The sequence below is a fragment of the bacterium genome (assembly GCA_024226335.1).
Classification (GTDB): Bacteria; Myxococcota_A; UBA9160; order SZUA-336; family SZUA-336; genus JAAELY01.
Genome location: JAAELY010000157.1, coordinates 1 through 54,407, shown reverse-complemented (window position 1 = coordinate 54,407; position 54,407 = coordinate 1). Strand labels below are relative to the sequence as shown.

Here is a 54,407-nt window from a genome sequence, read left to right as displayed (position 1 = left end):
GGTATCGCCGACGACGGCAGCTCTATGGGCATCCGTGCCCTTTCCACCGTGCGCACCCTGTTCGATGGTCTTTTTTGCGTTGTCCCAGGCACCACCAGCATTCGACATGAACAATGCCATGAGCACGCCGACCACGGTGACACCCGCGAGCAACCCGCCCAGCGCTTCCTTGCCCAGGAAGGGCAGAAAACCGAAAAGCACCGGCACCGAGACTGCCATGATGCCAGGGGCCAGCATGCGCCGGATGGCCGCCGCCGTGGAAATGTCGACGCAACGCCGGTAGTCGGCCTGGGCCGTACCCTCCAGCAGTCCCGGAATCTCGCGGAACTGGCGGCGAACCTCCTCGATCATCTCGCCCGCCGCGTCTCCGACCGCCCGCATGGCCATGGCGCTGAAGACGAAGGGGACCATGCCGCCGACAAACACACCGGCCATGACCATCGGATTGAGCAGATCCAGAGTGTCGAGGCCGGACTGGGTGCGGAATGCGGCAAACAGGGCCAGGGCCGTGAGCGCAGCGGATCCGATCGCGAAGCCCTTGCCGATGGCCGCCGTCGTATTGCCGACGGCGTCCAGAAGATCGGTGCGCTCGCGCACCTCGGCGGGCAGCTCGCTCATCTCGGCGATGCCACCGGCGTTGTCGGCGATTGGACCGTAGGCGTCGACCGCCAACTGGATACCCACCGTGCACAGCATTCCCAGACCGCCCATTGCGATGCCGTAGAGATCGGCGAGTTCGTAGGCGCCCACGAGCGCGATCGCGACCATCAGGGTCGGGATCGCCGTCGAGACCATGCCCACGCCGAGACCGGCGATGATATTCGTCGCCTCACCAGTCAGCGAAGCTGCGGCAATGCTGTCGACCGGGGGCTTCTCGGTGGCCGTGTAGTACTCCGTCGCCTGGGCGATCACCACACCACCGACCAGGCCCAGAATCATCGCGCCCAGAATGCGCAGCACCGGACCGTCCATGAAAGTCAGACCTGTGAGCTGGCTGATCGCCACCCACGCCACGGGAATCATGATGATCACCGAGCCGAAGATTCCCAGGTTCAGTGCAGTCTGCGGATTGCCGCCCTCGGAAGTGCGCACGAAGAAGGTCGAGACAATCGAGACAATGATGCCCAGGCCGGCGAGCGCGAGCGGAAGGACCACATAGGAGAGCTGGTCGGCGGGCAGAATGCCCTGGGACTGGGCGAATGGAACACCGAGGATCATCGCTGCGATGATCGCACCGACGTAGGACTCGAAGAGGTCTGCACCCATGCCGGCTACGTCGCCGACGTTGTCCCCCACGCAGTCCGCGATCGCAGCCGGGTTGCGCGGATCGTCTTCGGGCAGACCCGCTTCGACTTTGCCGACGAGGTCGGCACCGACGTCGGCCGCCTTGGTGTAGATGCCGCCACCGACGCGCGCAAACAGGGCGATCGAGCTGGCGCCGAGGCTGAAGCCGGAAATCAGGGTCAGTACCTGACCGCGCACGACATCGAGATCCCAACCGTACATACCCGTATACAGAAGCAGGAGGAGCGACAGGCCGAGCACGCCGAGTCCGACGACGCTCATCCCCATGACCGCCCCACCGGAGAATGCGACCTCGAGACCCGCGTTGAGCGAGGTTCGCGCGGCCGCGGCGGTGCGCACGTTCGCCAGTGTGGCAACGCGCATACCGAAATAGCCCGCAAGCGCGGAACAGCCTGCGCCCACGATGAACGAGAGGGCGATCAGATGAGTGCCCTGCGATGCGTAACCCGCCCCGAGCAACACGGTCACCGAAACGACGAAGATACCCAGCACGCGGTATTCCCGGCTGAGGAAAGCCATGGCACCTTCCTGGATGTAACCGGCAATCTCCGCCATGCGTTCCGTGCCGACATCCGCGTTTGCGACGCTTCGCGCGCGCAGCAACGCAAATAGCAGTGCCGCGACGCCCGAGAGCGCGATCAGCAGAATCAATCCACTCACTTGGTCCCCTCCTGTTCCTCGTCATTGGCGACAAGACCGTTGTATCGGTTCATCGCCGCTTCAATTCCGTCTTTGATAAAGGCTTCAACCGCGTCGGCCGCCAGATCGACGGTCTTCGCGAAAACTTCTCGTTCTTCTGAACGCACCTTGGAAAGAAGATGTCCCGTCGCCCCTTCGCGGCCGGGACGACCGACTCCAACGCGCAGTCGAGCGAAATCCTTGCTGCCCAGATGCTCGATCACCGAACGGATTCCGTTGTGACCGCCATGCCCACCTTTCTTTCGGAGACGCAGTGTACCCGAAGGAATGTCCATATCGTCGTACACCAGAATCATGTCCTCGGGTTGGACGGGGAGGTAGCGCATGGCTTCTCCGACCGATTCGCCCGAAAGGTTCATAAAGGTCTGCGGCTTCAAGATTCCAACGTCCTGGTTCAAGAGCCTGCCCCTCCAGAACAACCCCTGGTGCTTTTGCACCTCATCGCCGAGCCCGTAGCGGTCGGCGAGCCGATCGCAGACCTGAAAACCGGCGTTATGCGGTGTGTCGCGATAGCGCTTGCCCGGATTTCCGAGTCCGACGATCAAAAACATCTTGGTGATGCGGCGCTAGCTGTCCCCGCCGGCGTCTCCGCCACCTTCGGCTGGCGTCGCCGGAGCGGCGCCCTCGCCATCGGCCGCAGCGTCCTCTTCCTCTTCGCCCTCGGGCGTTTCTTCTTCTTCGATACGAGGCGCAATGACGTGGACGACTGTATTGGAAGAGTCGGGCACCACCTCGTAAACGTCCGAAGACGCCAGGTCGCTGACGTGGAGCGAGTCTCCGACGTCGAGTTCACTCACATCCAGCTCGAAGAAATCGGGGATCTCCAGCGGCAGGCAGATGATCTCCACATCGCGCATCAATGGCTCGAGCACCCCGCCCATCTCCACACCGATCGCCCTTCCAATCAGATGGATCGGAACGGAGACGTGCAGCCGCTTCTTCGTATCGACCGCGAGCAGATCGCAGTGGATCGGTGTGCGCCTGACGGGATCGCGCTGCAGCTCCTTCACCAGAGCGAGTTTGCCCTTCGCCTGATCGGCGCCCTTGAGGTCGATCAGTGAGTTCGCACCACCTTGCAACACGCGCTCGAGATCGCGTAGGGCGATCTTGAGTGAGACTGGAGCGGTGTCACTGCCGTAGAGCACCGCAGGAACCTGACCGCTGGAGCGCAAGCGCCGCGCGGGGCCTTTACCTGTGCCTTCGCGGACCGATACGTCGAGTTCGAGTCTGTTCATTTCGCCCCCCCCCTCGGCTCCGTTCATACGAACAGTGAGCTGACGGATTCTTCGTTGTGGATGCGTCGGATCGCCTCACCCAGAAGGTGGGAGACCGTAGTCTGTTCGATCCGATCGGCCGCTTCGGTTTCCGGTCGCAACGGGATCGTGTCGGTGACGATCACTCGTTCGATCGGTGATTCCTGGATTCGCTTCATCGCCGGTCCGGAGAAGACCGGATGCGCGATCGCCGCGAGTACGCGATTCGCACCCTCGCCCATCACGGCTTCCGCACATTGGGTGAGGGAGCCTGCGGTATCGCAGATATCGTCGACGATGACGGCGGTCTTGCCCTTCACGTCACCGACGATCTTCATGATCTCCGAGATGTTGGCTCGCTCGCGCCGCTTGTCGGCGATGGCCAGACCCGCGTCGATCCGCTTCGCAAACGCGCGCGCGCGCTCCACACCACCGGCATCCGGTGACACGACCACCACGTCTTCATTGCGCGGAATGGACTCCCGCACCTTGTCCAGAAGCACGGGCATCGCGAAGAGGTTGTCCACGGGAATATTGAAGAAGCCCTGGATCTGCCCGGCGTGCAGATCGATGCACAACATGCGCTGAGCTCCGGAACTCGTGATCAGGTCCGCGACCAGCTTGGCGGTGATCGGGGAGCGCGGGCGAACCTTTCGGTCCTGCCGACTGTAACCATAGTATGGGATGACGGCCGTGACGCGTTTGGCCGAAGCCCGGCGAATCGTATCGAGCAGGATCAACAGCTCCATCAGATTCGTATTGGCCGGCGCACAGGTCGACTGGATGACGAAGACATCCATACCGCGCACGTTCTCGCCCAGTTCGACCGAAGTCTCACCGTCGCTGAACGCCTTCACGTCTGCACGCCCCAATTCCACATCGAGGTATTCGCAGATCTCGGTTGCGAGCGCTGCACTGGCGTTTCCAGCAAAGATCTTGAGAATATTGTTCGTCATGCTCTCAGCCAACCGCCGGCCTCACTAATTGGCTGGGGCGGCAGGGTTGTTTCTTGTTCGTCATGCTCTCAGCCAACCGCCGGCCTAACCAATTGGCTGGGGCGGCAGGATTCGAACCTGCGAATGACGGGTCCAAAGCCCGTTGCCTTACCGCTTGGCGACGCCCCATCCCCAATCGTTCGATGAATCACTCTGGGAGCTTCCCGGTGAACTCACTGCGATTGTCCTCACGCCTTCTGGCAGTTTGACTTCCATCGCAGCGCGTCGTGCCGCGTCCCGATCCCCAAATCTTCCATATACCGTGGGGCCACTTCCACTCATCCCGGTGATCGTCGCGCCGACGTCAGCAAGTGCTTGACGCACCTCCCGGATTTCCGGATGACGTCGCGCAGCAGCGAACTCGAGATCGTTTGGGGGATCGGAAGAAATCCCCTTGGGCCCCAGAAGCGCCGCGATACTAGACCCATCCCGCGGGAGCGTCAATTGACGGGACGCTTCGGAGTAGGCCCAGGGAGTCGAGATCGGAAACGAAAAGACCCCGAGCAGCCACCACATCTCAGGCATCGACCCGATCGGCTCCAGCAGTTCTCCCACTCCGCGGCCCCGAGCGGGCCTGGGATCGAGAAAGAAAGGGACATCGGCGCCAATTTCGCGCGCGATCTCGCTGCGACGTGTGTCCGATAACCTCCCGCCAGAGAGGAGTTCGACCCCCAGGATGGCCATGGCCGCATCGGCCGAACCACCCCCCAATCCAGCCGCAATCGGAATGTGTTTTTCCAGCCGAATCCGGATCCCGTGGGAGAAATCGAGGGCCCGGGCGGCGGCCTGGGCGCCCCGGGTGGCCAGATTGTCGGACCCGGCCGCGAGCTCCGCTCCGCGGATCGTCAGCTCGATCCCGGACACGGGCGCCAACTCCATTTCGAGTCGATCGAAGAGGCGCAGGGGCAGGAAGACCGTGTCGATATCGTGATAGCCGTCTGGCCGCCGAGCCATCAGCTCCAATCCCAGATTCAGCTTGGCCGGCGCGCGGAGTTCAATCACGTCCGGGCCGATCAGCCCTTGTTCGCCTCGACGAAGCGCATCCGCAGGTCGTGCAGCACACCTTCGAGCAGGCGTCCTTCTTCCTCGGTCAGATTGCCGGCCGTCTTTTCTTTCAACACCTCGAGGATGTCGATCGTCTGGCGCGCCATGGGCAGATTCTGTTCGGGCGCGCTGCCGCCTTCCTCCGTGGCCACTCCGAGGTGAACGAGCACCGAGGTCGACAGCGAAAGCACCAGAGTGGCGAAGGTCATCTTCGGCAGGCCGATGCCGGCGACCTCTTCGGAGTCTTCCATCTTGAAACCGCTCTTTCCGGTCTGTTCGGCTTTCATTTCGAAATCTCCTCTGTGGATTCCCGGGTCTTCGACTCCTCGGTCGTGTCGGAGTCGTCCGCCGTGGGATCCACACCGGTTTCTTCCAGGATGCGCAGCAACCTGCGCCCTTCGAGTATCCGCTGAATGGCCGTGATGGTCGAGCCGATGGCCACCAGGAACAGGGCCAGCTGGATCCAGCCCGTGAGAGCTCCCAGGATCAGGATGCCGAAGCGCTCGCCGCGCTCCACGAAACCAACCGCGAGTTTGTTCAGCCGCTTCTCGGCGCTGGCGCGCGTGTAGCTGGTCATGATCGAGCCGGAGAGCGCCCATAGGCCGAGTACTGCTCCGGCAACGTCGCCCCGCCCGGCGGCACCGGCGATCAGTCCTCCAAAGACCAGGAGGTCGCTGAGGCGGTCGATCGAGGAATCGAAGAAGGCGCCGGCGGTCGAACTGAGGCCCTGCTGGCGAGCGACCACGCCGTCGACCAGATCGAAGAAGCCGGCGACCATCAGCAAGAGGCCCCCGGCGAAAAGGTGATTGGCGGCCAGCGCCACAGCGGCGATCCCCGACACGAACGCCCCGACGAGAGTCAGCACATCGGGATGGATTCGCAGCCGCGCGACGAACGGAAAGATCCGCCGGACCGTCTGGTCGAGGTCGGCACCCATGCGGGACTTGATCACGGAGGGGGGGCTCCTCGAGAAGCCGATCTGCTAGAGATCGGCCTCGTTCACCGGAATGACGGGCGGACGCGGCGCCGGTGGTGCCTTGGCCTCTTCGATGAAGCGCTCGATGCGGTCGCGGCGAGCCGCCTGCTCGTTGAGCATATTCTGCTTGAAATCGTCCACCTGCTCGTCCGAGAGCGACGTGACGCGATCCGCCAGATCGGGCTGAGCTTCGATGTGCTCTTCGATCGCCGGAAGGTCTTCGGGATTCGTTCGATTGGTGCGCTCGATGAGTCGCGTGTCGTGGGGGTCCAGCTGCTTCATACGCTCTTCTCCTGAGTCGGCGAATTGGGATCGGCATTCTAACAACGAAGAGGCGACTGCGCCGGGCCCCTGTTGACACCGCGGCCCGAGCTTCCTAGTTTGGGAAAACCGTGAAATTTCAGCCACTTACAACCGGTATACCCGAAAACCAGGCGCGCGGGGCCCGGAGCCGCGCATCGAGGCTTTGCGAAACGGTCGGTCGGCGGGGGGGGCATCGGCCCGTTCTGAGCATCGCCCTCGCCTCGTGGGTCACCTTTGTTGGCCTGTCTTTCGGTTGCGCCACCACGCCACCGGATGAAGATCTGCCGTCTGCCGAGCGCTACTACAAGCGGGGACTCGAGACCCTGGAAGGCCGTCGCATCTTCCTCTTTTTCCACGATATCGATTACCCGAAGGCCATCGAGTACTTCCAGGAGGTCATCGACAACTACCCCTACAGCGAGTTTGCGACCCTCGCCGCACTCCAGATCGGTGACATCCATTTCAACGCCGAGGACTTTGAAGAAGCGCGGAGCTTTTACCAGGATTTTGTCGAGCTACATCCGACCCACGAGAAGGTCCCGTACGCGATCTACCGCAATGGGCTGTGCTCATTCGCGCAGATGCGCGAGGCTGACCGGGATCAAGAAGCTACGGGTGCTGCAATCGAACAGTTCAGCGCATTGATCGAACGCTACCCGGGAACCGACGCGGCCGAAGAAGCGCGTACCAAACGCAAGACCGCCGAGGATCGACTCGCCGAACGGGAAATCATCGTCGGCGATTTCTACTTCGAACGCGGCGAGTATCACGCCGCGATCCCGCGTTACCGAGGAGCGCTGAGCACCTACCCTACGCATGCCAGACGGCCCTACACGATCGCCCGACTGGGTACCTCGCTCAAGCGCATTCGTCGCTATCGCGAGGCGGAGCAGCTCTTTCGTAGCGTGCTCGGCTTTGAGGATCTCGAAGACGAATTGGTCGACGAAATCCGAGCGGAACTCCAGGATCTGGCCGCGATCGAGAGCGAGGGCAACTACTTGTTGCCGGAGTCGTGCACGACCGACCCCAATCCCGCCTGCAACTGAGACGACTCGAAGCAGCGACTTCTCGGGCGGACTACTGGTCGAGCGAGAGCAGCGCCTCGTTCAAGAAACTCACGGGCACATCGTCTGGCGTCACGTCGCGAATCAGGATTGCCCGGAACTGGTCGAGTTGGTCCCCGGACAACCCGGCCGCTTCGGCGCGCTCCAGAAGTTCCCGCAGCGTCGACAGATAGTAGTCCGCCGGATCACCCTTGCGTTCACTGCGCAGGTGGCGAGCGAAGTCCGCACCCGAAAAACTCGCTCCACTTCCGCGATAGAACGCGATCGCTTCGGCAAACACACCCCGCGCCGCCGGACCGCGACCGACCCCGGGTAGTCCCGTACTCGGATCGAATTGCGCGGACGGACCCAGCACGAACATGGCGGTGTAGCTCTGCAAGAGCTGGCGAAACGGATCGTCTTCGATCCGCGGCTCGTCTTCGACGAGCTGCGCGAACGAGTCACCCGCGAGCGCCCGCTCCAGCAACGCAAACAGCTCGTCCGCGAGCAGCGGTCGCTCCAGAGCTATGTCCCCCGCCAGCAATCCCAGCACTTGCTTGGGCAGAGCTGCGACCTGGATCGGCGCGGCCTCCAACTGTCGACCCGCCTCGAACAGGACCGGTCCAGTTGCCGTCACATCGAGCAAGCTGTCGGCGTCCATCAGATCATCTTCGCTCAGTTCGCTTCCGTCCAGATTCAGCATGCGACGTCTGGTCGAATCGTTGACCAACGCGTCGCTGACTTCAATACCGCTGGGTGTCGCAACCGTAACTCCGACCGGCGCCTGATTTGCGCTCACGAAATTGGCATTCCAGTCCGTACCGGGTCCGCTCGCCGAGATCGAGCCCGCATTGACGGCGATCTCCATCGCGTTGAGGGACCCGAGCCTTGCGTTTCCAGCGGCCGAAACGTCCAGCTTCCCGACAGCCGTCAGAATCTCGCCGGAACCCATCGTCAGATCCCCCGTCGATGCGATCAACTCGAGATCTCCCGCGGAGCCCATGGTCGGGGTTTCCGACGCGTCCCGTCCCTGCGGGTTCAACGCGATCGTTCCGGCGGCGATACGTCGCACCTCTCCGGGATAGGCCGCGACAAACTCGATCGAGCCAGCATTCAAGCTTAGCGTGGAGCCGTCCAGGGCAACATCTCGGGTGGCAATACCTCCCGCAAAGACCTCCAGACTTCCAGTTCCAGAGACCCGCGATGCAAAATCGATCCGATTGCCGAACACCAGGATCTCATCCGCGGTCTCCCCTGTACCACGGATCTCGATGCCATCACCCGCCCGCAATTCCAGCCCATCGGAATCTTCGTCAAGGTGGATGCCCCCGGTGGGAGTGCCCGATTGCGCGTCTGAATCTTCAGGGGGCAAGAGGCCGAGATCGTCGCGAGTCTCAGAATTGGTCGCGAGAACCAGCGTACCCTCTTCGGCCTCTACGCGTTCCGCCATAGCACCTAACATACCAGGTCCGATCAAAACCAGATCCTGTGACGCCCATATGTTTCCACCGATATGAAAACCCTTCTCACCACCCACCGACAAGCTTCCATCCTCTTTACCCAGCGAGCCCAGGTACTCGACCCAGCCTTCACTCGACAGCAGGCGCTGTTCATTGTTTGCAGTCAGCAAGACCTTCTTGTCGGCGGCAACGTCCGTCGCGAGAATCAGATCGCGCCGCGCGATCACATCTCCGGCGAGCACAATATTGCCTTCGCCACTGATCAGGTCGAGCCCGCCATTGACAAACGCAGCTTCGGAAGTTGTTTCGACATCACCCAGGGTCAGATCCCCCAGGGCATCGACCGTGACGTCGGAAGAGTCTTCAGATTCAGACTTCAGGCCGCCGGCGGCCTCCAGGCTACCGTTATGCACCCAGACGGCCTGACCCTCTTTTCCGGAAAAGCCGATGGTTCCTTCGACCTGTACGTTGCCGTTGGTGACCGTCACATCGCCTGCTGTGTCGAGTCCACCGTCGGAAACTTTCAGATCACCGTCCAGCGACGCGTTCGAGAGAAGATCCAGTTTTTGCACGTCTAGCCCACCGGTCACCTTTACGGATTCCGAGCTATCGGTACCGCCACCTAACGTCAACTCACTTCCGGTGACATCGGCCCCATTGACTTGAACTTCGTTCTTGTACGACTGGAACTGGATCTCCATACCTTCGACACCGTCATCGCCGAGCGTATCGAGCGCCAGGAAATCCGCGACGTCGTCCTGCGAAAACCCGGAGTTGCGAGCAAAGGCGCGACGCTGATCGGCCTCTGAGTCCGACGCCTGCAACTCGATACCCGCTGCAAGACTGATCTCGGCGATGTCGTCGCTTTCGGCGTCGCTCGAACCCGCAGCCAGATCGATCTCGTCGGCGACGATCTTCGTCACACCGGCCTCCAGGAGCAGGTTTCCGGTGCCATCGGCACCAGCTTTCAAAACGACGGATGTGCGACCCGTCGCCGTTTCACCCGTGAGGGTGTGCATCGTGAGATCTCCGTTCACTCGGATATCGTCGGATGCCGTCGCGTTCAGGGTCGTCGCATCGACCGTGCTGGTAAACTCCAGATCTCCGGTCGCATTTACCGTCAGTCTGCGGGCCGTCTCATCGGTCTTATCGACTTCCGTGTCCGTGCCCGTGTCCGTGTCTTCTTCGAGGACCAGTACTGGCGTGCGACTCACCGCACCGTCGAAGAGCACGTTTGCACCGACGACACTGGCTTCTTCTCCGTCGGGAAGAGGTTCTGATCGACCAATCCTGATTCCGTTCTCTCCCTCGCTCGTAAGAGTCACGTCGCCGCGTTTTGAAGCGTCGCTGCCGGTGGTGCTGATTGCGCCGGCGAGAGTCAGGGTCTGTTCCGCCGTCAGCTCAATCCGTGGAGCGACGGATTGACCGAGACCGGCCGTCGTCACGTCGGTCACGGTGATGTTCTTCGCCTGAACACTCAGAACCGGATCCGAGGAGGATGAATAGGCCGACTGAAAGGAGATCTTGCCATCCGATTGCACGTCTTCACCGGCGATCAGCCGGAATGCCGTTCCGCTGCTCGAATCCGCGCCTTCGTCAAAGCTCAGATCCTTGAGCGCCGTGATGCTGCCTGACGTGGCTTCGAGTTTGCGCTCCGCCTCGGCGGGGCTCCGGAAATCGGTATTCGACTCGAGGGTGATGTCCCCCTCGCTGGCGGTCACGTTCTGGTGGAAGACCGCGCTCGCATCCAATTGAAGTTCTGGTTCCAGATCGAGGATCGTCAGCTCGCGAACGACGAGATCTGTATCTGCGCTCGAATCCACTTCGACGCCCTCCCGGCCGCCGAGAGTCAGAGCCGTTCCCTCGATCAGATCAATCGTGTTCACGACGACCGATCCACCCTTGGAACGGAGTTCGAGCGCACCGTCGTAATCGACGCCCAGGTTCGGAATGTGCGTCGTGTCATCGATCGTCTTGTCCTGCGCGAGTGAAAAGCTCTCGAGTCCCGAGAACTCGACCGCCGAATCGACGAGTACTTCAGCCTCCGCAGCTTCGCCGCTTATTCCGTTACCGGCTTCGAGTTCCAGTTCTCGCACCGCGAGCTGAACGCCGGCTTCGATCAAGGTGTTTCCCGATCCGTCGCGACCCGCGTGCGTTACCAGGCGGTCGGTATTCACATTGGCAGACACCCGAACTTCGTCGTTGGAAAGCAGCTGCAGTTCGCTCCCGGCTTCGGGCTCGTCAAACACAGAGTCGAGTACGACGTCACCCAGATCGGATTGGAATACGAGTCGATCGGCATTCACACCGGCGAAGTCGTCCAGGTCGATAGCGGCATCCTGGTGAATCTTCAGCTCCTCGGGCCGCGCAGTGCCGTCAGATTTCTTGAACTCCACGTTCGCGAGCTCGACTACGGCGGGTACGTTTTCGGCACCGGACCCGGCTCTCAACTCGATCTCGTCTGCGGAGATCACGACCGGCGTGTCGGCGCTTCCGACGAGACTCAGCTTCCGCTGTGTATCAGTGATCGCCCCCTCTCCCGCATGCATCAGAAGTGAGGCTCCGGCGGTCACGTTCTGACTCACCGTGATGTCGCTGTCCGCGCGCAGAATCAGATTGGCGCTCGTTTCCAGGGCGACGTCCCCATCGAGCGTCATCTCGTCGGGGGTGTCGATCGTTACGGTCTTGGCCCCGATCAGCCCGAGCACCCGGGCAATCTCTGCGCCTGCGATCGCCACACCCTGGAAGTACGAGAACTCCTCCTCGACATCGAAATCAGCGTCGGAGAGTCCGTCGGCGATCAACACCTGGCTATCCACTGAACCCTGGCCGAGTCTGAGGCTCTTGGAACGGATATTCGCACCCAGATTTAGACTGAGTGTTTCGCTGCCCTTCAGAGCGAGGTTCGCAAATTCGGTGTCGGTGGACTCTTTGGTCAGCGAACTCTCGACGATCAGCTCTCGCGCGTTCACGGTCTGAGACAGCGTCGGATCCCGATCGAATACCGCACCCTGGTCGAGTACGAACTGTCCCGCCTCGTCTCCTTTGACGAGAATCTCCGCACCTGACATCGAGAACTTGTCCGCGATCGTCAGATTGCCGTCGGACACCTCAATATCGCCGTCGAGATCGATCGAGACCCCGTCCACGGCTGAGTCTGTATCCGCATCGAGAAGCAGGTCTCCGGTGGTTGCCTTCCAGAGGGTGAAGAGCTGTTCTTCTTCCGGGCTCGTCTGCTCTTCTTCCGAGCTCGTCTGCTCTTCTTCCGGGCTCCCCAACAGAATACGGCCCTTCTCGGCAACGATGGACTGGTCGTACCCAGCTACGTCATCGTCGGGCTCGCCATCCAGAATCACCGTAGAATCAAGAACGATATCGCCCTCGGTGGCTCTCAGGTTGCCACTAAAGGTGGAACGGGCCGTACCCGAGGTCACTTCGAGCGAACGCACCACGAGGTCTCCATCCACCTCTACACCCGCTCTCCGCAGGATGAATCCTCCCAGTACCTCGGTGCCTTCTATCGCTCGGCTCTCCAGTTGCAGATTGGATTTCGCAAGCAAGGCTTCCGCCACACTGGCTTCATCGGCGTTGAGATTTCTGAGATCGATCAGGATCCCGCCCCGGTCCGAACGCAGGTGCAGGTCAATCTGGTCCTCGACCACAAGCCCGGCAATCGAGTTCTGCGTCAGAAAACTCTCGTCGATCCAGAGACCCTGGGAGATCGAAAGCCCTCCAGGAGCCGCTTCTTCGACCAGATCCAGATTCTGCAGTTTCGTGTCTTCGTCGAATTCAATGGACTCATAATCCGATTCATCACCAGCGCTCAGATTGATCTGGTCGCCGCGAAGCGTCACCGCCCCAAGGATGAGAGCGCCGTTGCCGTCGGTGCCCGAAGAAAGCGTCAATTCCGCAGCGCTCAGATCCGTCTGAACATCGAGGGCTCCGGCGGAGAGCAGTTCGAGACTAGCGTCGGGATTCAGGTCGCCGCCTTCCACGCTAAGATCGCCTTCGCTCTGCATTCGGACCGAGGGACCCGAAAGCACGGTAGGGTCCGAGATCGTGAGTGTATCGGGATCCGACACATCGGCTGTGGCGGTCGAGAAGTCGACCGGGTCCTCCAGAACGACCAGTTCCGAACCCGTTCCGGAACATTTCGAACCGGCGCAGATCTCGAGTTTTTCCGTCGCCGCGATCGCAGCCTCGACCGCAACATCGGCACCCGACGAAATCAGGGAGATATTCTTGGCGCTCATCGTTCCCCGGTAGGTGAGTCCGCCGCTGGCCAGCTGCATCGCAGTTCCGACGAGATCGCCGGCGGCCAGACCGACCTTGGCGGCCAGACCGACCCTGAGTTCACCGCCACCGGCGTCGATGACAGAGTCGCTCTCGAACTCCACACCGGTGAGGACCGGGTCTCCGAGTGCGTCCTCCAGCGTCTCCGCCAGACCATTGATCGTCACGGACACGTCGTAGTCGCCCAGACCGTTATTCACCCGCGCGATTGTCACGTCCGAACCGCTGATGAGTACGAAGAAGCCGTTCTCACCCTGAGGACCAATCGTTCCGGCGTTCACGACGTGGCGCCCGATCAGGTCGACGACCTCAGCGGTGATCTGACCGAGGTTCTCCACCTTGCCGACCAGTTGTTGATAACGCACGCGCTCGTCGAGGTCGGGGCTGGCGAGAACATTGTTCACGTCGGTCTCGTCATAAGAACCCGCTGAGGCGTGAAGACCGGTCACGTCGATTTCAGCATTCTCGCCGAACAGGATGCCTGCCGGATTGATCAGGTACACGTGACCGTTCGAGAACAACTTACCGTCGATGCTGGTCGGATCGGCGCTATTGATCCGCCCCAGGTGGCTCCCGCCGTCGAGGTCTGCACCGACGTCATTGGTGATCCTCACCTCGACGGTCTCGTTCGCCAGGATGTCGAAACTGCGGTAGTCCGCCACGCTTTGATCGGTCGCGGTGATCACGGTATCGAGACCCGTCGTGTTGACGCTGGTGTCTCCCTTCACCTCAGTCTCGAGATCGGGCGCGGCTAGCGCAGGAGGCGCCGCAATCAGGGCGCACAGAAGGATGACGAGAGCTTGTTCGATTGTTTTGAAAAGACTCTGCATGATCAGTACCGGAGGGTCGCCTGGACGTGAGTTTCAGAATTGCCGCTGTCGACGCGACGCACTGCGGATTGGGCGATCCCGTAGTCCAGGCGCAGGCTCAGGTTGCGACGCAGGATCAGTTCAATGCCGATGCCAAGTGACGCCAGCGTCTCGTCATCTTCGCCGACCAATGAGTCACTGAACGTGACGTATCCCCAGTCGAAGAAGCCGCGCAGAACCAGATCCCAGTCCGGGCGCCCGTACACGCGCTGCGGCGCGACACGGAACGCGCCAATGACCGGATAGTCGCGCGGAGGTTCGGGACGCAAGCTTCGCGGCCAGTGGTAGCGATATTCAGCTGACATCAACATTCCGCTGTCCGCGGAGATCGTCGACTGCGGGTAGCCGCGTACACTGTGGAAACCACCGAGCACGAATTCGGACTGCGGAATCAGGCGCGTGTCGAAAGCGTACTGACCGCGCGTGCGCAGTGCGATCTCGTGCGCCAGGGTCGAACTGCTGGAGGTACGGTCGTAGCGCCAGGCCTCGCCATTGAACCAGGGTTCGAGGTAGAACGTGTAGTTGCCGCTCCAGCGCAGCAGGCGCCAGTCGTCGTCGACCTGCGACCGCCCCAACAGAAAGAGCTCGTCTTCTCGCGAAGAGGTACCGGCGAGCGAAGACAGGTTTGCTTCGAAGCCCAGCGATGCGCTCAACGCCGAAGTATCGGCGTAGCGTTCGACTTCGAGAGCCAGCGAAGGCACGAGAAACGTTTCCTCCCCCTTGGGACTCGCGATGTTCGAAACCTCGATGTCCATCCAGCGCAGACCGCCAACCAGATCGACGAAGAGTTTCCGCCGCTGGTATACGTTGCGCACGAGTTCTGCGCCCGCGTTCCACTGCGTACCTTCGAATTTCTCGCCCGCAAACGCGTACTGGGATGCACTGTAGTCGCTCCAACCGGCCTTCAGACGCAGACGCATGCTCAGCGGAACACCGATCTCGTAGGACCCGAACGCGGCGTGCACGTCGTCGAAGTCGCCGGTCACGTAGTCGAAGCGCAGCACGTCGTCGTGCCCTGTGAACTGCGAGTGAGAAAAACCGAAACGCTGGCGAGACTCCGTCGTCTGCTCGGTTCCGGTATTCGACCACTGGCTGTACAGCGTCCAGGGGCGCTCCTCGGCGACCAGATAGTCCACGAATACCCCACCGTGTTGGCGAGCGGGAGTCATCGAGACATCGACACGACGTCCCGGATAACGACTGGCGCTGGCCAGGTAGTCGTCGAGTTGTGTTCGCGACAGGAGATCGCCCTGATCGCGCTGGCCCGCGCCCACGGGTTGTAGTGGAGATGATTCCTTGATTCGGCGGTGGGCCGGTGCGTCGACAGGCTCCACGGCACCGCTCTTCGGCCCCCTCGCGAAAGCGCGCAGGCCCGCGACCCGTCCCGTATGCACGACGATCCGCAACTCGGTCTGTCCCCGCTCGCGCCGATCTTCTCCAGTGTCCGGGTCGATGTCCTCCGGATGAGGTGAAACGAAGACGCCGATCAGACCCCGGCGCTCGAACTCGCGCACGATCTGTTCGTTGAGTTCGCGCAATCCGGTCGCGTAGATCTGCATTGGCGCGTGACGCTCAATCTCGGAGATCTCCACGAAGATGTTCCGACCGCCGCGGCGGGCGCCGACGTAGCCATCCCCCGCATTCCCGAAGCCGAGTTGCGTCTCGCGAATCTCGGCGAGTGGTGGATGCAACGGGTGAGCCTGTGCGTACTCGACCCGGATCGCACTGACGAGATAGAGCGGACCCTGGGTGGCGGAGTGCTCACCTCGAACGCTGCGGCTTGCGGCCGCCCACCCCGTGTCGGGAGCAAGCAAGAGCAAAAACAGCGCGAACGAGGCCAGCCATCGCTGGGTGGGGGGGTATTTCAAAGCTGCCGGTCTCCATGGGGCGGAGGTCGGTTTTCAAGACCGGTGCCCGCTCCTATTTAACTTGGCAGGGGGGCGAAAGTCAATCATTCCGACGCCACGATAATCCGCGTAACATGCTAATTTTGCGTGGATTTTGCGACATCCCTGCCTGTATCACCCACCCGCAGAGCGGGCCGAAAAGGCCCCGTCGCGAGGCTGCTTCACGGGACTCCGAAAACTGCCAGAAGGAGCGTTTTCAGGGGCTCTCGCAGACCGAAAATAAATCAGCCCGCAGCCGACTCGATCAGCTCCACGAAGCGCTCGAGCGCCTGCGGAACGCCGTCGGGCTGGTTGCCGCCTGCCTGCGCAAAGTCCGGTCGGCCACCTCCCGACCCGCCGACTAGAGTCGAGATCTCCTTGACCAGCGCGCCGGCCTTGAACCGGTTGGTCAGGTCCGAGGTAACGCCCAGGGCCAGCGAAACCTTGTCGTTCTGACGCACCGCCAGCAGAACCAGGCCCGAGCCGAGGCGCTGCTTCAGCTCGTCGATCATCTGACGCAGTTCCTTGGGATTGGCATCCTCGACTTCGGCTGCGATCAGCTTCACACCGGCAACTTCGCGTGCGCTCTGCAAGGGATCGCCCGAGCCACCGCGCCGCATCTGCGCACGCGTCTTCTCGAGTTCGCGTTCGAGTTCACGCTGCCGTTCGAGCATTTTCGAGATGCGTTCGGGCAGATCGGCGGGACTTGCGCGCAACAGTCCGGAAGCCTCGCGCAACAGGCTTTCGTCTCGGCGGCTCTGCTGGATGACCCCGAAACCGGTCTGTGCCTCGACGCGCCGCACGCCCGCGCCAATTGCGGATTGCCCGATGATGCGGAAGCAACCGATGTCGCCCGTCGCGCTGGCGTGGGTACCTCCGCATAGCTCGACGGAAGGACCAAAAGTGACGACTCGCACCTCATCGCCGTACTTCTCACTGAACATCGCGATTGCACCTGCCGCGATCGCATCCGGGTACGACCGGGTCTCCACACTGGAGCCGATGTTCTCGAAGATCAATCCGTTGACCAGATCCTCGACCTCGCGAATCTCGTCGCCGGTCAGCGGATTGTCGTGCGTGAAATCGAAGCGAAGACGCTCTGGACCGACGAGCGATCCAGCCTGCGTGACCTGGGAACCCAGTACCTGGCGCAGAGCCCACTGGAAGAGGTGCGTCCCAGAGTGGTTGCGAAACGTCGCCGCGCGTTGCTCGCGATCGACTTCGAGCTGCACGTCTTCACCGGAGCGGATCGTTCCGATGCCGACACAGCCGGTGTGTACGATCAGTCCCTCGACGGGTCTCTGTACGTCTTCGACCTCGACGGCTCCGGATTCGGTGCTGATCTTGCCGACATCCCCCACCTGGCCGCCGCTCTCCGCGTAAAACGGCGTCGTCGGTACGATCACCTCGACGCGCTCGCCTTCGCTCGCCTGTTGGACGCGCTCGCCCGCGACCAGGATCGCTGAGATCTTCGAACGCCCTGCAAGCTGTTCGTAACCGACGAACTCCGAAGAAAGCTCGTTCGCCAGTGCGTTGTAGACTTCGGCCGGTGCGGCCTCGCCCGAACCCTTCCAGGCTGCGCGTGCTCGTTCAGCCTGTTCGCGCATGCACTCGTCGAAACGATCCTGATCGTAATCCAGGCCGTGTCCCCGCAGAATGTCCTGCGTCAGGTCGGTTGGAAACCCGAAAGTGTCGTAGAGCTGGAACACCACGTCGCCGGAGAGTCTCGTGTGCTTGTCGCGGCGCACCGCGACAATCTGCTCGTCCAAGAGTGCGAGCCCACGCCCGAGCGTCTTGAGGAAGCGTTCTTCTTCCTTGCGGATCGTGTCGCGAATGAAATCCCGGCGCTCGCGGATTTCGGGAAAGGCGGCACCCATCTCCTGGATCACCGTATCCGCCACCTCGAAGAGGAAGGGCTCATCAATTCCGAGCAAGACGCCGTGGCGCGCAGCCCGGCGCAGAACGCGACGCAAGACGTATCCGCGACCCGCATTGCTGGGCAAGACGCCGTCGCCGATCAGGAAGGTGCAAGCGCGCACGTGGTCGGTCACCACGCGAATCGAAACGTCTTTGTCGGGATCGCTACCGTACTCGTAGCCCGCGATCTGCTGTACGCGCGCCATGATCGGTCGAAACAGGTCAGTATCGTAGTTGCTGGTGACACCCTGCATCACCGTCGCGATGCGCTCGAGCCCCAGGCCGGTATCGACACTGGGACTCGGCAATTCTTTACGTGTCCCGTCCGGCGCCTGCTCGAACTGCATGAACACCAGATTCCAGAGTTCGAGGAAACCCGGACCCGAAGGGTCACCCCCTTTCTCCATGATCTCGGGATCAGTGATCAGGTGGATCTCCGAACAGGGACCACAGGGACCGGTATCCCCCATCTGCCAGAAGTTCTCCGCATCGTCGAGGCGGAAAATGCGCTCTTCGGCCAGGCCGATCTCGTCACGCCAGAGTTCGTAGGCCTCCTGATCGTCCTTGTGCACCGAGACCACGAGTCGTTCGGGAGCCAGACCCACAATATTCGTCAGGAAGTCCCAGCCGTACTCGATCGCTTCGCGCTTGAAGTAATCGCCGAACGAGAAATTGCCGAGCATCTCGAAGAGCGTCTGATGCGAAGGGGATCGGCCGACCTCTTCGAGGTCGTTGTGTTTGCCCGAAACCCGCATGCAGCGCTGGGAGGAGACCGCGCGATTGTAGTCGCGGCTCTCTTCGCCGGTGAACACGCGCTTGAACGGCACCATGCCCGCGTTCGTGAACATGAGCGTGGCGTCCCCCTGTGGAACTGTGGGAGCTGACGGGACCACCTGGTGGCCCCGCTCCGCGAAGTAGTCCAGAAACGCCTGTCTGATTTCGTTGCCCGTCATGCGACGAGAGCATAGCGCCTGGAAGTTTTCGCGGCAGAAGCCACCGGAACTCCACGAAGGGATCGGAGCCGACTCCGAACGGGAAGCTGGGCCCAGACCCGAGACGACTCGCGACACCTGGCCGCCGAAGCACCCATGCTTCCCGCAGCAGTCATGGGTCAGCCTGCTAGAAACGCTCGATCTTCAGCCCGTCTTCCGGCTCGGCATCGAGCAGGTCGATGTCGGCCTCGCTGGCGTCTTCCTCGAAATCGTCCCAGGTGCTATCCGAAGTGCCCGAAATGCCCTTGAAACGCAGGGCGAAGTCGTCGGGGTTGGACACATGAGTCAACGCCTCGTCGTAGGCGACGACTCCGTTCTTCACATGGGCCATCAGAGACTGGTCAAAGGACTGCATGCCGTAGCTCACATAGCCCTTGGCGATCGCATCCGGGATCTCTTTGCTCAATTCCTTGTCGGCGATGCACTCGCGTATGCGCGAGGTCGAGATCATGACCTCAACCGCGGGCACGCGACCCTTGCCGTCGGCGCGGGGAACGAGACGCTGGCTGATGATTCCCTTGATGATCGATGCCAGCTGGAGACGAATCTGAGGCTGCTGATGCGGAGGGAAGGCCGACACAATTCGGGTGATGGTCTCGGCGGCATCGATCGTGTGCAGGGTCGACATGACCAGATGACCGGTCTCGGCCGCCGTGAGCGCCGTTTCGATCGTCTCGAAGTCGCGCATCTCACCCAGCAGGATCACGTCTGGATCCTGACGGAGAGCTGCCCGTAGTGCGTTGGAGAAGCTGAGCGTGTCGACACCGATCTCGCGCTGGTTGACGACCGAGCGCTTGTCTCGGATCAGGAACTCGATCGGATCCTCGATGGTCATGATATGACAGGTGCGATTCGTATTGATCGCATCGATCATCGCCGCCAGGGTGGTCGACTTTCCGGAACCGGTGGTTCCGGTGACCAGGATCAAGCCGCGCGGCTCCATGGCAATCTTCTCGACCACTTTGGGCAGCACGAGTTGGTCGATGGTCTTGACGCCGAACGGAATCACACGAAAGACGACACCCGCCGTCCCTCTTTGCATGAACGCGTTTACGCGAAATCGGCCGAGACCCGCGATCGAGTACGCCAGGTCGATCTCGTGGTTCTTCTCGAACTGAGCCTTCTGGCCCGGCGTCATGATCTTGTCGCAGATCTCCTTGAGCTTTTCGGGGCCCAATCGCTCGCTGTTCTTTAGCGGAACGAGCGCTCCATCCACACGGAACAGAGGAGGAAGACCTGCCTTCAGATGGATGTCAGATGCATTTCCCTTGATGGCGATCGTCAGGATTTCGTTCAGGTCCATTCCAGCCAAGCCGAACCGCCCCTCGGTCGGTACCTGCGTTCATCGGGAATCGCTGAACGGACAGCACCGGTGGTTACCGGAGGTTGATCGACGTGAGCCAGAACGATCTTGAGGCGTAGCGGGCGAGGCTTCGCGCCGGATGCGTACTCTTTACGCCTTTGCTGCCGCCTCTTTCTCGGGTGCACCTTCCGCCGTTCCGGCCGGACTCTCGAAGGCGACCGGGGCCTTGCGCTTGATACCCGCGTGGCCGTACACCAGTTCGGCAACTCGACCGTAGACCTCCGGGTTCTCGCGCAGGAACTTCTTGGAATTCTCCCGGCCCTGCCCGATCCGAGTGCCCTCGAAGCTGTACCAGGTGCCGCTCTTCTCGAGCAGTCCGAAGTCGGTCGCCAGGTCGAGAATATCGCCTTCGCGTGAAATGCCCTGATTGAACATCAGGTCGAACTCCGCCTGCCGGAACGGTGGCGCGCACTTGTTCTTGACCACCTTGACGCGCGTGCGATTGCCGATCGCTTCGGTACCGTCCTTGATCTGGCCAATACGTCGTACGTCCAGTCGCACCGATGAGTAAAACTTCAGAGCGTTTCCACCCGAGGTCGTCTCGGGATTGCCGAACATCACGCCGATCTTCATGCGGATCTGGTTGATGAAGACCATCGCCGTGCTGGAACGCGCCAGGTTTCCGGTCAGCTTGCGCAACGCCTGACTCATGAGTCGGGCCTGCAAACCTACGTGGGTATCCCCCATTTCACCTTCGATCTCGGCGCGCGGCACGAGCGCCGCGACGGAGTCGATCACGATCATCTCGATGGCCCCGGAGCGCACGAGCATGTCGGCGATCTCGAGCGCCTGCTCCCCGGTGTCGGGTTGCGAAACGAGCAGTTCTTCGACGTTGACACCCAGCTTCGCGGCGTAGCTCACGTCAAGTGCGTGCTCAGCGTCGATGAACGCGGCGACGCCACCGGCGCGCTGGCACTCGGCCACCGCGTGCAGAGCGAGTGTGGTCTTGCCCGAGGATTCCGGACCGTACACTTCGATGACGCGGCCGCGCGGCAGTCCCCCGATACCGAGGGCGATGTCGAGACCTGGAGAGCCCGTCGAGATGACCGGAACTTCCTGGCCCAGCTGGTCCGCGCCCATCTTCATGATCGCGCCTTTGCCGAATTGTTTTTCGATCGAGGCCATCATCAGGTCGACGGACTTTCGCTTTTCGTCTTTGAGGTCTTGTGCTCGCGCCATGCGTTTCTCTCCTACATCTCTGGGGCGAAATCGATTGCTCGGTCTTCGTCATCTACACCGAGGGGCAGATGAGCGAGGGGGACATGCCGAGCGCCGTCGGGGGAGAGACGGCTCTCGTAGAGTATGACTTGTTCAACGCGGAAAGGGACCTCTTCGGGTGCTTTCATGCGTTCAACGTCGACCCGCTCGGGTGTGCGCAGACGTGCCAATGTGAGGTGGGCGCGGAAGGGCCGCTTCTCGCGAGCTACACCGACGACCTTCGACGCGGCGTCGACCTTGCGCGCGAGCTTGGCCAGATCGCTCAACCCCGTGGTTACGCCGAGCCACAACACACTGGCCTCGCGCGCATTCGGGAATGCGCCGAGTCCCCCGAGAGCCGCCTCGAAAACCGCGACACCTGCGAGCTTTGCCTGCAGGCGTTGGATCAGTTTCGGTAGCTGGTCCCGATCCACGTCGCCCAGGAATTTGAGCGTCAAGTGCAGATTTTCGGCGGGCGTCCAGCGCGCGCGCTCTCCAAGAGCGACACGTGCATCGGCCAGCGCCTCAGCAGCGGAATCCCGCACGCTCTCGGGCAGCGGAACTGCGATAAAGGTGCGCAGGGGTTCGCTCACGGGCGCGCCCCTCGCAGACGGGGAAAGGTCTCGCGCGTGATTTCGAGACCCAGCAGTCTGCGCCGCAGCCAGTCGAGCGCGATCTGCGCCGAGAGTTCCTTGTTGCGCGCGCGCTCGCTCATCAGGTCGTAGCGCATCGCGACGGTACCCTCGGCATCCGCCAGCGCCAGAAACACGGTTCCCACGGGTTTTTCGGGCGTGCCGCCACCTGGACCGGCGATCCCGGTGGTCGCCAGCCCGATGTCGGACCCCGAACGCCGCCGCACGCCCTCGGCCATCTGCCGGGCCACGGGCTCGGAGACGGCACCGTGCTGTTCGAGCGTGGCCGCATCGACCTCGAGTTCGCGCACCTTGGCCTCGTTTGCGTAGGCCACCACGCCCTGCAGAAAATAGGCAGAGCTTCCGGGCACGTCGGTCAGACGGCTCGCGATCAGTCCTCCCGTACAGGATTCGGCCACGGCCAGCGTCTTGTCTCGCTCGAGCAGAAGCTCGCCGACGATTTCGTGCATGAAGCGATCGCTCTCTCCCAGAATGACGTCGCCCAGGCGTCCGGCGATTTCGTCGAGCACGCTCCGCAACTTTTCCTCAGCATCGGCAGCACTTTCGGCCCGCACGCGGACCCGCACCAGATTGTCGGGAAACTGGGTGCGAAAACCGATATCGGTGTCGGGATCGTCGCGAGCCAGATCGTCGAGGATGCGATCGAGATTCGATTCACCCTGGCCGAAGGTACGCACGAGGGTCGCGCGAACGACGCCGCGCCGATCGATCCGACTGGCGATGCGCGGCAGCACCTGCTCATCGACCATGCGGTAGAGTTCCCGCGGGACGCCCGGCATGAAGAAAAGCAGCGTCGGATCCGCAGAACCGGCGGCGCCCGTCACGGGATCCACGTCGAGCATGAAGCCCGGTGCGGTCCCCGCGGGGTTGGGCAGTGGCTCTGCGCCCTCCGGGAAATCGGCCTGCTTCGCGTTGTTCTCGGCCATTTCGCGCTGAAAGCGGCGGAAGAATCCCTTGATGTGCTCGAGTGACTCGGGATCGCGCACGAGTTTGCGGCCGAAGCTGGCCGCGGCGACCTCCGAGGTAATATCGTCGCGAGTCGGCCCGAGACCGCCGGAAACCAGAACGATGCGCGCGCGGGAGGCGGCCTCGCGCAGCACCTCGCGGATTGCGGCCGCGTCATCAGCAACCGTGACGTGTCGTGCACTCTCGATTTCCAGCCTCAAGAGACGCTCTGAGAGCACGGACTTGTTGGAATCTACGATCTCACCGCGCAGCAGTTCGTCGCCAATCGTCACGATCCACGCGGCCTCGCGAGACTGCGTCATAGCAGGCCTTCGGGAAATCCGAGGCGCCAGACGATCTGGCCGATCAGATTCGCGTAGGCACCCGCGACGAGGTCATCGGCCATGACGCCGAAACCCCCGGGCAGGCGTTCGGCTTGACGCACCGGCGGCGGCTTCCAGATGTCAAACAAGCGAAACAAACCGAAGCCCAACAAGACTACGTCGAGCCTGAGAGGCAAGAAGGCGAGGGCCAGTAGCTGACCGGCGACTTCGTCGATCGTGATCCGGCCATCGTCGTGCCGGCCAAAGAAACTCTCCGCCCTCTGGGCCGACCAGACCCCAACGACCGCTGTGCCGACCAGGGCCAGCAGATAACTCGGTGGCGCGAGACTGGAAAGGGGGACGAACAGAAACACCGCGAACAGCGAGCCCCAGGTCCCCGGGGCGACCGGCAGGAATCCGGTCCCAGCCGCCGACGCGAGAAAGAGAATGAAAATTCTCATTGTAATTCAAGTACTTCTGCCACTCTCGCGCAAGGTAGTCAGCGCTTTCCGGGGCGTCAACCAGGCGAAAATATAGCGAAAGAATATCCATCGGTCACGCGCAACAGCGCGCCCTAAGGTCCGGGCCCGAAAAGGCCGATTTGCGTCACGAGACCCTTGCGCCATCTGCGGCCTTCGCATGGCGCTCATTTGCCCGTTTCGTCCAATCTTGTCACCGGAGACGCATGAGTCAGGCCAGCCCCAGCCGGGAGAGCGTTTCACCGCTGCTTCTGGAACTCGCTCGCTCGGTACGCGCGCGCGAGTTCTACCCGAGAACGCATCCGGCCATGCGCGATGCGCTCGAACACATGACTGGGCTCTGGCTGGCAGCTCTGGTCCACATGAATGGGATCGACCTGAGTTTCCGTCAGGCGAGTTTCGTGTTGTCCAAGGGCGGGGAAATGCGCGGGCCGGGCATCGACGATCTCGCGGGAGCGCTCCTGGTTCGCCGGGTGAGGCGCCTGCGAGTCCTGCCAGAACTCGAGGCCGGCGAACTCGCGGCGCTGGTGGAAGTCTTGGTCATGGATCCGGAGAGCCTGCTCGCAATTGGTGGCTTTCAGCAGGGCCTGGAGGATGCAGGGGTCTTCAACGTGACGACGCTGGAACCCAAACCCGACGAGGGGATCGCCCTCGCGAGTCCGGTTCGTGCGGAGCCGACGACGGAAAGCGAACCGGCAGAAAAGGCAGCGCCGGTCGAAACACCCGTTTCCAGCGACGACACCGTGATGCTGGTACGCCAGCTGGCGGAGATCGAGATCTGTGAGGACCCACTGGAGTACGCGAAACGGGCCGCGGAAATCGGCAGCACCGTCGCCGCGATGCTGCGCCACGGCGATCGCATCGATGCGTACCGCTCAATGCTGGTTTTCGCTCGGCACGCCGATGGCCGCCTGCACAAAAACGAGATCCGCCGCGAAGCCGCGGAGCGCCTGCGCGCACTGGCACGCGATCCGTCCCTGATGGAGTTCCTGCTCGGGCAGGCCTGCGCGACCTCAGGCCTTACCAGCGTGCAGGCAACCCAGGCCTTGATGTGCATCGGCCCGAGCGCGGTGCCGCACCTGTTGCGACGGCTGAACCAGGTGGGTTCGAACACGCAGGGGCAGACAACCGCAGTGCTGATCGCGATGGGCGGACAGGCCTTGCCCGCCGTCGTCGAAGAACTCTCCACAACGGAACCGGAACGTGCACGCCGCGCCGCGCGTCTGCTGGGCGAGATGCAGAATCCCGAAGGGGTCGAGTTCCTACTCAACAGCCTGCGCAGTCGAGACAATCGAATTCGCCGCGAGGGTGCGCGCGCACTTGCCCGGATCGGCAGCGAAAAGGCCCTGCATGGCTTGATCGAGGCTCTGGCCAGTCCCGAACCGGGCCTGGCCGTGGCCGCCGCCGCCGCCCTGGGAAGGGCCCGCGGAAGTCGCGCGATCCCGGCACTGGCGGCGGCACTCGACGATCACAGCGGTGCTTCCGAGGAAGTCCGCCGAGAGGCCATCCAAAGCCTCGGCAGAATTGGAGGGTCAGGTGCGATTTCGGTGCTGGAGAAGGTGCTCGGGCAGAATGCCTTGCTTCAGCGCAGACGCCTGCGGGAGCGCCAGGCGCTTGCGGCCCAGGCGATTGCCCGGATCGGTGGCGACCAGGCCCGGCGGGTGCTGACCGCGTACTTGCGCGACGGCGGCGGCGACGTGCGGCGGCTGTGCGAGGCTGCGCTCGAGCAGATGGTTGTCCCGGCAACGCCGTGAAGAGGATAGGGCCGTGAAGACCACCGGAACAGGCTTCCGGCACTGGCGGCGGGCGGAAGCTGAAGCGCGTTCTGCTACCGTGGCCGGGTGCGAACCCTGGCCCTGGATTACGGAGAGCGCAGGATCGGCGTGGCCATCACCGACCCGACCGGAACCCTCGCGCAACCGCTCGAGACGATCGAACGCCCGCGCGGTGACCGCGCCATGGGCATAGCCCGCATCCGCGAACTGGTCACGGAGTACGGCGTGGATCGGATCGTGATCGGACTGCCGTTGAATCTGGACGGAAGCCGCGGGCCACAGGTCGAACTGACCGAGCGCTTCGGCAAACGGGTGGCGAGTGCGACCGGTGTGGCCGTCGAGTATCAGGATGAGCGCTGGACCTCGGCCGAGGCCGAGCGCGCGATGGCCGACTCCGGTATGTCGTCCCGCAAGCGTCGCGGTCGTGTCGATCCGATCGCGGCCTCCCTGCTCTTGCGATCGTTCATCGAGCGGAACCCCAGGTGAACGGCAAGACCGCAGTCTGGATTGCGAGCGGAGTCGCCGCGGTCGCCGTATTGGTGCTGCTCGGGGTCGTGCGCTTCAGCCTGAACGGTCTCGACGTGGCAGCCGGTCAAAATGCGACCCAGCACGTGTTCGTCGTACGGGCGGGCGAGTCGCTGCATTCGATCGCCGATCGCCTGCAGACCCGGGATCTACTGCCCGATCGCACGTTGTTCGGTCCGGGTGTGCTGGTCGCCTATGCGCGCTACGCCGGACTGGATCGCGACGTGAAGATCGGCGAATACGACCTGGCGGCGAACATGACGCCGCGTTTGATCCTGGAAAAACTGGTCACCGGAGCCGTCAAGACCCACCCGGTCACCATCCCCGAGGGCCTGCGTCTGGACGAAGTGGCCGAGCGGCTGCAGGCCGCCGAGATCACCAGCGCAGACGCTTTTCTGGAAAAGGCCCAGGATGCTCAGTTCGCCCAGCAACTCGGCGTGAACGCCGCGACTTTCGAGGGCTATCTGTACCCCGAGACCTATCGCTTCCGCCGCGGGACCCCGGCCCAGGAAGTGGTTAGCTGGATGTTCGAAGAGTTCAGAAGCCGCTTCAGCGATGAAGATCGCGCGGCCATCGCCGCGTCGAGACTCGATCTTCACCAGATCCTCACGCTTGCCTCGATCGTCGAAAAAGAAACCGCCGTCGACGCTGAGCGCCCGCTGGTTGCCGCCGTCTACGACAATCGCCTGCGCAAGCGCATGCGCCTGCAGTCCGACCCGACGGTGATCTACGGCATCCTGAACACCCGGGGCGAGTGGGACGGCGACATCCGCAATCGCGACCTCAGGGAAGACACCGCCTACAACACCTACACACGCTCGGGACTGCCACCGGGCCCGATCTCGAGCGCCACGATCGAATCGATCCGTGCGGTCCTGGCCCCTGCCGATGTACCCTATCTGTACTTCGTGTCCCGCAACGACGGGACTCACGTCTTCTCGAGAACCCTGAACGAGCACAACCAGGCGGTGAACCGCTACCAACGGAGACGTCGCTCGGGTTCTTGAGAGTCTCTCAGGAATCCCCAGGAGGAGAAGCGCATGTCGGAGCCGAGCGAGTATTTCAAGAAGATGGTCCCCGAAGCCTGGAACCGGCGCCTGCAGGAGCAGCTCGACTGCGGTCCCGAAGGTGCCGAGCTACTCGAAAAAATGCGCACTGCTAACTTCTCGTTGGCCATCCTCGTGCCCGACGCGGGCAGCTATCAGCTTCTGGTGCGAAACGGCGAGATGACCACGGCCAGCATCGCGGAGCCCGACGTTTTGCTGTCGATGCAGATGGGCACCAGCGACTGCGGAAAACTCGAAGCGAGCGTCGGATCGTCCCCCATGGCCTTGCTTGGTGGCGTCGGTGGAACACCGGACTTCGTCCTGACACCGTCCCGGCTCGAGGTTTTCAAGGAGATCGAAGGCACGATGCGCGTCCAGGTCACCGGCGACGATGCCTGGGGCGTCACGATCCACTTCGGCGCTCCGCCCGTGCCCGATCCGCTCACGACAATCTCGATTCCCGAAGAAGAGTTTCAGCAGCTGATCTCAGGCGAACTCGACCTGCAGGGAGCTTTCATGACGGGAAAGCTGGAAATGGAAGGCGACGTCGAAGTCCCCATGAAGATGGCCATGGCCATCATGGCTCCGGAGTGATTGGCGTTCGTACTCTTTGAGCTTCGAACGCCGGGATCGCGCAACGGTCCCTTGAGCGGGACCGAACCTCGAAGCTAGTCCATCGCCACGTCGCGCAACAACTCCAGAGAATCCAGAGCCTTGCCCGCGCCGATGGCCACAGCCGTAAACGGATCGTCGCCGCGCACGATCGGCAGTTTGGTCTCGGCTCGCAGAAGCTGGTCGAAGTCTCGTAGCAACGCACCGCCGCCAACCAGCACGATGCCCCGATCGACGATGTCCGCAGACAACTCCGGAGGCGTGCGCTCGAGCGTATGCTTCACGGTTTCGACGATCTGGTGAATCGGCTCCGTGAGCGCCTCGCGCACTTCTTCACTCGACATGACCACCATCTTCGGAACACCGGCGACCAGGTCGCGGCCCTTGACCTCCATGGTCTTCGCGGGACCCTGACCGAGCGCGGTGCCAATCGTAATCTTGATGATCTCTGCGGTGCGCTCGCCAATCATCAGATTGTGCTTGCGCTTGACGAACTGGATGATCGCCTCGTCGAGCTTGTCGCCGCCGACGCGTACTGAACTGGAGGTCACGATATCGGCCAGTGAGATGACGGCGACATCGGTCGTTCCGCCACCGATGTCGATCACCATATTTCCGGTGGGTTCGGTCACGGCCAGACCTGCACCGATCGCGGCGGCCATGGGTTCTTCGACCAGGAAGACTTCGCGCGCACCCGCCGAGCTAGCCGACTCGCGAACCGCGCGCTTTTCCACCGACGTGATACAAGGCGGCACACAGATGACGATGCGCGGGCGAACCAGGCGACGGCGATTGTGCGCCTTCTGGATGAAGTAGCGCAGCATCGCTTCGGTGACTTCGAAGTCGGCGATCACTCCGTCTTTGATCGGACGGATCGCTTTGATGCTCCCGGGCGTGCGACCGACCATCTCCTTGGCTTCGCTACCGACGGCCAGCACACGACGTGTTCCATTGGGCCCGTCGGCGACTGCGACCACCGAAGGTTCACTGCAGATGATCCCGCGATCACGCCCGTACACCAGCGTATTGGCGGTGCCGAGATCAATCGCGAGATCGTTGGAGAACAAGCCTGCGAACCATTTGAAGATCATTGTCTCTCCGAGATATCAGCTAGCCACGCGCTCATACGCGAACCCACCGGTCCTGTGTGTGCACGCATGCAATACATCGGCAGACAGGAGCGGATCCTGAAGCAATGCTGCGGCCTTCCGCCGGGAAGTGCCGCTCGCCGAAGCAGGGCTTCGGGACGGGCTCGGCGCATTGATCGCCACGGCGCGAAGCGAGGCGGTGCGAGTGCGGGCTAGGGCTAGGGCTAGGGCTTCGAGGGTCGGGAGCCGACGGGCGCGTCGAGCAGGGACAGGAGTCCCTGTACACGCGTTCTTACGTCAGACAGTCGATCTTTTTGTGCGGCGATCTCGGCGTCGCGTTCGCTCACCGTGTTTTCCAGAACGCCCACGCGGTTTTCGAGCGAGGAGATCTGGGCGGCGCCATCGGCGAGTTCCATGCGGCTCCAGATCAGCAATGCAATACAGACCGCCAACAGCAGGCCAAGCAACACGGGAATCCGACTGGGCGTCTCCGTGTTTCCAGGCTCGTCTGGTTCGAAGACGAGACGCTCTTCGGGGGTTTCGGGAACGGCGCGAAGCTTCGGATCAGCAGACATACGAAGTCAGCTCTGGATGACCAGTTTTGAGAGCGAAGTCCGGCGCAGATTGGTCTTCTGGATCGTGCGAACCAGTTCGGTGACCTTTTCCGTATCGGTCTCGAACGGGTTGTTGCAGATCACGCGCACGTTCAAGAGATTGCCCAGTCGAATATTGGACCAGTCCAGGTCGTACTGGATATTGTTCTGCCGAGCGAGCTTGATGAAGTCGCCACGCATGCGCGCGCGGGTGTCTTGCGGCGGTTCGGTCTTGGCCTTCTCGATCTCGGCATCGGAATAGAGCCGATCCACGTGGTCCTGGCGCTCGAGCAGGTAGAAAAAGCCGCGATCGCGCCTGATGTCGTGGAATTGCAGATCGATCATGAACACGCGTGGATCATGCCACGAGATGTTGTGTCGTTTGATGTACTGGCGCAGGAGTTTGCGCTTGATCACCCAGTCGATCTTCCGGTCGAGCTTTTCGGGATCGTCGTCGAGGCAGTCGAGGATGTACGCCCACTGCTCCACACCTTCTCGGATCTGATCGCTGACCGGAGCCTGCTCGATGTAGCGCTGGGCCATCTCACAATACTCGCGCTGGATCTCGATCGGCGAGTACTCGCGTCCGTTCTCCAGACGCACCTTGCGTTTGCAGGTCGTGTCGTACGAGATGTCCTTGATCGCCTTCACCGGGTGGCGGAGCGTCAATTCCTTATTGATGAAGCCGTCCTCGATCATCTGGAGAACGACCGCGCAGGTCGCGATCTTCACGAAGTTCGTGTACTCCGACATGTTCGAATCGCCCACGATTACGTGCAGCCGTCGGTACTTTTCGCGATCGGCGTGCGGTTCATCGCGCGTATTGATGATCGAGCGATCGTTGGTCGTGGTACCGGAGATCTTCTGGTAGATGTGCTGGGCACGCTGGCTGACGCAGTAGTGAACGCCGTCCTGGGTCTGAAACACCTTGCCTGCGCCGGAGAAAACCTGGCGGGTAACCAGGAACGGAATTAACTGCTCGGCCAGGTAGTAGAAGTCGACGTCACGATCGACCAGATAGTTTTCGTGGCAGCCATAGCTATTGCCGACGAAGTCTGTGTTGTTCTTGAAGATAGAGAGCTTGCCCGGGACGCGTTCCTCCCGAATCTTCTCTTCCGCATACAACTGCAGATCTTCGAGAACTCTCTCACCGGCGCGATCGAAAATGACCAGATCGCGCGGGCTGGCGCACTCGGGCGTCGCGTACTCCGGGTGACACCCCGTGTCCTGATAGAAGCGGGCACCGTTTTCCAGAAACACGTTCAGGAAGTGTTCGGTGGTGATGAGCTTTTCGAAAAGGAAGCGGATCGCCTTCTCGACCGGCAGAGTCTTGCGACCCTCCGGTGTGAAGATGATCCCATACTCCGTTTCTAGCCCGTAGATCCGCTTCTGCATAACTATCCGCTCAGGAGGCTCTTGATTTCCTCTGGCTTGAGGCGCTTGAATCTGCGACCGGTCTGCGTGCGATCCAGGACCGCAACCTCGAGACTCTTCTCGTCCAGATCGTCCACACCCGAGCCGTTACCGGAAAGCGCTTCCCGACCCAGAAGAACCGTCTCGTCGAGCGGCATGCTCGCCTTCCAGCGGGTCGCCAGCATATCGAGCAGCTTGTCGCCATCTCCGCCGATCGCGGCGTAGTGAGTGTGGTCGATCATGCTTCCATCGTACCGAATCTGGAAGAAGGTGCTGCTGTCATCGTGCACCTCGACCACCAGAACTTCGACCTCGAAGGGCTTCATCTCCCGCGTGAAGACCGAACCCAGCACCGTGGAGTATTCATTCGCCAGACCCTTGGCGGAAACGTCCTCACGCGAGAACGCGAATCCGCGCTGATCCGCATAGCGAACCCCGGCCTTCCGCAGGTTTTCATACTCGTCCAGCTTGCCCACACCGCCAAACGCGATGCGATCGTAGATCTCGGAGAGCTTCCGCAGACTTGCACTGCGGTTCTCGGCCATCATCACCACGCCGAGTTCGTACTCCAGCGCAACGAGCGGACGACCGCGCGAGATCCCTTTGCGCGCGTACTCTGCGCGCTCCTGGTAGAGCTGTTCGGGTGGAACGTAGAACGGTGTACTCATCTAGGCGGCCTCTCGACGTGCGAGAATGCGCTCGCGGGCGGCGAGGACCTCTGCCTCGGGAACGTCCACTGCGCCTTCTTTATTTGCGAACTTCGCGATCGGGTAGATCCCGCGCGAGATATCGAAACCACCGGTCGCGGTATCTTCGTCGGCGGCTTCCATGAGCGCTTCGATCGCAATCTCGGTGGCCTGCTCTCTGGATAGATTGCTGTGCCAGGCCCGCTTCAAGCTCGAGCGCGCGTCCTTGCCACCGGAACCGGTTGCGTAGAAGTCCGTCTCCCGATAGCGACCACCGGTGATGTCGAACTTGTAGATCCGGCCCTTGTCGGAATCGTGGTCGTAGCCTGCGTACAGAGGCATGACGGCCAGCCCCTGCATGGCTGCCGGCAGATTCTGGCGCAACAGGAAGCTGAGACGATTGGCCTTGCCCTCGAAGGTGAGTTCCTGTCCGTCGAGCTTCTCGAAGTGCTCGAGTTCGAGCTGGAACATCTTCACCATCTCGATCGCTGGACCCGCCGCACCGGCGATCGCCATCATGCAGGTGTGATCGATGCGAAAGACCTTGTCCATGTCGCGCGTCGCGACCTCGTGACCCGCAGTGGCCAGACGGTCACCCGCCATCAACACACCGCCGTCGTAGGTCAGTGAGAGTACGGTGGTACCGTGAGGAAGCTCGACGGTGGTCCAGTCCATATTGCCGAAGTCCGGAATCAACCCGGGGGCATCGGCTTTCAAGAATTCGTAGAAGCTCGCCCCTGTGTAAGTCTGACCTTTGAACACAGGCTTACTCGCCTCCGCGCTGAACGTAGTTCTTGACGAACTCTTCGGCGTTTTCTTCGAGGACCTCATCGATCTCATCGATCAAGCTGTCCATCTCTTCTTTCAGATCCTCGCCCTTCTTGGCCATCTTCTTGCTTCCGCCCGAGTCGGCCGACGCCTCATCTCCGGAATCGCCGTCGCCCTGACGTTGCTTCTGGGACTGGTCTCCGGCCGCGCCGGGTATCGAATAACCCATGGCCTGTGCCCTCTTCATGATTTTCATGTGAGCCTCCTAAAAGGATTACGACGTCAGATTCCGAACCAAGGTTTCAGCACTCGTGCTCGCATCGAGGAGCTCCTGGACGTGTGCCTTGGTTCCCTTCAGCGGTTCGTTCATCAGGATCCGCTTGATGGGTTCATCACCTACGTTGAATGAAATGGAATCCCAGTTCACACCAAACACGGCTTCCGGATAGCGGCGAATGCACTCTCCTCGGAAGTAGGCCCGTGTGTCGGTCGGTGGTTCGATGATCGCGCGCTCGATCTCTTCATTCTCGACGATACGGTCGATCTCCCCGCGGCGCTCGAGCAGGAAACAGAGTCCCTTGTCCGGGCGAACATCGTGGTATTGCAGATCGAGCATGGCGATCTGCGGATGCAACCAGTCGACCGAGTGGCGGCGCATGTAGCTCTGCATGATCTTGTGCTTGATCACCCAGTCGACCTCGCGATCCAGCTGAAATGGATCGTCGGCCAGCTTCTCGAGCACGGATTCCCAGCGGGCCAACACGTCCTTGGTAACCGGGTCGATCTCGCGCGAACTGTAGTAGCTCAGCGCCAGCTCCAGATACTCCTGCTGGACCTGCACCGCGGTCATGCGACCGCCTCGCTCCATCGAGTACTCGCGCTTGCACGCCGTATCGTGCGAGACTTCCTTGATCACCTTGACGGGTTCACTGATCGCCATCTCGCGATCGATTACACCGTCTTCGATCAACGCCAGGACGATCGCACTGGTGCCCACGCGCAGGTACGTGGAAACTTCGGACATATTCGAGTCGCCGACGATCACGTGCAGGCGCCGGTACTTCTCGCGGTCGGCATGCGGCTCGTCGCGTGTGTTGATGATCGGTCGTTTGACCATCGTGTCGAGCGCGACCTCGGTCTCGAAGAAATCTGCGCGCTGCGAAATCTGATAGTCGCATTGCATGGCGCGATTTTCGCTGCCGACCTTACCCGATCCGCAGAAGATCTGGCGCGTGACCAAGTATGGCGTGAAGTGCTCGACCACTTCCTTGAAGGGTGTACGACGATTGATCAGGTAGTTCTCGTGATTGCCGTACGAGTTGCCCTTGCGGTCGCTATTGTTCTTGTGAATCAGGAGTTGCTGACCCGGCGGGAGCAGTGCGGTAGCCGCGCGGCGGGCCAGTTCCATGGTCCGCTCACCTGCGCGCTCGTAGGCGATCGCTTCGCGGACGTTGGTCACTTCGGGAGTCGAGTACTCCGGATGAGCGTGGTCGACATAGAAGCGAGCACCGTTTCGCAATGTCTTGTTGCGAGCGATGTTCTCCTGCTGGTTGGGTGTGTGTCGTTCACCCTCTACCTGGAATCCCCGCGCATCGGCCAGCGGATTCTCCTGGTCGTAGTCCCAGAGGATCTGCGCGTCGTCGTGGTCGTGATAGGCATTGACCAGCAGGACGCAGCTCGAGATCGGATCGAAGTCCGGGTCGCCCTGGACTGTGATCCCATACTCGATTTCCGTGCCCAGTACACTGGGAAGTGGCATTCTTCTCCCGTCTTCGCCTTAGCTGGTCTTTAGCCGAGGCCGCCCACCGGACCTTGCTCGCCTAGAGATATTGACCGGATCCTCCGACGGTCTCGATCGAGCGCTCGTTTCGGTTGATTCCGCTGATCAAGGTGCGCACGTTGATGATGCGCTCACCCTTGCGTCCGGAGATCCGAGCCCAGTCGTCGGGGTTCGTCGTGTTCGGGAGATCCTCGTTCTCCTTGAACTCGTCCCGAACCGAGTCGAGCATATCGTCGATATGGATTCCGCCGTCGCCATTGGTGATGGCGCGCTTCACGGCCCGCTTCTTTGCGCGGTCCACGATATTGCGCAGCATGGCGCCGCTGGAGAAATCCTTGAAGTAGAAGATCTCGCGCTCACCCTTGGCATAGGTGACCTCGAGGAACTTGTTCTCCTCGGTCTCGCCGTACATTGAATCAATCGTATCCGTGCAGAGCCCGCGCACGATTGCACCCGGATCGTCGCCGAAGCGCTTCTTCGCGTCTTCGTGGAACGGCAGGTTCTCGGTCAGATACTTGATCAGGATCTCACGAGCACCGTCGCGCTCCGGGCGGTGCACCTTGACCTTCAGATCGAGGCGCCCTGGACGCAGAACTGCGGGGTCAATCAGATCCTGGCGGTTCGACGCGCCGATCACGATGACGTTGCGCAGCGACTCGACGCCGTCGATCTCCGACAGGAACTGCGCGACGACAGTCGCTTCCATGTCCGAGGAGATGCCAGAGCCGCGCATGCGGAACAGCGAGTCCATTTCATCGAAGAAGATGACGACAGGAACGTCCTCTTCCGCCTTGTCTCGAGCGGTCTTGAAGACCTCTCGGATCTTGTGCTCCGTCTCACCGACGTACTTATTGAGCAGCTCCGGGCCCTTCACGTTCAGGAAATAGCTCTTCGCCTCCCCGCCGCGAACCTCAGCGATACGCTGCGCGAGGCTGTTCGCCACCGCTTTGCCGATCATGGTCTTGCCGCAGCCCGGAGGTCCGTAGAGCAGGATACCCTTGGGCGGCGACAGGTCGTAGCGCTTGAACTCGTCTGCGTGCAGGTATGGCAACTCGATCGCGTCGCGTAGTACTTCGATCTGATCGCCCAGGCCTCCGATGTCTTCGTAGGTGACGTCGGGAACCTCTTCGAGCATGACCTGGTCGACGGTCGACTTCGGCAACTTCTCGACGGCGAAACCCGTGCGCGGATTGACCAGCACATTGTCGCCCGCCTTCAGCTTCTCGCGACGCATCGGCTGGCTGAGACTGATCACGCGCTCCTCGTCCGCATGGCCGAGCACGATCAAACGGCCGTCGTGCAGCACGTCCGAAACCTGCATCACCTCACCGCGGTGGTCGAAGTCGGTCGAGTCGACGATATTGAACGCCTCATTCAGCACGACGAGCTGACCTTCCATCAGTTCGTCGGTGCGCACGTTCGGATCCGCGTTCACACGCATCATCTTGCCGTCGACGTTGATTTCTACTGTGCCATCCTTGTTGGCGTGCTCGAACAAGCCGTAGGTATTCGGCGGAGCACACAGCTTGTCGACTTCCTGCTTGAGGAGATCGATCTGCTGCTTCGCGTCCTGCAGAGTTCCGACCAGCTTCTCATTCTGCTGTTCGGCGTCGTACACCTGCTGGCGCGCGCGATCGTAGCGCTGGCGCAGGAGTTCGTACTCCATCAAGACACGCTCGACTCGCCGCGTCAGATCGCTGGCCTCAGGTCCGAGGAAGCGGAGTGCGTCGCGCAGACTTTCGAGGTCGTCCACCTCGCTCTGCACCGGATTGTCTTCGCCTTCGCCCCCTCGCGTGGAGATGCGCTTCATTACGTCGCGCACGAAGCCTCGTCTACCCGAACCAGATCCAGACTCGCTCATTCGCCTTCCTCGCCTTTCGACAATCCCAACAGACCCGCGGTGATTTCATGCGCCGCGGGGTCCCCAGTGCTGCAATCGACATACCAAAGGGGAGTTACGGCCGACCGGGAGGTTGCGCTCAGTCGCCATGCGCGCTTCGGATGCCTGTCGTGCTCGACGACACTTAGTTCTGCGAAATCGTTATCTACCTGAAAAACCGATGGAATCGAGCATTCCATTGCGGGTCGAACGAAAACGGAAACCGGAAATTCAGCGATTGCCGACGGGAGCGCGCACATCAACGGCGGCGACGACTGGATCCCGGCGAGATCCCCAAGCGGTTGAAATTCAAGAATCACTAATGAAAACGCCCAGTTAGATCGGAAGTAGACTGTACCAAAACGATTCGCCTTTTCAATTGGAGCCGCACCCATCGTGGGCAGAAAGCCCTTGTATTCCAAGAAGTTCCGGAAGAATCTCGCACCTCGAATCAGGCCCTGGTGCGTCACAGAATGCGCAGCTGGATTCCGGCAGTTCATTGACGGGCTTGTGTCGAGAGTCCGGCGCCTTGGGGTGAGGGCTGCGTACCGCGGAGGTGTTCTGAGGAACCATTTGGGTACTCGGCTTCCGTTTTCTGAAGGGTTCGACGGAATGAACAACGGGGGAGTTCAACGCAGATCGATGACCTCGGTGCCGTCGGGGACCCGAATCTGGAACTCTGCGGGCTCGGCCCCCCCGTTCTCGGTCATCTCTTCGAATACCAACCGGGTCTCGTTGCCGAAGAGGTCGACGAGACCCGACTCGCGCATCTCGTGCGTCTTTGGGTCGACCCAGAGCTCGAGCACCTCGAAACTCGCGTCGTCCCTGGATGTCAGTCGCAATCCGATCTCCGGGCGTTGTTTGGCGAGGATGCGCTCGGCACTGAAGATCTCGCGCAATACTCCGTCGCCCATCAGGAAACTCAACGCCGTCGGCGAAACGGTCCCCTCGGACATCGGAGCGATCTGTAGTTGCTTGTCTTCGGGATCGAAAATCCGGATCGACTGGCCATCGAGAACGATGATGCGCCCGTCGGGCGGCGCGTACTGCCAGCGCATCTTGCCGGGACGCTGGACCAGAACGCTGCCGCGCAACTCGGTGGTCTTTCCCAGCGCTGCGCTCGTACTCCGCTGCAGGAAATCCGCGCGAAGATCGCGAACTCCGCGGTAATGAGTCTGTATTGCGTCGAGTTCTGCGATCACCTCGGCGTCGCTCTCGACGGTCGCGGGTCCGTTGCCCAGCAGGACGGGAGCAAATAGCGCAAGTGCGAAAAACCCGAGGCGGATTGAAAACCTATTCCTCAGGTGGCCGGACGAAGATGTCACGGGGCTTGGTCCCTTCCTGCGGACCGACCATCCCATCGGCCTCCATCTGTTCGACGATGCGAGCCGCCCGGTTGTAGCCGATCTTCAGCTTCCTCTGGATGAAGGAAATCGAAGCGATTCGGTGGCGAGCGACGATATCGACTGCTTCGTCGAAATACTCGTCGTAGTCCTCGCCTCGCTCTTCTTTGCGTTCGCTCTCCTCGGTCAGACGCACCAGGTTCGAGTCAAATTCTGGGGAACCTTGAGTGCGCAGGAAGTCCGTCAGCGCCTTGACCTCCTTCTCGGAGATATACGGCCCGTGGATGCGCTCGATCTTCGAGCTGCCCGGCGGCGTGTGCAACATATCGCCCATTCCAAGCAGCCGCTCTGCACCGTTTGCATCCAGAACCGTTCGCGAGTCGGTACGGGAACTGACCTGGAAGGAGATTCGCGCCGGGAAGTTTGCCTTGATGATACCCGTCAGAACGTCGACGGACGGCCGCTGCGTGGCGAGTACCAGGTGAATACCGGCTGCGCGCGCCATTTGCGCCAGGCGCATGAGCGATTCTTCGACGTCGCGCGATGCGACGATCATCAGATCGGCGAGTTCGTCGATCACGACGACGATGTACGGAAGAGGCCGCGGCACGATGTCATCATCGGGCGCGGGTCGCGAGGCCGCGAGTTCCTTCGCAATCAGCTTGTTGTACTGCTTGATGTTGCGCACGCCACGCTTCGCCATGAGTTCGTAGCGCTCTTCCATCTTGTTGACTACGCCCATCAAGGCGGCCGAAGCGCGCTTCGGATTCGTGACGACTTCCGAAATGAGATGTGGAATACCGCGGAAGAGCGAGAACTCGAGCATCTTTGGATCGATCAGAAGCAGCTTCACGTCGTCGGGCGTGGAGCGAAACAAGATGCTGCTCAACAGTCCGTTCAGGAAAACCGACTTTCCCGTTCCGGTCGCTCCAGCGACCAGCAGATGCGGCATCGATGCCAGATCCGCACAGACCGGGTTGCCGAAGATGTCCTTGCCCAACGCAATCGTCAGCTTCGATTCCGCTTCCTGGTAGCTCGGATGCGCGAGGCTGTCGCGAATCACCACGACATCGCGTTCGGCGTTCGGAACCTCTACGCCGACGACGTTCTTGCCTGGAATCGGTGCGACGATGCGGATCGACATGGCGCGCAGCGCCAGAGCCAGGTCGTCGGCCAGATTCACGATGCGCGAAACCTTCACTCCGGGAGCGGGCTCGAACTCGTACATCGTGATCACGGGACCCGGGTGCACTTTGACCACGCGGCCCTTCACACTGAAGTCCAGGAGTTTCTTTTCGAGGATCTGCGAGTTCTTGATCAGGAATTCCCGATCCAGATTCGGACTCGACTCCGGTCCCTGTGCCAGAATCTCGAGGTCGGGTAGCTTGAACGGCCCGCCGCGCGCGCGATCGTCAAACGGCAGGGTCTCCTGTTTGGCAGGTCGGTGCACGACGATCTTGTGTTCGACCACCTCCGGTACTCCGGCCGTTTGTACGGGGGTCTTGGAATGCGGAAGAGGTCTGTTCTCGACCTTCGGCATCGTCGAAGGCGTTTCGATGTGTTTCTGTGCGAGAGCTTCCTCCCGCGCTTCGCGATAACTCTCCAGTCTTCGCGCCACGCGCGCACGAGTGACGCGCACGAGCTGGCCGATCTGGCGACCGACCGCGCGAAAACCGCGCCGCAGCGTCAACCACGAATCGCGCAGCGAAATCCCGGTGGCGACCAGCAGACTGAGCAGCGAAGTAATGCCGAGCACCAGACTCGTGCCCGCCAGATAGACCGCCTTCGAAAGCAGAGCGACCAGTTCCACCCCGATCGCCCCACCGGCGGACACCGACACGATTTCGGGAAACGCGTGTCGCAGAATCTCGAAGCTCGCGGCCAGACTGATCGCAAATACGCCCCAGGCGAGCAGCGGAATCCAACGCGGCCGCAGGGGGAGGCCGCGCAGATAGCGCAGGGCGACCACGACGGAAGCGATCGGCAGCATATGCGATGCATAACCCAGGGTTCCCGCCAGACCGAACGCGATCAGTGCGCCGACCGGGCCGCAGCGGTTCTCCACGCTCTGCCCAAAAGCCCACGCGGGATCGGCCGGGCTGTAGGTCAGCAAGCTGACCTCGAGAAAGCCGGCCACGGCGAACAGGGCGATCGCGATCGCTTCACCTTCGATGCGCCCGGGGACGCGTGACTGCGTTTCCTTGCGCGCGGTGGAGCGGCTCGACTTCGTCTTCCTAACAGATTTACCCAAGAACCATTGCCCCCAAACCAATCAGAGTGCAGTACACAGCGAAAGGCAATAACCGGCGCTCCGCAACTAGCCATTGCAACGCCTTCAACGAAAATGCACCGGTCACAAACGCGGCCGCAAAACCGGCTACGAAAGGAACGACCTCGATCGCGCCGGTCCCTCCCTTCATCAACTCCAACAAGTTTGCACCCGCGATCGCAGGAATCGAGACCAGCATCGAAAACTCGACCGCCGTCGCCGCATTGACGTCGCGAAACAGCGCAGCCGCGATCGTAGAGCCCGAGCGCGAGATGCCCGGCATGACGGACAGACCCTGTACGACTCCAATCAAAAGCGCATCGCCCACGCCAAGACTCTCTGCGCTTCGTTCGCGTCTTCCCATCCGCTCAGAAAGCAGAAGCAATACTGCAGTCACGAGCAGTGCTGCACCGACCCAGCTGGGATGCTCGCGAGCCGCTCCGACCAGACCTCGCATCGCCAGACCGATGATCGCGGTCGGCACGCTGGCCAGGGCCAGAAGCAATAACCAGCGACGATCGGTCCGCACGGCTCCGTCGAGTTCGGCGGGCCGGGATACAAAAGACCAGGCTGCGAGTAGCAGATGCAGGATTCGCCGGCGCAGGATCAACACGATCGCCAGCAGGGTTGCCAGGTGCAGGATCGTGTCGAACAACAGGGCCGGTTGCTCCGCGCCCGGAAGCAGACTCTCCGCCAGAACCAGGTGCCCGGACGAGGACACTGGAAGGAACTCGGTCGCACCCTGGAGGACACCGAGTGCCAGCGCTTGAAATACCGTCAAAGTCCTCCTCGCAGCCCGTTGCCGGGGGAACGGCGCGACCAGAGCGCTCGCTCGCGGATATTCCTGGATGCTACGGCGAGTGTTCGCCTTCGGAGGGACTGTCAGGTTCGGAAACGGGGGGCCGGATCGCAAGAAGCCGGGGGCAGGAAGGCAGCGATGATCTCTTGCGCTTCGCTAAAACGGGGTCGTTTCGGCCCGCGCTCCGTCGCTGCTGTGCTAATTTGTCGGTTCTCGCCCCCCGCTATCCCGGAGGAATCCCCCTAATGGCAGCCATCAATAAAGTCATCCTGGTCGGCAATCTCGGACGTGACCCCGAACTGCGCTACACGCAGCAGGGCACGGCCGTCGCGAATTTCACCGTGGCCACCACGGAGAAATACAAGAACAAGAGCGGCGAGAACCAGGAAAAGACCGAATGGCACAAGATCGTGGCCTGGGATCGCCTCGCCGAGATCTGCGGCGAGTATCTGGCCAAGGGCAAGCAGGTCTACATCGAGGGCAAGCTTCAGACCCGAGAGTGGGAAGACAAAGAAGGCAATAAGCGCTGGACCACCGAAATCGTGGCGCGCGACCTTCAAATGCTCGGCCGGCGGGGAGACAGCGGCGGAGGCGACTACCGCCCAGCGCAGGGTGGAGCCAGTAGCAGCGGCGCAGACCCGATGAGCGGCTCGGCCGGAGCCTCGGACGACGAAATCCCCTTCTAGCGAAATCCGCCCTTCTAGCGAAATCCGGTCTGGGACTGGGCGAACGCGGGATCAGTCTCGGCGGAGTTGGCGGACTACCTTGTCCAGCAGGTCTTTGATTTCGCCTGACATATCGAGGAACTCCACACCCATCCCGGGTGCTGAGTCCGCCTTGCCGTCGCTGATCCAGGCACAGCGACCCTCGAGCTGAACGGGCTCGGCGAGTGTCGGCAGGGTAATCAGCAGACTGACCACCTCGCCGAGATCGACGGGACTTTCGGTTTCGATGAAGAGGCCGCCTTCATTGATGTTCGAGGCGAACTCGCTGAAAAACGCGTCCACCCCGGAGTAGTCGACCGGAATCTTGATTGCGGCGCGTTCCGAATGACGACGATCGGCTTTCGAGCCAGTACTGGATGACATGGGACACCTCCGACTTTTCATGGATCGTCTGGGGTGTCGGCAAACTTGAGTCTCAGGCCGGATCGAGCCATCCGCTGCGTGCGAAACTCACATAGGATTCGGCAGCGACCACGACATGGTCCACCAGGCGGATACCCAGAATCTCCCCTGCCCTGGCCAGGCGCCGCGTCACTTCGTGGTCTTCCCTGCTCGGGGCGGGATCTCCGCTGGGGTGATTATGCAACACCAGGATGGCCGCTGCTGTCTCCCGCAACGCGGGCGCGAACACCTCTCGCGGATGGACGAGACTCTGGTTCAAGCTTCCGCGACTCACTTCGACCTCACCTATGACGCGGTGGCGCGAGTCGAGCAACACGGTCATGAAGACTTCCTGGCGACAATGACGCAGCCGGGTTCCGAAACAAGAGAAGATCTGTTCGGGGGACTGGAGCTTTTCGCCGGGCACGAGTGGCTGTTGAGCGAGCCGCGAGCCGAGTTCAAAAGCCGCGCGCAATGACGCAATCTTGACCGGACCCATACCCGGCACGCGCGCCAGTTCGGCATTTCCCGCGCGCGCGAGCGCGTCGAGTGAGCCGAACTCCTGAACGAGGTCGTCGGCCAGACGTGTCGCAGATGCACCGGCGCGTCCCGTACGCAGGGACAAGGCGAGCAACTCGATCAGGGAGAGTGGCGCCGCGCCCTCTCGAAGCAGCCTCTCTCGAGGCCGGTGGTACGGATTTTCGAAGGCGTCATTGGATCCCGGCACGTGTTTCCATCTCGGGGCGAGAAGGGAAGCCACCCGGGACCGGGTCTTCTGGATTTAGCGCATAATTCCGCGGAGTTCAGCGCCCACAGCCGTCACGTGAAGCTTCGATCTCGCTCCACAGGGGTGCGAAGGCCGCAGAGCCCATCTCGGGCGCAACCAGCGAGCGCAGGCTGGTCTGCGGGTCGGGCCGGGTACGCGCAAACGCAATCAGGAGTTCGAAGTAGTCGATGACGCGCGAAGCCGTCTGCAGGCCCAGTTCGAGTTCGATCGGACTGCCTGTGCGCAGCATATCGCCTGAATCGGTGCGGATCGTGCCTTTGTTCAGACGCCCGAGTCGTTTGAGCGCCTCGCGTCGGAAAAGATCGGCCAGTGATCCGGTCGGACGGAAGGCTCGGGCAAGGAGTTGCGGATCGATATCTCGACGCAACACATCGGCGCCGATGCGCAGACACGGATCCCCGAGCGAGAAGCCCGGGACCTGCAACGCGCTGCGAATCTGCGCGCCCGAAGGGGTCCGCGTGCCTTTCTCCATCAGGTCCAGGGTGAGGATGTGCTCTTTGCGGATCGGGTCGAAGCCATTTTTCGAACGCACCTCGACGTCGGCGTTCAAAGTCTTGACGCGGACCAGCACATCCTCGGCAACCTGAGCAACTTCGACCGACGTCACGTGTCCGCCGGAAACAGCGCCGCCGTCTTCTAGCTTGTCGGCCGTCTCGGCCAGCGCGAGCGTGAAACCGGCGAATCCGCGGCTCTTGCTGACGCGAACATCCGGCTCTTCAGTCGTGCGCAGCGTGAGCGTGGTGCGCCCGGCGAGATCCGTATGGCCGAAGAACACGAGGTTGTTCGGCAGCGGCTCCAGTTGGATGACGATCGCACTGGGAATTTTGCGCGAATTGAAGCCGACATTCTTGGACAGATAGCCGTCGGCCATCACGTGGATCTTCACATTGTCCTTGGTCGTGGTGTCGACCCGTGGTGGCAAGGTGATCAGGACGGGAGTCCTGGCCTGCTCATAGCGCTTCTGAAAGTTCGAGCGGATGTAGTAGAGGCCTACCGCCGCCTCGGCGGGTACCGTCTCGATCAGGACCTCGCGCTCGGCATACCAGTAGTTCCAACGACCGAGAAACGAAGAGATTCCGACCACGATGTTGCGCGGCGACCAGGCAGCGCGCTCCGGAGGCTGCAGATCGATCGATTCAGGTTCCGCGCGCACCGCTGTCGCCGGGTGGAGGCAGCAGAGAGATATCCAACAGAGCAGGAGGAGTCGCGGGCGCATCGTCGGGTCTCGCATGCCGCACCCAACGCGGCGCAGCTAGCTTATCCCCGCCTGCCCTCGAAGATCAAGCCGTGTCCTGATTCTCAGTCTGCTCGGCGCGGTCGTAGACGCCACTTTTTCCGCCGGACTTCCGAACGAGTTGAACTGCGTCAATCACCATGCCGCGATCCATTGACTTGCACATGTCGTAGATCGTCAGCGCAGCTGCAGACACCGCGACCAGTGCTTCCATCTCGACGCCCGTTCGTCCGGTCAGGCGCACGGTGGAGCGGATGTCGATGTGGCCGGCCGTCTCGTCGCATGCGAAGACCAGCTCGACGGACTCGATCGCGAGCGGATGGCACAGGGGAATCCAATCCGAAGTTCGCTTGGCGGCCTGGATGCCGGCGATCCGCGCAACTCCCAGGACGTCCCCCTTTTTGGCGGAACCTTCGGTCACCGCCCGGAGCGCTTCGGCGGACAGATGGACGCGGCCGCTGGCGATCGCTTCCCTGCGAGTCTCGCTCTTGTCGCCGACGTCGACCATGCGCGCTCGGCCCTGTACGTCGAAGTGCGTGGAGCGAAGTGCGGAACCAGATTTCTTGGCCATGTGCCGGCTAGCCGTGCTGTGGGCCCTGGCCGAGCCGAGGCTGCAGGTCCAACCCGCGGCGGATCTTTACGATGCGCTGCAAGTAGCCATCGCCGCGAATCCGGCTGCCCCAGAAGTACGCCGACACTCCGTCCTCTTCTCCGAGGCGGCGAATATTGTCGGCCAGCAGCAGACAACCCGCCTCGATGTTGGCCTCGAGATGTCCGGCGTTCCCGGGCAGTCCGGTGAGCTTGAACATATGCGGCATGACCTGCATGAGACCAATCGCGCCCTTCGGGCTGTACGCGTGCGGCCGCGCGCTGCTCTCAGCGATCAACACGGCGAGCACTAGATCAGGCGCGAGTGCGTGGTTATCGCCGCACTTCAGAATCGAATCCGCGATCCGGCTCGTGACGCTTGGCGCCAGGCGCCGGTTGAAGTCGTGAAGCTTGCCGACCACCCAGTCGCGCACCCCGGGCTCGACTGGAACGGGTTCGTTCTGGGCCGCGACTTCGATCGCACCATCGATCACCGGCCCGGCGGACAGGAGGGCGGCAGCGGACAGAATCACGAACCAGCGGCAGTGGGACATTTCATTCACGGGCCAGAGCGTACCAGCGAGCGGCCGCCTAGAAAAGGGCCGGTCCCGCTCGGGTGAGTTGTGGAGATGGCTGGAGCGCCTCTGATCGATTTGCGACCAGTCTCATAACTAGTTGAATTTAAACATGAATACAGGAGTGTCCCGAGGCGATTTCGGGCCGATCCTGAAATTCTGGCGAACCCTTCCTCTAATGCCACGATTGGCGGCAACCGATGCAGTATTCAGGGAGTCTCTGCGTTGAACATCATCTGTGAGGTCCGGGCTCACTTGCCCGAGGAACTGCGTGAACTCGCCGGCCGGCCAGGCTGGCCGCTGCGGTTCTGCGGCCCAGGTGGCACGTATTTCCTGGCCCCCGACGCGATGGCCCAGGCCCGGGCGCGGGGAATCGAGATGGAAGTCCTGCGCGAGATCCAGGAACGCGAACTGCCCGTGCACTTCGAGCTTCCCCACCAGGGTGCAGTCTGCGATCCGCCGCCCGAGGACGCACGGCTTTCGGTGCTCGCGCGCCTGCTGTCGGAGTGCCGCGCGGACGGCAGCGTGAACATCCGCTTTCTGGGGCGCAATCGCGCGGTTCCGGCGGATGGCTTCGCACTCGATCGCTCAGACGGCCAGCGCCGCTATGTGTGGCAGGTGGTCGATGCCGGCGAGGCGCCTTCAAGCCTGGACGAACGATTTCGGGCTCTGCGAGAACTCTGCGCCGCCGAGGACTCGCGGGTCGTGCTTTCGCTGGGTTCGGGCGGACTCAAACTCTTCGCTCACGCGACCGCGTTGCGCCTGATCGAGGCGATTGGCTGCGCGGAACACGTCCAGGAGATCTGGGGATCGAGCGCCGGGGCCATGGCGGGTCTCATGTATGCCCAGGGTCTGTCGCCGCATGCCATCGAGCAGCTCGGCTACGACCTGTACGCCGGCCGGGTCGATCTGGGGTTGCGACCTTCCAAGTTCCAGCTGGTCCGACGACTCGTCACCGACGCACTGCTACCGGTCACCGGGGGTACGCCAGCGGGCTTCGTCGACTGCGCAAAAGGCCTGGAGCGCGTACTGGAGCAATACTGTGCAGCGGTGAAACCGCGGCTTCCGTTCTTCTGTCCGGCGTTCAACGTCGGTGATTGTCGTCCCGAGGTGCTCACACCGATCGAAGTGCCCCAGCACCTCGCCGACTTCATGATCCAGACCGACCCGCGAGAGGCCGCGCTCGCTTCATCGACGGTCCCCCTGCTCTTCGTACCGCGCGTGATCCGGCGCGGAGACCGCGAGCTGCACTACATCGACGGATCGACGACTGAAGATGTGCCGCTGCACTCGATCGCACTGAAGTGGGATCGCGATCGCGAAGCGGGGACCGAGGAGCGCAAGCGACTGGTCATCCTGTACGTCAAGCTCACCGGCAGCCTGCACGCCTACGAAACGCACCCGCGACGCATCGGAAAACTCCGCCTGCTTCAGACGGTCGCGGCCGCCGGGATCGAGACCATGCACCGGCGCGACCTGGAACTGCTCGACCAGCGGACGGATGTGACCCTGCTGCCGCTAGAACTCGGCGACTCGAGTCCCGATTTCTTCGAAACGGGATTGATCCCCGAATACGTCAGCAAGGCGAAAGAAACCTTCCCCGAGCAGCTGATGGCCCTGGAAAGCCAGCTACGCCAGAGCCGAAGGACCTCTTCCGCAGCCTGACCCGCTACTCTCCTGCCATGGCCATGGACGCACCCAGCCTTCCGGCGAGTGTTGAGGGCGTCGTTCAGCGTCTTCTGGGCGTCGGCGTCCCTACCTATATAGTCGGCGGCGCCCTGCGCGACGAGATCCTCGAGCGGCCAGTGCGCGATTACGACCTGTTCGTGGAGGGCAGCCTCGAGGTCGTCGCGCGCGAACTCCCGGGTGCAAAGCTCATCGGTTCGGCCAACCCGGTCGTTGCGCTGCCCGCCCGGGAGGGGCGGCCGCGTATCGAGATCTCGGCCGCCCGCGCGGGCGCCAGCAGCCTCGAGCAAGACCTGGCCATGCGCGACTTCACCGTGAACGCGATCGCCTTCGATCCGGCTCGGAGCACCTGGCTCGACCCACTCGGGGGGCGCGATGATCTGGCCGCCGGTCGCCTCCGTGCGAGCGATCCACGCAGAGCGTTCGCCGACGACCCTGTGCGGATTGCGCGCGGGATCCGATTGGCCACCGAACTCGGCCTGCACACCGACCCGAACACCGCACGGGAGATGGTGCGCAATGCCTGGCGGCTGCTCGAATGCCCGGGCGAGCGTCTGCGGGACGAACTCTTCCGTGTGTTGCGGACGCCGGATCCGCGCGCGGCCCTGGCAGGCCTGCACGAGTGCGGTGCGCTCGGGGTCATCCTGCCCGAGGCGCTGCGCAGTTCGGGAATCGCCGCTGAACACCTGAGCGACGATCTGTTCAGGTATTCGCTCGAACTGTGCGCCCGCGTTCGCCCAGATCCGGTGCAACGCCTTGCCGCGCTATTGCACACGTGCGCTGTCGTCGACTGCAAGCGTTATCTTGCGGGCCGAGAGCACTGGGTATTCCTGCGGCCCCATCTGCGAACCGCCTTCTTTGTGCGGGCGGCGAGTCGCAGATTGCGCTGGTCGCGGCATCTTGCGACGGGTGTGGAACGGCGAATACGCCACTTCGGCCTGGCGTCGGAGCGGTGGATGGACGACGCTGCGATTCGCCGGATGCTCTGGCGAGTCGGCCGCGATATCCTCGAAGACGTGCTCGCGCTCGGACGCGCCGAACTGGAGCTCCGCTGTCAGGAGTCAGGTGGGGATGAGATCGAACACGCTTTGAAGATCCGGACCGAACTGGAATTACGCATTCGCGCGCTGAACCGAAACGACGCCGAGCATCTCGCAATCGGTGGCAAGGAAATCATGCAAGAGTTTTCGATCCCCGAGGGACCCGAAGTACAGCGCTGGTTGATGCGAGCGCGACGACGCGTGTGGACAAATCCCGAAGACAACACGCGCGCGCGCATTCTGGATTGGTTGCGCGCGGCCTTCGGCGAGGAGAGATAGGTGTATCCCACGATTATCGAGATCGGCTGGTTTCAAGTTTCCTCTTTCGGCGTGATGGTCGCGCTCGGCTTCTTGGTGGGCGGCTGGATCGCGGCGCGAGCATTTGAGGAAATGGGACTGGGCGGCGAGAACGCCTGGAACGTGCTCACCTGGTGCGTGATCGGCGGTTTGCTCGGTTCAAAACTCTGGTACGTCGGCGAGAATCTGGCGCGCCACTCCGATGCCGTGTTCTCCGAACTGCTGTTCAGTCGCGGGGGTCTCACCTGGTACGGCGGCTTGCTCGGTGGAGCGATCGGGGGGCTTTTCCAGGCTTGGAGGCTCGAAATTCCCCTGGTCGCAGCGATGAACGGATCCGCAGCCACTCTCGCAATTGGCCAGGCGCTCGGCCGCGTTGGCTGCTTCCTGGTCGGCGACGACTACGGTCGTCCCACGGATGGACCCTTCGGTATCGCGTTTCCCCAGGGCCTGCCACCCACGGAGATTCCGGTGCACCCGACGATGCTCTACGAAGTCGCCTGGCTGGTTCCAGCCGGCGCCATCCTGTGGGCACGCAGGTCGCGTTCCCCGTTTTTGTTCGGCGAGTATCTGATGTTCGCGGGCGCGGGACGTCTCTGGATCGAGGGACTGCGCATCAACCCCACGTTGATCGGACCACTGACAAACGCACAACTCGTAGCTCTGGGCTGCCTGATCGTAGGCTTTGCGAGCTGGATGATCTTCTACCGCAAACGCACAGCTGAACTCAGTTCGAGCGCGCCTGCCTGAGCGACTCCGCCAACCCCCGGGCTTCACGCGAGAGCTTCGGATCGAGTTGTTCGGCCGTCTCGGCGAGGCTCTTCAAGACCTGCTGTGCGCGCAGGCTCCAGCTCTCGGGATTCTCGGCGCTGTCCGAAACCCAGCTTGCCAGGTGTTCGACCGCGGTGTCGTTGTGGCCGGAGTAGTAGGCCTCCATTCCGTGCGCATAACGCACGGCACTCGGAAATGCGGGGTCGCTCGGGGCGTCTTCGCGTTCCAGCAGACGCCGCGCGTGTTCGAAATGACCGTTTTCGATCAGATTATCTACTGCCAGCCGGAAGCCCGCCGTCTTCGAACCAAACACGTCCTTGAGCAGATCCCCGAGCGGAATCTGGAACACAGCGCTGGTGCGTTTTGGATCTTCGATCAGGCTGCGCGCAACCGCACCACTGGGCGGAATCTGATGCAATACGATCAACAGCTGATCGCGCGTCTCCTCGAACAGGCGCGAAGCCTCGGCCCAGGACTCCATCATGCGCCGATGCCCGCCCTCGAATGCGCGCTCGAAGCCCTCGGCCAGCGGACCCGAAGCCGAGCCCTCCTCCATCATGCGCTGTAGACGCGGTCCGTAACTGGTCGTCAGGTAGTAGCCTTCGCGAAACTTCATGGTCTCGTGAAACAGCGCACCCACGGCCAGATCGAAGAGCTCCTCGGCCTGTACTTCGGTGAGTGGGCGGGCGTCGTTGACGCGAAACAACGCGTGACACTCTTCCTTCAGCCGGTGGAGCACATTGTCTTCCGCATCTCCGACCAACCCCTGCACGAGTTTGAAAGACAGACTCTGACTGCGCAGCCCTTCACCAATCTTGGCCGCCAGCACGAAGGCCTCCATGAAATCACGTACGATCTGGGCCAGCTTTCGCTCTCGCACTTCCACCGCGACGGAACTCCCCTGTTGATACTCTCGAGAAAATCGGACCCCCGGCGCTCGACCGAACGCCGGTCGAAATCGCCCGGGCTGCGGCGCACCCGTCTGGGCCGTAGAATGCAGCCCGTGATCCGCCGCCTACCCGCTTCTCGAACCGTGAACTTATCAGATCGCCTTGTCGCGGCGAGACCGCAATGAGTGCTTTCAGCAAGCGGCGGCTCGCGACCTGGGTCATCTTCGCGACGATCCTGATCGACTTCATCGGCTTCAGCATCCTGATTCCGGTGTTGCCGCGCTTTCTGGACGTGCTCGGCGTCGCCGCCTTTCACGTCCCACTGATCACCGCGCTGTACGCGCTGGGACTCGTGCTCTTCCTGCCCCTCTGGGGCTGGGCATCCGATCGTGTGGGCCGCCGTCCGATCCTGCTCACCTCACTTCTGGGCACGGCCGCCAGTTTCTTCCTTCTGGCGACTGCGGACTCCCTGCTGACCATCTACGTCGCCCGCCTGCTCGGCGGCTTCTTCGGCGCGAGTATCGGTGCGGCTCAGGCCTATATGACCGATCTGACCGACTCAGAAACGCGCACCGAGGGCATGGGGCTGATCGGAGCGGCGTCCGGGATCGGACTCGTTCTGGGCACGGCACTCGGTGGCGTGTTGGCCTGGGTCGATCTGGCCCTGCCGTTTTACGCGACGGCCGCCGTGGCCGGGCTCAACTTTCTTCTGGCGGCCTGGACACTGCCGGAGAGCCGCGCGCCGGGTTCAGACAATATTGGCTGGGGCGGGTTTGCGCGGGCCATGATTCCCGCTCCTTTGCTGGTCGCCGCCAGCGTTCACGACAATCGCACTCGGCTCTACCTCTATCTGTTTCTGCATATCTTCTTCGCCTTTTCCGCGATCGAAGCGATGTTTCCGCTTTTCGCTCGGGAACGCTTCATGTGGAACGAGCTGCAGATCGGCCTCTATATGGCCGCGGTCGCGTGCATCATGGGTTTGATCCAGGGCCTGGCGATCGCGCCCCTGACCCGGATCTGGGGAGACGTCCGACTGACCATCGGCGGGCTGGGGCTCATGGGCTGCGCGATCCTGGGAATTGCAGTGTCGTTCAACTTCGGCGTTTTGATGCTCTCCGGCGGGATGCTCGCGCTCGGTTCCGGCCTCGCCTTTCCCGCCTTCACCAGCTTGTTCTCGAGAGTCGCGGCCGATCACGAAGCCGGCGAATACATGAGCCAGAGCCAGGCCATGGTGAACACCGGGCGTACCATCGGGTCGTTTTGCTGGGGCTGGGTGTTCTACACCGCGGGCGCGGGAGCGCCGTTCCTTATCAGTGGCTTGAGCACGCTGGGCGCCATGGCCATCTTCGTGGCCGGTAGCCGCCTCTTGCTAGCCCGGAACTGACTCGGAGTCGGTCCTGGCCCGGATCGTGCGAAGGACGCACGGCGGACGGTGTTGTATCCTGCCCGGACAGGCCCGATCACCCCCAAACGGATCGAGCCACCAGCTGGATTGGGCCGGGAACTGCCGCGGATCAGCGCCGACCGGAGGCAGAGCCTGGAGGCTTCGACGCCCCGGGACTCCAAAGCGGCCCAGCCCCACAACCGAGGTTTCACATGAGCGAAGTTGAGAGAGAGCGACTGGACGTAGACATCCTTCTGGTAGGCGCAGGCCTCGCGAACCTGGCAGCGGTGATTCGCCTGCACCAGCTTTGCGAAGAAAAGGGCGTCGAGATGCCCGCCGTGCTCGTCATCGAGAAGGGCGCCGAGATCGGCGCTCACCAGCTCTCGGGCGCGATGATGGATCCGATTGCTCTCCAGGAACTCCTGCCGGATTTCCTGGAGCAGGGTTTCCCCTTTCACCATCAGTGCTCCTCGGATTACACGTGGATACTGACTGAAAAGAGCGGATTCACTTCGCCCGTAACTCCACCGCCGTTCGTCAACCACGGCAACTACGCCGTCTCGCTTTCCGATGTCGTGAAGTGGCTGGCCGAAAAGGCCGAGGGCCTCGGCATCGAGATCTACCCGGGCTTCCCGGCCGCGCGACCGATATTTGAAGGTGATCGAGTCGTCGGCGTGCAGATCCAGGATCGCGGGCTCGACAAGGACGGCTCGCAAAAAGGTGTGTTCGAAGCCGGCCCGGAGATCTACGCCAGTTGTGTTCTGTTTGGCGAAGGTCCGCGCGGTTCCTGCACGAAGCAGTTGCTGGACCGATTCGACATGCACGGCGAGAACCCACAGGCCTACGAGACGGGCATCAAGGAGATCTGGAAGATCAAGCCCGAGAACCACGTGCCCGGCCGCGTGATTCACACCATGGGCTGGCCGCAAGACCCGACGACGTTCGGCGGCGGTTGGGTCTACGACCTGAAGGACAATATGGTCTCGATCGGCTTCGTGAGCGGCCTGGACTACGACAACCCGCACACCGATCCGCACGACAGTATGCAGCGCTGGAAGACGCATCCCAAAATGCAGGCGCTGCTCGAAGGCGGTGAGTGCATCCGCTACGGCGCCAAGACAATGCCCGCCGGTGGCCACTTCTCGCAACCCAAGCTGTTCGCCAACGGCGCGATGATCGTCGGCGACTCTGCGGGTACCTGTAACGGCGAACGGCTCAAGGGCATTCACCTGGCGATCAAGAGCGGAATGCTCGCCGCCGAAGCGCTGATCGAAGCGATCCAGGAAGACGACTATTCCGAAAAGACACTCAGCAAGTACAAGGAACTCTACGACGCGAGCTGGGCGTACAAGGAGCACTGGAAGGCGCGCAACTTCCACGCTTCGTTCAGCTTCGTGCACAAGTGGCCCAAGTGGATGGGCTGGTTGCGACAGCTTCCCTGGATCGTGAACGGCCAGGCGCTCGCCATGATCACGGGCGGCCGGGGTCTGTTCAAACACGTCCGGTCGCACCCGGATCACACACATATGCAGAAGCTCGCAGACCTCTCGGCCAAGGAGCAGAAGAAGGCCGAGAAGATCGAGTACGACAACAAGCTGACGCTCGACAAGGTAACGGGCGTCGCGCTCGCGGGTTCGCGCCACGAGGTCGACCAGCCGTCGCACCTGAAGGTGGCAGATCTCAATGTCTGTGCGACGACCTGCGCCGAGGAGTACGGGAATCCGTGCGAGAACTTCTGCCCGGCAGAGGTGTACGAGATGATCCCGGACGACGCGAACGCCGGAAAGAACAAGCTCGTGATCCATCACGAGAACTGTCTGCACTGCAAGACCTGTGACATCGCGGATCCGTACGCACAGATCACCTGGACCACGCCCGAAGGTGGCGATGGGCCCGACTACTCGCAGATGTGAGCCGTTCGCTGGACGTCGGAATCGTTGGAGCCGGCCCGGCCGGGGCATTCTGCGCTGAACGCCTGGCCAAGGCCGGCCATCAGGTCTGTCTCTACGATCCGTCCCATCCCCGCGAGAAGGCGTGCGGTGGCGGTGTAACTCCCGGCGTGTTCGAACACCACCCGGAACTGCGCGAGCTGCGTGCACTGGGACGTCCGAGCCACTCCGTGCGATTGCGGGGCCCGGCGGGACGTGTACTGAACGTACCGATCGCGCAACCGATCGACGTGTTCTCGCGTCGGGTCTTCGACTCGGCCCTCGTCGATCGCGCGCGCAAAGCGGGCGCGCGCTTCGAAAGCGCGCGAGTGACGAATCTGAGCTTGAAGAAAGAGCAGATCGAACTCGAAGCCGGCGGCCAGCGGAACCGACACGATTTCGTAGTCGGAGCGGACGGACCGTCATCGATGGTGCGCCGCGCGCTGCTCGGTCACAAACCCGGCGACCCGTGCAGTTACGCCACGGCCGGCTTCTTCGTCGACGGCATCGAAGAAGACGAGCTGTACATCGAGTTCATCGCGGATTACCCGGGTTATCTCTGGGTGTTCCCGCGTCTGGATCACGTCTCGGTCGGAGTCGCAGCGCCGCTACACGCGGAGAACGGTCAGGCGTTGCAACGCCGCGTACTGAGCATGCTCGAACAACGCTATCCGGGAAGCCTCGACCACCCGCGCCGACCCTACGCCGCCAGCATCCCGGTCGCGGGAACGAAAAGCGCGCGTCGTCCGGTTCTCGGCGGGCCGCACTTCGCATTGATCGGTGATGCCGCCGCTCTACCCGACGCGATCACCGGCGAAGGCATCCAGCACGCCATCGACTCGGCGGCCACGCTCGCTTCCGCACTCTGCGAAGCCGGTCCGATGCGCGCACACGATCTGTACCGCGAGCGCTGGATGGCGAGCACGGGCAAGGACCTGGCACGCGCAGCGCAGATCGCCCGCTGGCTCTATTCGCCGCGAGGTGTGGATCTCGCACTCGCGTTGGGCAGTCGCAGTCGCAGGGTGAACCGGGTGATTTCTGAGATGTTGATGGTTGCGCAGCCGTATTCGACTTTGGGGCGGCGTTTGCTTCGGGATGCTTTGCGTCGGTTTTAGTTGGTTCGGGGGTTGAGGCAGGTGAGTCGGTCGAACGCCACCCCCGCCGGTCATGCTCCGCGCGCTTCGTTTGGACCTTGTGGCGCTCTTTGGTGGCTCCGAAATGCCCGGCGGGGGTGGCGTTCGACCTTCCCGCCGCGCTCGGCTGGTACGGGTGTTTGGGGAGGTGGGTGGCGTGGTGGAGAGGAATTCCTTTGGTGTGGGGTGTACACCTGATAGGGTTGACTAAGGATGTCCCGGGTCATTGGACTGGAGGTTCATTGGACTGGAGGAAGGGTCATGGCGGTTGCAGTGAGATTGTTGAATTGCTTCGCACTGATGGCCTTGGTGATGATGATCGGCGCGGTTGCTGATCGCGCCGGGGCAAGCACCCTGCCTTTCGGAACAGACTTCACGATCGAAGTTACGAACTTCGGTGGAGCCTCCGGAACGGTATCT

46 protein-coding genes and 1 tRNA gene are annotated in these 54,407 nt (G+C 62.1%); 12 read left to right on the top strand and 35 right to left on the bottom strand.

Annotated elements, in window-relative coordinates; translation table 11 throughout:
• The 9 genes from GY725_07625 to GY725_07585 form a co-directional block, all read right to left on the bottom strand.
• A partial coding sequence (locus GY725_07625) for a sodium-translocating pyrophosphatase (GenBank protein ID MCP4004048.1) occupies positions 1 to 1,965 on the bottom strand: 1,965 nt, incomplete at its 3' end.
• Positions 1,962 to 2,555, bottom strand: coding sequence for an aminoacyl-tRNA hydrolase (locus GY725_07620; GenBank protein ID MCP4004047.1), 594 nt, complete (start codon positions 2,553 to 2,555; stop codon positions 1,962 to 1,964). The genes GY725_07620 and GY725_07625, both read right to left, overlap by 4 nt.
• A gap of 15 nt (positions 2,556 to 2,570) precedes the next feature.
• On the bottom strand, positions 2,571 to 3,239 hold the full coding sequence (locus GY725_07615) for a 50S ribosomal protein L25 (GenBank protein MCP4004046.1): 669 nt from the start codon (positions 3,237 to 3,239) through the stop codon (positions 2,571 to 2,573).
• A gap of 23 nt (positions 3,240 to 3,262) precedes the next feature.
• Positions 3,263 to 4,213: a ribose-phosphate pyrophosphokinase gene (locus tag GY725_07610; GenBank protein MCP4004045.1), complete on the bottom strand. Its 951-nt coding sequence runs from the start codon at positions 4,211 to 4,213 to the stop codon at positions 3,263 to 3,265.
• A 93-nt stretch (positions 4,214 to 4,306) separates the two neighbouring features.
• A tRNA-Gln gene (locus GY725_07605) sits at positions 4,307 to 4,381 on the bottom strand.
• Positions 4,361 to 5,254 (bottom strand): 4-(cytidine 5'-diphospho)-2-C-methyl-D-erythritol kinase, encoded by an 894-nt coding sequence (gene ispE, locus GY725_07600; GenBank protein MCP4004044.1) that lies wholly within the window; start codon positions 5,252 to 5,254, stop codon positions 4,361 to 4,363. The genes GY725_07605 and ispE overlap by 21 nt, the downstream gene beginning before the upstream one ends.
• 11 nt (positions 5,255 to 5,265) lie before the next feature.
• Entirely contained in the window at positions 5,266 to 5,547 is a 282-nt protein-coding gene (locus GY725_07595; protein ID MCP4004043.1) for a DUF1844 domain-containing protein, read from the bottom strand.
• 32 nt (positions 5,548 to 5,579) lie between these two features.
• Positions 5,580 to 6,248: a CDP-alcohol phosphatidyltransferase family protein gene (locus GY725_07590; GenBank protein ID MCP4004042.1), complete on the bottom strand. Its 669-nt coding sequence runs from the start codon at positions 6,246 to 6,248 to the stop codon at positions 5,580 to 5,582.
• 30 nt (positions 6,249 to 6,278) lie between these two features.
• Positions 6,279 to 6,554 (bottom strand): hypothetical protein, encoded by a 276-nt coding sequence (locus GY725_07585; GenBank protein MCP4004041.1) that lies wholly within the window; start codon positions 6,552 to 6,554, stop codon positions 6,279 to 6,281.
• A 110-nt stretch (positions 6,555 to 6,664) separates the two neighbouring features.
• Here GY725_07585 and GY725_07580 point away from each other — a divergent pair, with 110 nt between their 5' ends.
• Positions 6,665 to 7,621, top strand: a complete 957-nt coding sequence (locus GY725_07580) for an outer membrane protein assembly factor BamD (GenBank protein ID MCP4004040.1) — start codon at positions 6,665 to 6,667, stop codon at positions 7,619 to 7,621.
• Between the two features lie 31 nt (positions 7,622 to 7,652).
• On the opposite strand, the gene GY725_07575 is transcribed toward GY725_07580, so the two are convergent.
• The 8 genes from GY725_07575 to GY725_07540 form a co-directional block, all read right to left on the bottom strand.
• Positions 7,653 to 14,099 (bottom strand): filamentous hemagglutinin N-terminal domain-containing protein, encoded by a 6,447-nt coding sequence (locus tag GY725_07575; protein MCP4004039.1) that lies wholly within the window; start codon positions 14,097 to 14,099, stop codon positions 7,653 to 7,655.
• 104 nt (positions 14,100 to 14,203) lie between these two features.
• Positions 14,204 to 16,108, bottom strand: coding sequence for a ShlB/FhaC/HecB family hemolysin secretion/activation protein (locus GY725_07570; protein ID MCP4004038.1), 1,905 nt, complete (start codon positions 16,106 to 16,108; stop codon positions 14,204 to 14,206).
• A 263-nt stretch (positions 16,109 to 16,371) separates the two neighbouring features.
• Positions 16,372 to 18,996: an alanine--tRNA ligase gene (gene alaS, locus GY725_07565; GenBank protein MCP4004037.1), complete on the bottom strand. Its 2,625-nt coding sequence runs from the start codon at positions 18,994 to 18,996 to the stop codon at positions 16,372 to 16,374.
• Positions 18,997 to 19,162: 166 nt separating this feature from the next.
• Complete coding sequence (locus tag GY725_07560) at positions 19,163 to 20,338, bottom strand: type IV pilus twitching motility protein PilT (protein ID MCP4004036.1); 1,176 nt, start codon at positions 20,336 to 20,338, stop codon at positions 19,163 to 19,165.
• 150 nt (positions 20,339 to 20,488) lie between these two features.
• Positions 20,489 to 21,577 (bottom strand): recombinase RecA, encoded by a 1,089-nt coding sequence (recA, locus tag GY725_07555; GenBank protein MCP4004035.1) that lies wholly within the window; start codon positions 21,575 to 21,577, stop codon positions 20,489 to 20,491.
• Between the two features lie 11 nt (positions 21,578 to 21,588).
• The gene (gene thpR / locus GY725_07550; protein MCP4004034.1) at positions 21,589 to 22,188 is read right to left on the bottom strand and encodes an RNA 2',3'-cyclic phosphodiesterase; all 600 of its coding nucleotides are present in this window, start codon (positions 22,186 to 22,188) and stop codon (positions 21,589 to 21,591) included.
• Complete coding sequence (locus GY725_07545; protein ID MCP4004033.1) at positions 22,185 to 23,516, bottom strand: competence/damage-inducible protein A; 1,332 nt, start codon at positions 23,514 to 23,516, stop codon at positions 22,185 to 22,187. Before GY725_07545 ends, thpR begins: the two co-directional genes overlap by 4 nt.
• Positions 23,513 to 23,977, bottom strand: a complete 465-nt coding sequence (locus GY725_07540) for a phosphatidylglycerophosphatase A (protein MCP4004032.1) — start codon at positions 23,975 to 23,977, stop codon at positions 23,513 to 23,515. The genes GY725_07545 and GY725_07540 overlap by 4 nt, the downstream gene beginning before the upstream one ends.
• A gap of 224 nt (positions 23,978 to 24,201) precedes the next feature.
• On the opposite strand from GY725_07540, the gene GY725_07535 reads away from it, so the two are divergent.
• The 4 genes from GY725_07535 to GY725_07520 all read left to right on the top strand — a co-directional run bounded on the left by GY725_07535 (position 24,202) and on the right by GY725_07520 (position 27,935).
• A complete protein-coding gene (locus GY725_07535) occupies positions 24,202 to 25,749 on the top strand; it encodes a HEAT repeat domain-containing protein (protein ID MCP4004031.1) in 1,548 nt (515 codons plus the stop codon).
• Between the two features lie 87 nt (positions 25,750 to 25,836).
• Entirely contained in the window at positions 25,837 to 26,256 is a 420-nt protein-coding gene (gene ruvX, locus GY725_07530) for a Holliday junction resolvase RuvX (protein MCP4004030.1), read from the top strand.
• Positions 26,253 to 27,302: an endolytic transglycosylase MltG gene (gene mltG, locus GY725_07525; GenBank protein ID MCP4004029.1), complete on the top strand. Its 1,050-nt coding sequence runs from the start codon at positions 26,253 to 26,255 to the stop codon at positions 27,300 to 27,302. Before ruvX ends, mltG begins: the two co-directional genes overlap by 4 nt.
• 33 nt (positions 27,303 to 27,335) lie before the next feature.
• Positions 27,336 to 27,935 carry an SCP2 sterol-binding domain-containing protein gene (locus tag GY725_07520; protein ID MCP4004028.1) on the top strand — a complete coding sequence of 200 codons (600 nt, stop codon included), beginning with the start codon at positions 27,336 to 27,338 and terminating at the stop codon, positions 27,933 to 27,935.
• A gap of 74 nt (positions 27,936 to 28,009) precedes the next feature.
• Here GY725_07520 and GY725_07515 read toward each other — a convergent pair whose 3' ends face one another.
• The 12 genes from GY725_07515 to GY725_07460 form a co-directional block, all read right to left on the bottom strand.
• Positions 28,010 to 29,044, bottom strand: a complete 1,035-nt coding sequence (locus GY725_07515) for a rod shape-determining protein (GenBank protein MCP4004027.1) — start codon at positions 29,042 to 29,044, stop codon at positions 28,010 to 28,012.
• Positions 29,045 to 29,265: 221 nt separating this feature from the next.
• Complete coding sequence (locus GY725_07510) at positions 29,266 to 29,616, bottom strand: hypothetical protein (GenBank protein MCP4004026.1); 351 nt, start codon at positions 29,614 to 29,616, stop codon at positions 29,266 to 29,268.
• A 6-nt stretch (positions 29,617 to 29,622) separates the two neighbouring features.
• The gene (locus GY725_07505; GenBank protein MCP4004025.1) at positions 29,623 to 31,029 is read right to left on the bottom strand and encodes a proteasome accessory factor PafA2 family protein; all 1,407 of its coding nucleotides are present in this window, start codon (positions 31,027 to 31,029) and stop codon (positions 29,623 to 29,625) included.
• Positions 31,030 to 31,031: 2 nt separating this feature from the next.
• Positions 31,032 to 31,715, bottom strand: a complete 684-nt coding sequence (gene prcA, locus GY725_07500; protein MCP4004024.1) for a proteasome subunit alpha — start codon at positions 31,713 to 31,715, stop codon at positions 31,032 to 31,034.
• Positions 31,716 to 32,564 (bottom strand): proteasome subunit beta, encoded by an 849-nt coding sequence (gene prcB, locus GY725_07495; GenBank protein ID MCP4004023.1) that lies wholly within the window; start codon positions 32,562 to 32,564, stop codon positions 31,716 to 31,718. It abuts the gene before it with no gap.
• Positions 32,500 to 32,730: a ubiquitin-like protein Pup gene (locus GY725_07490; protein MCP4004022.1), complete on the bottom strand. Its 231-nt coding sequence runs from the start codon at positions 32,728 to 32,730 to the stop codon at positions 32,500 to 32,502. Before GY725_07490 ends, prcB begins: the two co-directional genes overlap by 65 nt.
• Positions 32,731 to 32,775: 45 nt before the next feature.
• Positions 32,776 to 34,260, bottom strand: coding sequence for a proteasome accessory factor PafA2 (locus tag GY725_07485; GenBank protein MCP4004021.1), 1,485 nt, complete (start codon positions 34,258 to 34,260; stop codon positions 32,776 to 32,778).
• Between the two features lie 61 nt (positions 34,261 to 34,321).
• Positions 34,322 to 36,142, bottom strand: a complete 1,821-nt coding sequence (gene arc, locus GY725_07480; protein MCP4004020.1) for a proteasome ATPase — start codon at positions 36,140 to 36,142, stop codon at positions 34,322 to 34,324.
• Positions 36,139 to 36,582: a hypothetical protein gene (locus GY725_07475; protein MCP4004019.1), complete on the bottom strand. Its 444-nt coding sequence runs from the start codon at positions 36,580 to 36,582 to the stop codon at positions 36,139 to 36,141. Before GY725_07475 ends, arc begins: the two co-directional genes overlap by 4 nt.
• Positions 36,583 to 36,789: 207 nt before the next feature.
• Entirely contained in the window at positions 36,790 to 37,485 is a 696-nt protein-coding gene (locus GY725_07470) for an outer membrane lipoprotein carrier protein LolA (protein MCP4004018.1), read from the bottom strand.
• Entirely contained in the window at positions 37,454 to 39,754 is a 2,301-nt protein-coding gene (locus tag GY725_07465; GenBank protein MCP4004017.1) for a DNA translocase FtsK, read from the bottom strand. Before GY725_07465 ends, GY725_07470 begins: the two co-directional genes overlap by 32 nt.
• On the bottom strand, positions 39,747 to 40,553 hold the full coding sequence (locus GY725_07460) for an undecaprenyl-diphosphate phosphatase (protein MCP4004016.1): 807 nt from the start codon (positions 40,551 to 40,553) through the stop codon (positions 39,747 to 39,749). The genes GY725_07465 and GY725_07460 overlap by 8 nt, the downstream gene beginning before the upstream one ends.
• Positions 40,554 to 40,816: 263 nt before the next feature.
• Here GY725_07460 and GY725_07455 point away from each other — a divergent pair, with 263 nt between their 5' ends.
• Positions 40,817 to 41,257: a single-stranded DNA-binding protein gene (locus GY725_07455; protein ID MCP4004015.1), complete on the top strand. Its 441-nt coding sequence runs from the start codon at positions 40,817 to 40,819 to the stop codon at positions 41,255 to 41,257.
• A 51-nt stretch (positions 41,258 to 41,308) separates the two neighbouring features.
• Here the strand turns inward: GY725_07455 and GY725_07450 are convergent, their stop codons facing one another.
• The 5 genes from GY725_07450 to GY725_07430 all read right to left on the bottom strand — a co-directional run bounded on the left by GY725_07450 (position 41,309) and on the right by GY725_07430 (position 44,840).
• Entirely contained in the window at positions 41,309 to 41,659 is a 351-nt protein-coding gene (locus GY725_07450; GenBank protein ID MCP4004014.1) for a TIGR02266 family protein, read from the bottom strand.
• A 52-nt stretch (positions 41,660 to 41,711) separates the two neighbouring features.
• Positions 41,712 to 42,404 carry a JAB domain-containing protein gene (locus tag GY725_07445; GenBank protein MCP4004013.1) on the bottom strand — a complete coding sequence of 231 codons (693 nt, stop codon included), beginning with the start codon at positions 42,402 to 42,404 and terminating at the stop codon, positions 41,712 to 41,714.
• Positions 42,405 to 42,480: 76 nt separating this feature from the next.
• Positions 42,481 to 43,617 carry a hypothetical protein gene (locus tag GY725_07440; GenBank protein MCP4004012.1) on the bottom strand — a complete coding sequence of 379 codons (1,137 nt, stop codon included), beginning with the start codon at positions 43,615 to 43,617 and terminating at the stop codon, positions 42,481 to 42,483.
• Positions 43,618 to 43,744: 127 nt separating this feature from the next.
• Positions 43,745 to 44,269, bottom strand: coding sequence for a cyclic pyranopterin monophosphate synthase MoaC (gene moaC, locus GY725_07435; protein MCP4004011.1), 525 nt, complete (start codon positions 44,267 to 44,269; stop codon positions 43,745 to 43,747).
• 7 nt (positions 44,270 to 44,276) lie between these two features.
• The gene (locus GY725_07430) at positions 44,277 to 44,840 is read right to left on the bottom strand and encodes a lytic transglycosylase domain-containing protein (GenBank protein MCP4004010.1); all 564 of its coding nucleotides are present in this window, start codon (positions 44,838 to 44,840) and stop codon (positions 44,277 to 44,279) included.
• A gap of 246 nt (positions 44,841 to 45,086) precedes the next feature.
• On the opposite strand from GY725_07430, the gene GY725_07425 reads away from it, so the two are divergent.
• From GY725_07425 to GY725_07415, 3 genes are read left to right on the top strand one after another with little or no spacing between them, the layout of a single operon-like run.
• The gene (locus tag GY725_07425; protein ID MCP4004009.1) at positions 45,087 to 46,526 is read left to right on the top strand and encodes a patatin-like phospholipase family protein; all 1,440 of its coding nucleotides are present in this window, start codon (positions 45,087 to 45,089) and stop codon (positions 46,524 to 46,526) included.
• A 17-nt stretch (positions 46,527 to 46,543) separates the two neighbouring features.
• Positions 46,544 to 47,866 (top strand): CCA tRNA nucleotidyltransferase, encoded by a 1,323-nt coding sequence (locus GY725_07420; GenBank protein ID MCP4004008.1) that lies wholly within the window; start codon positions 46,544 to 46,546, stop codon positions 47,864 to 47,866.
• The gene (locus tag GY725_07415; protein ID MCP4004007.1) at positions 47,867 to 48,631 is read left to right on the top strand and encodes a prolipoprotein diacylglyceryl transferase; all 765 of its coding nucleotides are present in this window, start codon (positions 47,867 to 47,869) and stop codon (positions 48,629 to 48,631) included.
• Here the strand turns inward: GY725_07415 and GY725_07410 are convergent.
• A complete protein-coding gene (locus GY725_07410; protein MCP4004006.1) occupies positions 48,609 to 49,538 on the bottom strand; it encodes a hypothetical protein in 930 nt (309 codons plus the stop codon). The genes GY725_07415 and GY725_07410 overlap by 23 nt on opposite strands.
• A 185-nt stretch (positions 49,539 to 49,723) precedes the next feature.
• On the opposite strand from GY725_07410, the gene GY725_07405 reads away from it, so the two are divergent.
• The 3 genes from GY725_07405 to GY725_07395 all read left to right on the top strand — a co-directional run bounded on the left by GY725_07405 (position 49,724) and on the right by GY725_07395 (position 53,969).
• Positions 49,724 to 50,926 (top strand): MFS transporter, encoded by a 1,203-nt coding sequence (locus tag GY725_07405; protein ID MCP4004005.1) that lies wholly within the window; start codon positions 49,724 to 49,726, stop codon positions 50,924 to 50,926.
• Between the two features lie 212 nt (positions 50,927 to 51,138).
• The gene (locus tag GY725_07400) at positions 51,139 to 52,839 is read left to right on the top strand and encodes an electron transfer flavoprotein-ubiquinone oxidoreductase (GenBank protein ID MCP4004004.1); all 1,701 of its coding nucleotides are present in this window, start codon (positions 51,139 to 51,141) and stop codon (positions 52,837 to 52,839) included.
• Positions 52,836 to 53,969, top strand: coding sequence for an NAD(P)/FAD-dependent oxidoreductase (locus tag GY725_07395; GenBank protein MCP4004003.1), 1,134 nt, complete (start codon positions 52,836 to 52,838; stop codon positions 53,967 to 53,969). The genes GY725_07400 and GY725_07395 overlap by 4 nt, the downstream gene beginning before the upstream one ends.
• Positions 53,970 to 54,407 lie beyond the last annotated feature (438 nt).

Excerpts from the sequence above, each read along its gene's own strand:
- GY725_07620 (MCP4004047.1), bottom strand. The coding sequence starts at position 2,555 with ATGTTTTTGATCGTCGGACTCGGAAATCCGGGCAAGCGCTATCGCGAC.
- GY725_07615 (MCP4004046.1), bottom strand. The coding sequence starts at position 3,239 with ATGAACAGACTCGAACTCGACGTATCGGTCCGCGAAGGCACAGGTAAA.
- GY725_07610 (MCP4004045.1), bottom strand. The coding sequence starts at position 4,213 with ATGACGAACAATATTCTCAAGATCTTTGCTGGAAACGCCAGTGCAGCG.
- GY725_07595 (MCP4004043.1), bottom strand. The coding sequence starts at position 5,547 with ATGGAAGACTCCGAAGAGGTCGCCGGCATCGGCCTGCCGAAGATGACC.
- GY725_07585 (MCP4004041.1), bottom strand. The coding sequence starts at position 6,554 with ATGAAGCAGCTGGACCCCCACGACACGCGACTCATCGAGCGCACCAAT.
- alaS (MCP4004037.1), bottom strand. The coding sequence starts at position 18,996 with ATGACGGGCAACGAAATCAGACAGGCGTTTCTGGACTACTTCGCGGAG.
- GY725_07560 (MCP4004036.1), bottom strand. The coding sequence starts at position 20,338 with ATGGACCTGAACGAAATCCTGACGATCGCCATCAAGGGAAATGCATCT.
- recA (MCP4004035.1), bottom strand. The coding sequence starts at position 21,577 with ATGGCGCGAGCACAAGACCTCAAAGACGAAAAGCGAAAGTCCGTCGAC.
- GY725_07545 (MCP4004033.1), bottom strand. The coding sequence starts at position 23,516 with ATGACGCAGTCTCGCGAGGCCGCGTGGATCGTGACGATTGGCGACGAA.
- GY725_07540 (MCP4004032.1), bottom strand. The coding sequence starts at position 23,977 with ATGAGAATTTTCATTCTCTTTCTCGCGTCGGCGGCTGGGACCGGATTC.
- GY725_07535 (MCP4004031.1), top strand. The coding sequence starts at position 24,202 with ATGAGTCAGGCCAGCCCCAGCCGGGAGAGCGTTTCACCGCTGCTTCTG.
- GY725_07520 (MCP4004028.1), top strand. The coding sequence starts at position 27,336 with ATGTCGGAGCCGAGCGAGTATTTCAAGAAGATGGTCCCCGAAGCCTGG.
- GY725_07515 (MCP4004027.1), bottom strand. The coding sequence starts at position 29,044 with ATGATCTTCAAATGGTTCGCAGGCTTGTTCTCCAACGATCTCGCGATT.
- GY725_07510 (MCP4004026.1), bottom strand. The coding sequence starts at position 29,616 with ATGTCTGCTGATCCGAAGCTTCGCGCCGTTCCCGAAACCCCCGAAGAG.
- GY725_07505 (MCP4004025.1), bottom strand. The coding sequence starts at position 31,029 with ATGCAGAAGCGGATCTACGGGCTAGAAACGGAGTATGGGATCATCTTC.
- prcA (MCP4004024.1), bottom strand. The coding sequence starts at position 31,715 with ATGAGTACACCGTTCTACGTTCCACCCGAACAGCTCTACCAGGAGCGC.
- prcB (MCP4004023.1), bottom strand. The coding sequence starts at position 32,564 with ATGAGGTCCTCGAAGAAAACGCCGAAGAGTTCGTCAAGAACTACGTTC.
- GY725_07490 (MCP4004022.1), bottom strand. The coding sequence starts at position 32,730 with ATGGGTTATTCGATACCCGGCGCGGCCGGAGACCAGTCCCAGAAGCAA.
- GY725_07485 (MCP4004021.1), bottom strand. The coding sequence starts at position 34,260 with ATGCCACTTCCCAGTGTACTGGGCACGGAAATCGAGTATGGGATCACA.
- arc (MCP4004020.1), bottom strand. The coding sequence starts at position 36,142 with ATGAGCGAGTCTGGATCTGGTTCGGGTAGACGAGGCTTCGTGCGCGAC.
- GY725_07455 (MCP4004015.1), top strand. The coding sequence starts at position 40,817 with ATGGCAGCCATCAATAAAGTCATCCTGGTCGGCAATCTCGGACGTGAC.
- GY725_07450 (MCP4004014.1), bottom strand. The coding sequence starts at position 41,659 with ATGTCATCCAGTACTGGCTCGAAAGCCGATCGTCGTCATTCGGAACGC.
- moaC (MCP4004011.1), bottom strand. The coding sequence starts at position 44,269 with ATGGCCAAGAAATCTGGTTCCGCACTTCGCTCCACGCACTTCGACGTA.
- GY725_07430 (MCP4004010.1), bottom strand. The coding sequence starts at position 44,840 with ATGTCCCACTGCCGCTGGTTCGTGATTCTGTCCGCTGCCGCCCTCCTG.
- GY725_07420 (MCP4004008.1), top strand. The coding sequence starts at position 46,544 with ATGGCCATGGACGCACCCAGCCTTCCGGCGAGTGTTGAGGGCGTCGTT.
- GY725_07405 (MCP4004005.1), top strand. The coding sequence starts at position 49,724 with ATGAGTGCTTTCAGCAAGCGGCGGCTCGCGACCTGGGTCATCTTCGCG.
- GY725_07400 (MCP4004004.1), top strand. The coding sequence starts at position 51,139 with ATGAGCGAAGTTGAGAGAGAGCGACTGGACGTAGACATCCTTCTGGTA.